Source organism: Methyloversatilis sp. XJ19-49 (genome assembly GCF_024580145.1).
Taxonomy (GTDB): Bacteria; Pseudomonadota; Gammaproteobacteria; order Burkholderiales; family Rhodocyclaceae; genus Methyloversatilis.
This window is the reverse complement of record NZ_JANINI010000006.1, coordinates 159818-215414: the sequence shown is the minus strand read 5'-3', so window position 1 is coordinate 215414 and position 55597 is coordinate 159818. Positions and strand designations below refer to the sequence as shown.

The 55597-nt window shown below is 65.2% G+C and carries 58 protein-coding genes and 1 tRNA gene (1 of these 59 only partly in view); 26 read left to right on the top strand and 33 right to left on the bottom strand.

Annotated features, from left to right (window positions below):
- Positions 1 to 54 precede the first annotated feature (54 nt).
- A complete protein-coding gene (locus tag NMQ16_RS09560) occupies positions 55 to 3042 on the top strand; it encodes an EAL domain-containing protein (protein WP_257080336.1) in 2988 nt (995 codons plus the stop codon).
- Positions 3039 to 4367: a sugar ABC transporter substrate-binding protein gene (locus tag NMQ16_RS09555; protein ID WP_257080335.1), complete on the top strand. Its 1329-nt coding sequence runs from the start codon at positions 3039 to 3041 to the stop codon at positions 4365 to 4367. Before NMQ16_RS09560 ends, NMQ16_RS09555 begins: the two co-directional genes overlap by 4 nt.
- Positions 4368 to 4852: 485 nt before the next feature.
- Here NMQ16_RS09555 and NMQ16_RS09550 read toward each other — a convergent pair whose 3' ends face one another.
- On the bottom strand, positions 4853 to 5968 hold the full coding sequence (locus NMQ16_RS09550; RefSeq protein ID WP_257080334.1) for a site-specific integrase: 1116 nt from the start codon (positions 5966 to 5968) through the stop codon (positions 4853 to 4855).
- Positions 5969 to 6206: 238 nt separating this feature from the next.
- Here NMQ16_RS09550 and NMQ16_RS09545 point away from each other — a divergent pair, with 238 nt between their 5' ends.
- Both NMQ16_RS09545 and NMQ16_RS09540 read left to right on the top strand, forming a co-directional pair.
- Entirely contained in the window at positions 6207 to 6440 is a 234-nt protein-coding gene (locus NMQ16_RS09545; RefSeq protein WP_257080333.1) for a hypothetical protein, read from the top strand.
- 3 nt (positions 6441 to 6443) lie between these two features.
- A complete protein-coding gene (locus tag NMQ16_RS09540; protein ID WP_257080332.1) occupies positions 6444 to 7631 on the top strand; it encodes a ParB/RepB/Spo0J family partition protein in 1188 nt (395 codons plus the stop codon).
- A gap of 109 nt (positions 7632 to 7740) precedes the next feature.
- Here NMQ16_RS09540 and NMQ16_RS09535 read toward each other — a convergent pair whose 3' ends face one another.
- The 21 genes from NMQ16_RS09535 to groES form a co-directional block, all read right to left on the bottom strand.
- Positions 7741 to 8454 (bottom strand): hypothetical protein, encoded by a 714-nt coding sequence (locus NMQ16_RS09535; protein WP_257080331.1) that lies wholly within the window; start codon positions 8452 to 8454, stop codon positions 7741 to 7743.
- 136 nt (positions 8455 to 8590) lie between these two features.
- Entirely contained in the window at positions 8591 to 8938 is a 348-nt protein-coding gene (locus tag NMQ16_RS09530; protein WP_257080330.1) for a hypothetical protein, read from the bottom strand.
- 239 nt (positions 8939 to 9177) lie between these two features.
- Entirely contained in the window at positions 9178 to 9990 is an 813-nt protein-coding gene (locus tag NMQ16_RS09525; protein ID WP_257080329.1) for a conjugal transfer protein TraX, read from the bottom strand.
- Positions 9975 to 11141, bottom strand: coding sequence for a zonular occludens toxin domain-containing protein (locus NMQ16_RS09520; RefSeq protein ID WP_257080328.1), 1167 nt, complete (start codon positions 11139 to 11141; stop codon positions 9975 to 9977). The genes NMQ16_RS09525 and NMQ16_RS09520 overlap by 16 nt, the downstream gene beginning before the upstream one ends.
- On the bottom strand, positions 11138 to 11452 hold the full coding sequence (locus tag NMQ16_RS09515) for a DUF2523 domain-containing protein (protein WP_257080327.1): 315 nt from the start codon (positions 11450 to 11452) through the stop codon (positions 11138 to 11140). The genes NMQ16_RS09520 and NMQ16_RS09515 overlap by 4 nt, the downstream gene beginning before the upstream one ends.
- Positions 11453 to 11462: 10 nt before the next feature.
- Positions 11463 to 12950: a virulence factor TspB C-terminal domain-related protein gene (locus NMQ16_RS09510; protein WP_257080326.1), complete on the bottom strand. Its 1488-nt coding sequence runs from the start codon at positions 12948 to 12950 to the stop codon at positions 11463 to 11465.
- Positions 12951 to 13082: 132 nt separating this feature from the next.
- Positions 13083 to 13298, bottom strand: coding sequence for a major capsid protein (locus NMQ16_RS09505; RefSeq protein ID WP_257080325.1), 216 nt, complete (start codon positions 13296 to 13298; stop codon positions 13083 to 13085).
- Entirely contained in the window at positions 13282 to 13896 is a 615-nt protein-coding gene (locus NMQ16_RS09500) for a hypothetical protein (protein ID WP_257080324.1), read from the bottom strand. The genes NMQ16_RS09505 and NMQ16_RS09500 overlap by 17 nt, the downstream gene beginning before the upstream one ends.
- The gene (locus tag NMQ16_RS09495; RefSeq protein ID WP_257080323.1) at positions 13893 to 14105 is read right to left on the bottom strand and encodes a hypothetical protein; all 213 of its coding nucleotides are present in this window, start codon (positions 14103 to 14105) and stop codon (positions 13893 to 13895) included. The genes NMQ16_RS09500 and NMQ16_RS09495 overlap by 4 nt, the downstream gene beginning before the upstream one ends.
- A complete protein-coding gene (locus NMQ16_RS09490; protein WP_257080322.1) occupies positions 14102 to 14362 on the bottom strand; it encodes a hypothetical protein in 261 nt (86 codons plus the stop codon). The genes NMQ16_RS09495 and NMQ16_RS09490 overlap by 4 nt, the downstream gene beginning before the upstream one ends.
- A gap of 412 nt (positions 14363 to 14774) precedes the next feature.
- The gene (locus NMQ16_RS09485) at positions 14775 to 15185 is read right to left on the bottom strand and encodes a hypothetical protein (protein ID WP_257080321.1); all 411 of its coding nucleotides are present in this window, start codon (positions 15183 to 15185) and stop codon (positions 14775 to 14777) included.
- A gap of 50 nt (positions 15186 to 15235) precedes the next feature.
- Entirely contained in the window at positions 15236 to 15613 is a 378-nt protein-coding gene (locus NMQ16_RS09480) for a hypothetical protein (protein WP_257080320.1), read from the bottom strand.
- A complete protein-coding gene (locus tag NMQ16_RS09475) occupies positions 15597 to 16706 on the bottom strand; it encodes a replication initiation factor domain-containing protein (RefSeq protein ID WP_257080319.1) in 1110 nt (369 codons plus the stop codon). The genes NMQ16_RS09480 and NMQ16_RS09475 overlap by 17 nt, the downstream gene beginning before the upstream one ends.
- Positions 16707 to 16964: 258 nt before the next feature.
- Positions 16965 to 17150: a hypothetical protein gene (locus NMQ16_RS09470; protein ID WP_257080318.1), complete on the bottom strand. Its 186-nt coding sequence runs from the start codon at positions 17148 to 17150 to the stop codon at positions 16965 to 16967.
- Complete coding sequence (locus NMQ16_RS09465) at positions 17147 to 17341, bottom strand: hypothetical protein (RefSeq protein WP_257080317.1); 195 nt, start codon at positions 17339 to 17341, stop codon at positions 17147 to 17149. The genes NMQ16_RS09470 and NMQ16_RS09465 overlap by 4 nt, the downstream gene beginning before the upstream one ends.
- Positions 17342 to 17739: 398 nt before the next feature.
- Positions 17740 to 17815: transfer RNA gene (locus NMQ16_RS09460), tRNA-Phe, on the bottom strand.
- A 56-nt stretch (positions 17816 to 17871) separates the two neighbouring features.
- Complete coding sequence (locus tag NMQ16_RS09455) at positions 17872 to 18198, bottom strand: hypothetical protein (RefSeq protein WP_257080316.1); 327 nt, start codon at positions 18196 to 18198, stop codon at positions 17872 to 17874.
- Positions 18195 to 19709 (bottom strand): sensor histidine kinase N-terminal domain-containing protein, encoded by a 1515-nt coding sequence (locus tag NMQ16_RS09450; protein WP_257080315.1) that lies wholly within the window; start codon positions 19707 to 19709, stop codon positions 18195 to 18197. The genes NMQ16_RS09455 and NMQ16_RS09450 overlap by 4 nt, the downstream gene beginning before the upstream one ends.
- Entirely contained in the window at positions 19696 to 20370 is a 675-nt protein-coding gene (locus tag NMQ16_RS09445) for a response regulator transcription factor (protein WP_257080314.1), read from the bottom strand. The genes NMQ16_RS09450 and NMQ16_RS09445 overlap by 14 nt, the downstream gene beginning before the upstream one ends.
- A 421-nt stretch (positions 20371 to 20791) precedes the next feature.
- Positions 20792 to 22438, bottom strand: coding sequence for a chaperonin GroEL (gene groL / locus NMQ16_RS09440; protein WP_257080313.1), 1647 nt, complete (start codon positions 22436 to 22438; stop codon positions 20792 to 20794).
- Positions 22439 to 22483: 45 nt separating this feature from the next.
- A complete protein-coding gene (gene groES, locus NMQ16_RS09435; protein ID WP_069038271.1) occupies positions 22484 to 22774 on the bottom strand; it encodes a co-chaperone GroES in 291 nt (96 codons plus the stop codon).
- A 580-nt stretch (positions 22775 to 23354) separates the two neighbouring features.
- Between groES and NMQ16_RS09430 the strand changes: the two genes are divergently transcribed.
- The 7 genes from NMQ16_RS09430 (at position 23355) to msrA (ending at position 29748) form a co-directional block, all read left to right on the top strand.
- Entirely contained in the window at positions 23355 to 25403 is a 2049-nt protein-coding gene (locus NMQ16_RS09430) for a diguanylate cyclase domain-containing protein (protein ID WP_257080312.1), read from the top strand.
- Between the two features lie 137 nt (positions 25404 to 25540).
- On the top strand, positions 25541 to 26029 hold the full coding sequence (locus NMQ16_RS09425) for a VOC family protein (RefSeq protein ID WP_257080311.1): 489 nt from the start codon (positions 25541 to 25543) through the stop codon (positions 26027 to 26029).
- A gap of 71 nt (positions 26030 to 26100) precedes the next feature.
- Positions 26101 to 26460 (top strand): YciI family protein, encoded by a 360-nt coding sequence (locus tag NMQ16_RS09420; RefSeq protein WP_257080310.1) that lies wholly within the window; start codon positions 26101 to 26103, stop codon positions 26458 to 26460.
- A 94-nt stretch (positions 26461 to 26554) separates the two neighbouring features.
- Positions 26555 to 26968 carry a YciI family protein gene (locus tag NMQ16_RS09415; protein ID WP_257080309.1) on the top strand — a complete coding sequence of 138 codons (414 nt, stop codon included), beginning with the start codon at positions 26555 to 26557 and terminating at the stop codon, positions 26966 to 26968.
- 16 nt (positions 26969 to 26984) lie between these two features.
- Positions 26985 to 28274 (top strand): RNA polymerase sigma factor, encoded by a 1290-nt coding sequence (locus NMQ16_RS09410; RefSeq protein ID WP_257080308.1) that lies wholly within the window; start codon positions 26985 to 26987, stop codon positions 28272 to 28274.
- Positions 28275 to 28615: 341 nt separating this feature from the next.
- Positions 28616 to 29125: a peptide-methionine (R)-S-oxide reductase MsrB gene (msrB, locus tag NMQ16_RS09405; RefSeq protein ID WP_257080307.1), complete on the top strand. Its 510-nt coding sequence runs from the start codon at positions 28616 to 28618 to the stop codon at positions 29123 to 29125.
- 5 nt (positions 29126 to 29130) lie between these two features.
- Positions 29131 to 29748: a peptide-methionine (S)-S-oxide reductase MsrA gene (gene msrA / locus NMQ16_RS09400; RefSeq protein ID WP_257080306.1), complete on the top strand. Its 618-nt coding sequence runs from the start codon at positions 29131 to 29133 to the stop codon at positions 29746 to 29748.
- Positions 29749 to 30115: 367 nt separating this feature from the next.
- Here the strand turns inward: msrA and NMQ16_RS09395 are convergent, their stop codons facing one another.
- Positions 30116 to 30682: a hypothetical protein gene (locus NMQ16_RS09395; protein ID WP_257080305.1), complete on the bottom strand. Its 567-nt coding sequence runs from the start codon at positions 30680 to 30682 to the stop codon at positions 30116 to 30118.
- Between the two features lie 303 nt (positions 30683 to 30985).
- On the opposite strand from NMQ16_RS09395, the gene NMQ16_RS09390 reads away from it, so the two are divergent.
- Complete coding sequence (locus NMQ16_RS09390) at positions 30986 to 32041, top strand: glycosyltransferase family 8 protein (RefSeq protein WP_257080304.1); 1056 nt, start codon at positions 30986 to 30988, stop codon at positions 32039 to 32041.
- Here the strand turns inward: NMQ16_RS09390 and NMQ16_RS09385 are convergent.
- The 4 genes from NMQ16_RS09385 to NMQ16_RS09370 all read right to left on the bottom strand — a co-directional run bounded on the left by NMQ16_RS09385 (position 31992) and on the right by NMQ16_RS09370 (position 36831).
- On the bottom strand, positions 31992 to 32657 hold the full coding sequence (locus NMQ16_RS09385; RefSeq protein ID WP_257080303.1) for a hypothetical protein: 666 nt from the start codon (positions 32655 to 32657) through the stop codon (positions 31992 to 31994). The two genes, NMQ16_RS09390 and NMQ16_RS09385, sit on opposite strands and share 50 nt — an antisense overlap.
- A 570-nt stretch (positions 32658 to 33227) precedes the next feature.
- A complete protein-coding gene (locus NMQ16_RS09380) occupies positions 33228 to 35321 on the bottom strand; it encodes a catalase (RefSeq protein WP_257080302.1) in 2094 nt (697 codons plus the stop codon).
- 61 nt (positions 35322 to 35382) lie between these two features.
- On the bottom strand, positions 35383 to 36204 hold the full coding sequence (locus tag NMQ16_RS09375; RefSeq protein ID WP_257080301.1) for an alpha/beta fold hydrolase: 822 nt from the start codon (positions 36202 to 36204) through the stop codon (positions 35383 to 35385).
- Between the two features lie 81 nt (positions 36205 to 36285).
- Positions 36286 to 36831, bottom strand: a complete 546-nt coding sequence (locus tag NMQ16_RS09370; protein WP_257080300.1) for a hypothetical protein — start codon at positions 36829 to 36831, stop codon at positions 36286 to 36288.
- Positions 36832 to 37062: 231 nt separating this feature from the next.
- Here NMQ16_RS09370 and NMQ16_RS09365 point away from each other — a divergent pair, with 231 nt between their 5' ends.
- Genes NMQ16_RS09365 through NMQ16_RS09355 form a run of 3 tightly spaced genes read left to right on the top strand, consistent with a single transcriptional unit; the run spans position 37063 to position 38974 of the window.
- A complete protein-coding gene (locus NMQ16_RS09365) occupies positions 37063 to 37221 on the top strand; it encodes a DUF3309 domain-containing protein (protein ID WP_257080299.1) in 159 nt (52 codons plus the stop codon).
- A gap of 47 nt (positions 37222 to 37268) precedes the next feature.
- Positions 37269 to 38561, top strand: coding sequence for a sorbosone dehydrogenase family protein (locus NMQ16_RS09360; protein ID WP_257080298.1), 1293 nt, complete (start codon positions 37269 to 37271; stop codon positions 38559 to 38561).
- A complete protein-coding gene (locus NMQ16_RS09355; protein WP_257080297.1) occupies positions 38558 to 38974 on the top strand; it encodes a DUF2177 family protein in 417 nt (138 codons plus the stop codon). Before NMQ16_RS09360 ends, NMQ16_RS09355 begins: the two co-directional genes overlap by 4 nt.
- 192 nt (positions 38975 to 39166) lie before the next feature.
- Here NMQ16_RS09355 and NMQ16_RS09350 read toward each other — a convergent pair whose 3' ends face one another.
- Both NMQ16_RS09350 and NMQ16_RS09345 read right to left on the bottom strand, forming a co-directional pair.
- Positions 39167 to 40807, bottom strand: a complete 1641-nt coding sequence (locus NMQ16_RS09350; RefSeq protein WP_257080296.1) for a 3-(methylthio)propionyl-CoA ligase — start codon at positions 40805 to 40807, stop codon at positions 39167 to 39169.
- Between the two features lie 82 nt (positions 40808 to 40889).
- Positions 40890 to 41942 (bottom strand): alpha/beta fold hydrolase, encoded by a 1053-nt coding sequence (locus NMQ16_RS09345; protein WP_257080295.1) that lies wholly within the window; start codon positions 41940 to 41942, stop codon positions 40890 to 40892.
- 202 nt (positions 41943 to 42144) lie between these two features.
- Here NMQ16_RS09345 and NMQ16_RS09340 point away from each other — a divergent pair, with 202 nt between their 5' ends.
- Complete coding sequence (locus NMQ16_RS09340) at positions 42145 to 42912, top strand: ferredoxin--NADP reductase (RefSeq protein WP_257080294.1); 768 nt, start codon at positions 42145 to 42147, stop codon at positions 42910 to 42912.
- A gap of 10 nt (positions 42913 to 42922) precedes the next feature.
- On the opposite strand, the gene NMQ16_RS09335 is transcribed toward NMQ16_RS09340, so the two are convergent.
- Complete coding sequence (locus tag NMQ16_RS09335; RefSeq protein ID WP_257080293.1) at positions 42923 to 43543, bottom strand: DNA-3-methyladenine glycosylase; 621 nt, start codon at positions 43541 to 43543, stop codon at positions 42923 to 42925.
- Between the two features lie 126 nt (positions 43544 to 43669).
- On the opposite strand from NMQ16_RS09335, the gene ada reads away from it, so the two are divergent.
- Positions 43670 to 44761 (top strand): bifunctional DNA-binding transcriptional regulator/O6-methylguanine-DNA methyltransferase Ada, encoded by a 1092-nt coding sequence (gene ada, locus NMQ16_RS09330; RefSeq protein ID WP_257080292.1) that lies wholly within the window; start codon positions 43670 to 43672, stop codon positions 44759 to 44761.
- Positions 44758 to 45405 (top strand): DNA oxidative demethylase AlkB, encoded by a 648-nt coding sequence (gene alkB, locus NMQ16_RS09325; protein ID WP_257080291.1) that lies wholly within the window; start codon positions 44758 to 44760, stop codon positions 45403 to 45405. Before ada ends, alkB begins: the two co-directional genes overlap by 4 nt.
- 35 nt (positions 45406 to 45440) lie before the next feature.
- On the opposite strand, the gene NMQ16_RS19250 is transcribed toward alkB, so the two are convergent.
- Positions 45441 to 47489 carry a methyl-accepting chemotaxis protein gene (locus tag NMQ16_RS19250; RefSeq protein ID WP_306441762.1) on the bottom strand — a complete coding sequence of 683 codons (2049 nt, stop codon included), beginning with the start codon at positions 47487 to 47489 and terminating at the stop codon, positions 45441 to 45443.
- Positions 47490 to 47665: 176 nt separating this feature from the next.
- Entirely contained in the window at positions 47666 to 47932 is a 267-nt protein-coding gene (locus NMQ16_RS09305) for a DUF2789 domain-containing protein (protein WP_257080290.1), read from the bottom strand.
- Positions 47933 to 48263: 331 nt separating this feature from the next.
- Here NMQ16_RS09305 and NMQ16_RS09300 point away from each other — a divergent pair, with 331 nt between their 5' ends.
- From NMQ16_RS09300 to NMQ16_RS09290, 3 genes are all read left to right on the top strand, one after another.
- Positions 48264 to 49742, top strand: a complete 1479-nt coding sequence (locus NMQ16_RS09300; RefSeq protein WP_257080289.1) for a PLP-dependent aminotransferase family protein — start codon at positions 48264 to 48266, stop codon at positions 49740 to 49742.
- A 165-nt stretch (positions 49743 to 49907) separates the two neighbouring features.
- Positions 49908 to 50630 carry a DUF433 domain-containing protein gene (locus NMQ16_RS09295; RefSeq protein WP_257080288.1) on the top strand — a complete coding sequence of 241 codons (723 nt, stop codon included), beginning with the start codon at positions 49908 to 49910 and terminating at the stop codon, positions 50628 to 50630.
- Positions 50530 to 51015: a hypothetical protein gene (locus tag NMQ16_RS09290; protein ID WP_306441761.1), complete on the top strand. Its 486-nt coding sequence runs from the start codon at positions 50530 to 50532 to the stop codon at positions 51013 to 51015. Before NMQ16_RS09295 ends, NMQ16_RS09290 begins: the two co-directional genes overlap by 101 nt.
- An 89-nt stretch (positions 51016 to 51104) precedes the next feature.
- On the opposite strand, the gene NMQ16_RS09285 is transcribed toward NMQ16_RS09290, so the two are convergent.
- Positions 51105 to 51734, bottom strand: coding sequence for a hypothetical protein (locus NMQ16_RS09285; RefSeq protein ID WP_257080286.1), 630 nt, complete (start codon positions 51732 to 51734; stop codon positions 51105 to 51107).
- Positions 51735 to 51850: 116 nt separating this feature from the next.
- Here NMQ16_RS09285 and NMQ16_RS09280 point away from each other — a divergent pair, with 116 nt between their 5' ends.
- The 5 genes from NMQ16_RS09280 to NMQ16_RS09260 form a co-directional block, all read left to right on the top strand.
- Positions 51851 to 52081, top strand: a complete 231-nt coding sequence (locus NMQ16_RS09280; protein ID WP_257080285.1) for a hypothetical protein — start codon at positions 51851 to 51853, stop codon at positions 52079 to 52081.
- A 6-nt stretch (positions 52082 to 52087) separates the two neighbouring features.
- Positions 52088 to 52213, top strand: a complete 126-nt coding sequence (locus NMQ16_RS09275; protein ID WP_257080284.1) for a hypothetical protein — start codon at positions 52088 to 52090, stop codon at positions 52211 to 52213.
- A gap of 158 nt (positions 52214 to 52371) precedes the next feature.
- A complete protein-coding gene (locus tag NMQ16_RS09270; protein ID WP_257080283.1) occupies positions 52372 to 54504 on the top strand; it encodes a molybdopterin-dependent oxidoreductase in 2133 nt (710 codons plus the stop codon).
- Positions 54505 to 54511: 7 nt separating this feature from the next.
- Positions 54512 to 54817, top strand: coding sequence for a 4Fe-4S dicluster domain-containing protein (locus NMQ16_RS09265; RefSeq protein ID WP_257080282.1), 306 nt, complete (start codon positions 54512 to 54514; stop codon positions 54815 to 54817).
- Positions 54818 to 54843: 26 nt separating this feature from the next.
- Positions 54844 to 55597, top strand: the 5' portion of a protein-coding gene (locus tag NMQ16_RS09260) for an FAD-dependent oxidoreductase (protein ID WP_257080281.1). It continues 599 nt past the right edge of the window; 754 of the gene's 1353 nt are visible here — the first part of the coding sequence; the start codon lies at positions 54844 to 54846; its stop codon lies beyond the right edge, outside the window.

The window sequence follows — 55597 nt, the reverse complement described above, 5'->3', positions numbered from 1 at the left end:
ATTGATCTCTCAATAGCGCTCGCGGGCAATGCAGTTCGCTGGCCTGGAGGACAAATGCTCGCTGCTGTGGGAATCGTCGCGCGCCGCTATCGGGGGCTGCTCTTGTGTGCCCTGCTGGCCGCTTTCGGCATGCCGGCGGCACCGGCGGCACCGGCCTCGGCGCCATCGTTGCGCGTCGTCACCGACAGCAACTATCCGCCCTACGTCGTCGTGAATGCGGACGGCCAACCGGAGGGCTATATCGTCGATCTCTGGCGTCTGTGGGAGCGCAAGACCGGCGTCCAGGTCGAATTCAAGGCCATGCAGTGGGCCGAAGCGCAGCGGTCCATGCACAAAGGCCAGGCGGATGTCATCGACCTGATCTTCCGCACGCCAGTACGCGATCAGCTCTACGACTTCTCGCAGCCCTACGCGACCCTGCCGGTGAGCATCTACGTGGACACCTCGATCCACGGCGTGCGGGGGCCCCAGGAACTCGCAGGCTTTACCGTCGGCGTTCAGCGCGGCGATGCCTGCGTGGACAAGCTCGCCAGTCTGGGCATCACCAGCCTGGCGGCCTTTGAGAACTACGAGGCCATCCTGGCCGCCGCTCGGGCCGGGGAAATCAAGATGTTCTGCATGGATGAGGCGCCGGCCAGCTACTACCTCTACCTTCATCGTGACCAGTTGCGATTCTCGCAAGCCTTCAGTCTGTACGAGGGCCAGTTCCACTGGGCGGTGACCAAGGGCGACCAGGCGACCTTTGCGCTCGTCAACCGCGGCATGTCGCTGATCACATCCGAGGAACGCGCTGCCCTGCACAGCAAATGGTTCAGCCAACCCTTCGAATTCCGCCCGTATCTGAGGATGCTGCTGTTCGGCTTGCTGGGAGTGCTGGCCGCGCTGTCGGCGGCGGGGCTGTGGATCTGGCTGCTGCGCCGGTCCGTGCGGGCGCGCACGGCCGAGATCCGGATGGCGAACCGCGCATTGCAGGCAGAGAAGGCCAGGCTGCGGACCATCGTCGACAGCAGCCCGGACGCCATCGCGCTGAAGGACAGCGACGGCGTCTATCTCGATTGCAATGCCGGTGCGCAAACACGGCTGGGCCTGACCCGCGAACAGATCATCGGCAAGACCGATGCACAGATCTTCGATGATCCGGACCTTTGCGCCGCAATCCGCGAAAGGGACCAGCAGGTGATGCGCAGCGGCATGCCGCTCCAGTATGAAGAGACCCTCACCACGCCAGCGGGCGAGGTGCGGGAGTTCGAGGTGGTCAAGGTGCCGATCGCCGACGCGCAGGCGCAGACATCAGGTGTCCTGCTCGTGGTGCGCGACATCACGGAGCGCCGCATCGCCGAGCGCGAACTGCGCGTCGCCTCGGTCGCCTTCCAGAGCCATGACGGCCTGATGATCGTCGGTGCGCAGGACCTGCTGATACAGCGCGTCAATGCCGCCTTCACCCGCATCACGGGTTTCGCGCCGGAAGAGGCGCTCGGGCACGGACCGACAATCCTCCAGTCCGGCCTGCATCCGCCGGGCTTTTATGAAGAGATGTGGAAGGTGCTGGGACAAAACGGGCATTGGCAAGGCGAGGTGGTCAACCGGCATCGCGACGGGCATCTCTACACGGCCCGTCTTTCGATCACTACGGTCAAGGACGCCCAGGGCCGGGCGATCCACTACATCGGCGACCTGCAGGACATCAGCGCCGAGAAGCTCGCCCGCGAGCAGGCCGAGCACTTGAAGCTCTACGACCCGCTGACCGGGTTGCCCAACCGCAGCCTGCTCGAAGACCGCATGCAGTTCGCCCTCGAGGCGAGCGCAGAGCGGGGCGAGTACGGTGCCGTGACGATGCTGGACCTCGACCACTTCAGCAAGATCAATGATTCACTGGGTCATGGCAGTGGGGACCAGTTGCTGGTCGAGATCGCGCAGCGCATCCAGCCGGTCGTCGGGGAAGGCGACACGCTGGCTCGCTTCAGCGGCGACAGCTTCGTGCTCGTGACGGAGAACCTCGGGGCCGACCTGCAGACTGCCGCCAGGCAGGCCCAGGCGCAGGCCGAGACCGCGAGGCGACTCATCGAGGCGCCGGTCACGCTCGATGGACGAAAACTCGTCAGCACCGCCTCCATCGGTACCACCCTCTTCCTTGGGCTGGAAACGGATCGCGACACCTTGCTGCGCCAGGCCGAGCTGGCGATGTACAAGAGCAAGAATGGCGGCCGCAATCTCGTACGCTTCTTCGAAGATGCGATGCAGCAGGAAATGGACCAGCATCGCTGGCTCGAGGATCAACTCCGCGAAGCGCTGGCGCAGAATCAGTTCACGCTGTACTACCAGTTGCAGGTCGACGCGCAGGGCCGACCCACCGGCGCCGAGGCGCTGATGCGCTGGATCCATCCAGTGCGGGGGATTGTCTCGCCCGCCGAGTTCATCCCGCTGGCAGAGGAAACCGGCCTGATCGAGGCCATCGGACATTGGGCGCTTGCCACCGCCTGTGATCGGCTGGCGGCGTGGACGCAGGATGAGGCGCTACGGCACCTGAGCCTCGCCGTGAACGTGAGCCCGCGGCAGTTCAATGCCGAGCGCTTCGTGGATGAGGTCCTGGCGGAAATCCGGCGGTCCGCGGCGCCGATCGAGCGGCTCAAGCTGGAGGTCACGGAGAGCCTGGCCATCGACCGCTTCGACGATTCCATCGGCAAGCTGCAGGCGCTGCGCCGGCTCGGCTGCCCGATCTCGCTGGACGATTTCGGCACCGGCAATTCATCGCTGAACTACCTGACCCGCCTGCCACTGAGCCAGCTGAAGATCGACAAGTCCTTCGTGGACAAGCTGTTGGAAAGCGCGCCCGATGCCCTTGTGGCGCAGACCATCATCGCCATGGGTCATGGCCTCGGCCTCGAGGTGATGGCAGAGGGGGTGGAGACGGCGGCTCAGCACGCCTGTCTGCTGAACATGGGCTGCCGGTCCTTTCAGGGCTACCTGTTCGGCCGCCCGCAGCCGGCGCCCATCTTCGAGCAGGCTGTACGGGACATGCAGCTTCAGCAGGTGCCGGCGTGAGGCTGCACGTCGCGCGCATCGGCCTCCTGCTGGCGCTGGCTGCGCCGGGATGGCTGGGCGCGGCGGGGGTCCCGACCACGCTGGTCATCGCGACCGTGAACAACGGACACATGCTGACTCTGCAGACACTGAGCCGCGAGTTCGAGAAGGCGCATCCGGACATTCGAATCCGCTGGGTCACGCTGCCCGAAGCTGAATTGAGAAAGGCGGTCAGCAGCGATCTCCAGACCCGGGCGCGACAGTTCGACGTCGTGACCATCGGCATGTACGAAGTGCCTGTGTTTGCAAAGCAGGGCTGGATCCTTCCGTTGCGGCCGCCGTCCGGTTACGACGTCGAGGACCTGATCCGCAACACCCGGGAGGGGCTCTCCCATCGCGGCGAACTTTACGCCGCGCCCTTCTATGGCGAGAGCTCGATGCTCTATTACCGCAAGGACTTGTTCGCCAAGGCCGGCCTGAAGATCCCCGTCCAGCCGACCTGGTCCGACGTGGCCACTTTCGCAGCGCGCCTCGACGACCCGGAGCACCAGGTCCACGGTATCTGCCTGCGCGGCCGTCCTGGCTGGGGCGGAAACATGACCCTGGTTGCGACCATGGCGAATGCCTTCGGCGGCCAGTGGTTCGACATGCAGTGGCGACCGCAATTGCAGAGCCCGGCCTGGCAAAAGGCCGTCTCGCTGTATGTCGACCTGCTGCGGCGCTACGGGCCCGCCGATGCCGTCGAGCGTGGCTACAACGGGAACCTGGAACTGTTCAATGCCGGGCGCTGTGCCATCTGGATCGATGCCACCGTTGCGGCCGGATTCGTTGCGGACCGCCAGCTCAATCCGCGCGCGGCGGACGTCGGCTTTGCCCCTGCGCCGGTGGCCATCACGAGAAAGGGCTCCCACTGGCTCTGGGCATGGGCGTTGGCTGTACCGGCCGGCGGCGATGAGCGACACACACTTGCGGCCCGGACCTTCGTAGCCTGGGCGACATCACGCGAATACATCCGCCTGGTTGCCGCGACGCGCGGCTGGGGACTGGTGCCGACCGGCACGCGCAAATCCACCTATGCCGAACCGGACTTCCAGCGTGCAGCGCCCTGGGCGAGCCACGAACTGAAGGCCATCCGCAGCGCGGATCCGCGTGATGCCACGGTAGCCCCGAGCCCTTACCTGGGCGTGCAGTTTGCTGCCATCGAAGAGTTCGCGCCCATCGGAGATGCCGTCGGCCAGGCCGTTGCCGACGCCGTCAGTGGGCGCATCAGCGTCGACGCGGCTTTGGCGCGAAGTCAATCCATCGCGCAAAGGTATATGGCATTGCGGAACTCGGTCCTGCCGTAAGTTGATCGAGAATCAGCGGGGATCGAGCGCCGGGCGAACACACACATTCAACAGAAGAGGGGCGGATCTGCAGGGCGCCATCACGCAGCCCTCCCGTAAGGAGTGAGTGATCCGCGCCTGATCTTTCCGACCCCTTGAAACTTGAGAAGACCGAGGCATCCGGAGCCCCGGCGACCAATGGTGTGCCTGGATTCTCCGGCCCTCGGTCCGGCCTGAGCGTTGTTTTCGGGGCGGGTGAGGTGCCTCGGAGCATCCGGCGAGACTTCAGGTGATCGAAGAAGGCCCGAGCAGGTCATCGGCGTCCGGGGGAAGGTCCGCAGAAGGACGTCACCGCTTTTGCAGGACACCGGCGCCACATGTAAAAAGCCGGCTCGCGCGTTGTAGCGGGAACCGGCTTGCATGCGTGGTGGCCTGGGGCGGAATCGAACCACCGACACGCGGATTTTCAATCCGTTTGGCGGACTACGACGATTGACTACGCAAGGTTAATCGAAACTTTCCATAAACCCGGCAAGGTCGCCGTCGACGTTTCGAGCCTGAGCGCGATGTGCGCCGGGCTGCAGATGCGCGTAGCGGCGAACCATGATTCGCGTTTTCCAGCCGCCGAGATCCTGCACGACATCGAGCGACGTGCCGGCTAGTACGTGCCAGGTCGCCCACGTGTGCCGCAAATCGTGCCAACGAAGATGCGCCAGGCCGGCACGACGCTTTGCCTTGTACCAGGCAGAGTTTGACGCGCGGGCCATCGCCCTGCCCTTGTACGTGAAGACGTAGCGCGGGTGTTTGCCGAGCTGGTGACGAAGCACTTCAAGTGCAGAGTCATTCAGCGCCGGCGCGAAGGGATCGCCGCTCTTCATGTCATCCCCATCGAACAACAGAATTCCGCGGCGAATGAGGACCTGGTCCCACGTCAGGCGGATGACGTTCGACATTCTCAGTCCGGTCGCCAGCGAAAACACGAACGGCGCCTTGAGGTGCTCGGGCAGCTCGGCAAACAATGCCTTCGCCTGTTCCTGCTGAAGCCATGTAGTGCGCCCCCGCGGTTCAGGTCGAAGCCTGACCGGTGGCGGCTTCTCGATCCAGTCCCAATCAAAGGCGGCACGCCGAAGGATGGCGCGGACGAGTGCGAGGTATCGATTCACCGTGCTGACGCCGGAGCCTTCGGCGCGCCGGGCTGCTGCGAGTGTGCGTATCACGTCGGCGGTCACCGCCCTGAGCGGCAGGGCGTCGAGGTGCTGGCCGATCCATTGGAGCTTTCTTGCGTCCTCGTGCGCAGTCTTCTTGTGCTCGGTTTCTTGTTGCCAACGTTCGGCGGCGTCTTTCCATGTATGCATCCGGTCTTGATCGGACGGACCGCTTATGACTTGATCATCCATACGGATGATGAGCGGATAGAAGGTCAAAATCCCGGCCGTGCTGCGCACCGCCGAAGTCAAAGGCGACGACGTGTGCGCGCACACCTCGTCCAGCTCGAGGCCGGACCCGGGCCGTTGGCCCGCTTGGTGTTTGCGGGCGTTGCCCGGAGCCGGCTGCGCCGGGTTTCGGTTGCCCTCCGCTTGACCGCATGCACTGCCGTCCCATCCGCTGATTTCCTCGCACATCGCTACCAAGGTTTGAAAGCAGGCAAGAACTCGCGCCAGCGATGAAGCCGCTGGCACGCCTTCTTGCGTGCTTTTTTGGTGGTGGACGCTTCGCGTGCGTTCGCGACCCTTTCGGGCGAGGAACTCAGCGGATGGGACGGCAGGAGGCTCCGCAGCCTGTCTATCGGAAGACACCCGAAACGTACGCGGGGCTCCGAATCTAGCGGCTAGGTCGGCTTACAAACGAAAGGACAAAGACATGCGTTACACCCTCACTGTGAATTATAGCGGCACGGATGAAGGCCACAGCGACGCCTTCGAGAACCTGGGCGAGGCGATGGATCGTCTGACGGTAGAACTGCGTTCGCCGGATACGCGGTGCCACACGCAGGTCCTGCTTGTGCGCGACGGCGAAGGTCTGCCGACGATGACGCTTTGGGCCGCCACCGTGCCTTCGATGGCGTCGCAGGTCGAACAGACGATGGAGGCCTGAGCCATGACGACGACTACCGAGAAGAAAGCAGCGCCGGTCAAGGCGGTGAAGACGGCGCCTGCGAAGGCGAAGCGGCCGGAACTGGCGAGCGTGGCCAGCGTAGTGTTGGTGCCGCTCGATGACCTGATCGAGGTATCGAACATCCGCGAGGCGATGGACGAAGAAGGGATCGCGGAGCTTGCGCGCGACATCGAGGCGCGCGGGCTGTTGCAGCCGATCATCGTGACGCCGGCCAAGGGGAACAAGTACCAGATCGTCGCGGGGCACCGGCGCACGGCTGCAGTGCGGCGTACCGCCGCAACCGCTGTGCCGGCCGTGGTGATCAAGCTCAACGGTGCGGAGACGACAGCGGCGCAGCTGGCGGAGAACGTCCAGCGCGAGAACCTTTCGACGCTGGACGAGGGGCGCGCGCTGCTGGCGTTGAAGAAGGAAGGCATGAACCTGGCGCAGCTGGCGGAGCTCGTGAACAAGTCGCGCTCCTGGGTGTGCAAGCGGATCGCGTGCGTCGAGGGGTTGCCGTGGCCGATCGAGGAGCTCATCCGCGAGGGCGTGACAGAAGATCCGGAAATCATTCTGGCGCTGAAGGAACTGACGGCGCTGGACTGGTGGGCGACGCGCCAGGCGATCGAGCGGCTCAAGGCCGGAGAGGAAAACCGGGACTCGCTGCGCGAGCTGGTGAGGAAAGCGAAGGAACCGAAAGCTGACCTGGTTGCGCAGATGGACGATGCGGATGGTGATGGCGACGGGGACGCTGCGGGGCAGCAGCGGCAGACGGATGCGGATGCGTCACCGGAGGCGCAGGCAGCGCGGGCGGCTGAACGTGATGCGATGGAGCGGGAGCAGCGGCGACGGAGCAGGATCAACCGACAGTGTGCGACCTGGCAGCTGCTGAGCCTGGCGACGCTGGACGAAGAGCCGACGGATGAGCAGTTCGAGATCTATGCAGAGCTCGAACCGGAGTCGCGGGCTTACTGGTGCGAAGTGATCAATGACGCCCTGGGCGGTGATCTGTTCGAGAAGATGATGGAGCGGGCGGCCGTCGCGGCGCTGGAGGAAGAACCGGATGTGCTGCCGGTGATGCTATGGGTGGCGATGCAGCCGAAGCCGTTGCCGGAACGGGAGGAGGAGGTGTTGAAGGGGTTCTTGAAGGGTTTCAGGAAGGTTTGCGTTTCGCATGCGAAACGGGATTAACGTCGGAGTTGACCGGCACGTACCGGCAAGGCGCCGCAAGACGTATGCTTCCGCGCATGGCTTGCGGCGCCTTGCCGGTACGTGTCCGCGTCGAACGACCTGTTAGGCCTCATATGGCAGTGATCATGTCGTGGATGACGTCGCGATCCGTGTAGCCCGAGATGATGCTCCAGCCGGCGAAAATGGACCACATGAACTGGGACAGCGGCTTCAGTTGATCCTCGCGGTCTGACCAGTGACGACTCCGCTGAAGTACTTCGGTCAGGTTGCGCAGGAGCCGGAAGGCCTCCTCGTCGGACACGTCGACAGAGGTAAGCACGAAGTCGACCTCGCCTCGAAAAGAATCCAACTCTCGGACAATCGATCGAACGTATTCGTCAGTTAGCCCATTCAGTACCTGGTGCCAGCGATCTTGATCGGGTGCGACCGATGCGTTGAAAAAGTCCCTGAATTCCTTCTGGTTCTTAAGACTGTCGATCAGCGTTGACTCCGCCGGCTGGCTGCAGGCCCAAAGGAAGTGCATCAAACACTGCTCTTTGAGATCGTCATATCTCCGAAGAAGATGCGCCTTCAGGCGTCCCTTCTTCTGCCACTCCGGGAGGCGCACCACGAGCAGGTAAACAAAGAGACTGACGATGATGCCGACGGTGATGTCGAATGTGACCTGATTCCCGGTCGGGAACGGCTTCAGAAGAGCTTCAATCGGTGTGCCCTTGATGAAGTCAGGTCGAGGGTCAGAGCTTGACTTGAGCATGAGGAGCGCGCTCGCCGCAAACAGGGCCCACAGCAGCAGGTCAAGCGCATTTCGGCGGATGAAAGCCAACATACGTCCGGTGAGGCCTAACGCCCGCGGTAAGCCGCGCCGGAGTGCGAAGCACGGAGGGCACCCACAAGCGCAGCTTGTGGGCGTCGGCTTGACCAAACAGTTAGGCTGGTGACAGGTGCGCGGTATGGCGAATTCATAGGCTGAACCTTTGAATGAGCTTATCGCATGCAGCGAAGATCGCTGAGCCATGCAGCGCAATGACTTCTTTCATTTCAGCCTCGGACTTGACGAGCCATTCGTTCGAGCAATAGGCCAAAGCTGACTGAGATGGAAGATGATCGGTTTCAGAGTCAACGGCAACGAATGGCATGAAGTCTTCGTCGCTGCCAGATGCGCTGGCTTGAAAGCGTAGGGCGGCAAGTTTTCGAACGCCTTCCAAAAACGGAATGGCCCCGGATCTCAGGGATCTCGCCGTGTGGCAAATTGCTTCTCGACCAGCGAGAACATGCTGTTCGTTGAGCGGATTGAACGCCTCGTTCATGAGAAGCCTAACTTTGTTTTCTACCGCAGTTTTGATGGATAACTCCTGAGGGTGCTGGATAACTCCGCACACTGACTCAGAAGTTTATGCATTTACATCAATGGCTTGGTGCACTCCACGATGGCCTGATCGGTCATTAAATCGCCGACAAAAGCAGCAGTTCGCAGAAAGCATACTTGGCGCTCCCCGTTACGTCTATTGCGTAGCGCGATCGAGTAAGCGTGGGTATATCTTTAGTGTTATGCCGCGATGGCCGTGGCAAGTTCGGTCGAACGCGCGAGGTGCTGTGCAGCGAGGATGAGGACGATGGCCAGCAGGTGGCCGGCGTAGAAGGCGAGCGACCACGGCGCGCGCGTTGTGCGGCGTGGCGCGCTGGATCTCGCGTACTGCGAGGCAGCGATGATGGCCGCGATCGCGGCTGCGATGAGCGCGTTGGCGATCGGCATGCCGGGGTTGAGCATGAAGAAGGCGACGAGTGCCGCAGCTGGCCAGGCTGCGGTGCTGTCAGGCTTTGGGTTCAGGAACCGGTGCAGCGCATACAGCCAGGCAATGCCGGCAAGACCGAAGGAGGACGGCGACTGGATCAGGGCGACGGCCGCGATGACGGTGAGCGAACTTGCGATCGCGGCGGGTGTGGGGTTCTTGGCCTGTTCGACCAGGTAGGCGACGGCGGCGAAGCTGAACAGGATGTTGCCGGCCCACCATGGGCTGAAGCCGGTGTTCTGGAAGGCCAAGGCGTAGATCGGCTGTGTCAGTGCGCCGGCGATCGCCAGGCGCCTGGCGGTCTGCAGTGCCTTGACTGGATTGAGCGTGAGTGCGAAGGCCAGACCGAACAGCGGAAAGGCGAGCCGGCCGACCAGGTAGGCCAGCACAGAGGCGCGATCGAACAGGCAGGTGTTGATGTGATCGCCCAGCATGCAGGCGCAGGCGATGGCTTTGAGCACGTCGATCTGCAGCGGGTGACGCGGCAGCAGGGTTGCCCGCAGCGCGTCGGTGATGGCTGCACTCTTTACCTGGGCGTGCTCGACCAGATTGATCAGGGCGCGCGCCATGGTGAGTTCGCCGGCACACGCGGCTGATAGGGCTGCTGTGTGGGCTGCGATGTCGTCTGCGGTGTCGTCGAGCTCGGTGCGGTGCTGAGCCCTTCTCGCGGTGCCGGTGCGCCGATGACCAGGTCCGTCGGCGTGGCGGTGCTTGCGCTGGCCAGCAACGGGGCGTTTCTGTTCGCTTCGTGTCTGCGCTCGCGCTGCTCGGGTGTTCTCGCGTCCCAGGCGAGGAAGAAGCCGTCCTGCACGATCTTGTCGCACAGGGTCTGTTCTACAGCGAGGCGTGTGCCTTGCTGGCTGTAGCAGCGGCACTCATTGCGCAGGGTGAGACACGCGGCCGGGTACGGTGCCTGTGTCGGTCGGGTGACTTCGTCGTACACCGGGGCGGTGTAGGCCAGCCCCTGGATGCGCGGCTGCTGATCCTGCAGGTACTGCGCGGTCGTGAGCTTGCCTTCTCGGGTGCGGCCGGCTGAACTGGTGGAAGGTGCGCCCGTACCGGCGTGCTGTGCCGTGGGCTGGGTGCCACCGATCGGCACGCCTTGCGTGCGATCGTAGAACCAGCTCACGGTGAAGCCGATCAGTGCGATCGCGAGGGGTGGAAGCGCGAACAACGCGTAGTAGCGCAGCGGGCGCTTGGTCTTGTGCGTGTGGACTTCCGCCGACTTGTAATAGTCAAAGATTTCCTTCGGGTATTTGAAGTTGTGCTCGATGCCGGTGGATCGCGCGGCGACCGGGTTCTCCTTCACCGACTCGAACTCGAAGACGCGGGCCTTCTGCTGGCCGAAGGCTCTGACCGAGTGGTAGTGCTTGCCGACCAGGCGGCGGACGTTGCTGTCGACGAGCATCGGGTGTTGCGTGATGAACACGAGATCGATGCCGAGGTGTCGATGCGTCTCAAGCTTCGCGACGTGCTCGGGCACGGCCGAGCCGTTGCCGCGCGGGCGGAACACGCGCTGGCACTCGTCGATGACGATGATGCTATTGGCCGGGCACTCGTACCACTTGGTCGGATCTTCGAGCTCGATCCACGGAAGCTTCAGATCCGAGATCCCGGAGTAATAGACCGGCCGACCTTCGGCCTCTGACTTCTGCTTGATGCGCCAGATGGAGTAAAGCGTCTTGCCTGCACCCGGCAGGCCGGTCTGCAGGTCGATCATTTAACAACCCAACGTTTTACGGCCCCCTGCACGGCGGTCATGGCGAGCTTGGTGGCCAGGGCTGCGAACAGGATCTGGACGGCGTCGCCGATCTTGAGCAGGCCCACAAACCCGATGATGTCCGAGGGCAGCCCGCTCAACTGGTCGAAGTAGCGCGTGCGGAACTGTTCGAGCAGCGGGTCCAGGGCGGTGTAAGTCACCAGTCCGAGGCCGAGTGCGAGAAGCACCCGGCCGACGAGGGAAGACACGAGGGTGAGCAGTACGCCGCCGATTGAGCTTGCGGCAATGACGGGGATCAAGGGAAGTGCCATGGCGAGCTCCTCAAGCGGTCGGATTGCGCAGCACGATCAGTGCGGCGGACAGGTAGGCGAAGGCCTGGATGAAGAAGCCGAGGTAGCCTGCGAACTCGCACGGCTTCTCGAACGAGATTTCGAAGCTGTAGCCCCCGGGCACCGCGATCGAGCGCGGCGAGGGGCAGGCACCGGCGATCGGTGAGACCTGCAGGCTTTCGTTGAATTTCGATTGGGCGCTGATCGCAGCTGCGCTCTTCTCGGACTGGATGTAGTTAGCACCGGTGTCGGTGCCCGCTGCAGCGCTATCCGCCAGATCGGTCAGGGCGTTCGGTGCGGTGGATTCGCAGTTGCGTTGATGCACCTCGCGGGCGAGTGCGCACTGCACGGCGTCGCCCTCACACGTGAAGGCACCGCAGGCACCGCCCCATTTGCCTTCCTTGCAGAAGGCGGACGTCGGGTTGTCCTTGCAGAACGACTCCTGCGGCTCTTTCTTCTCCTGCGTAGTCTTGTCGGTCGTGGTGCCGTTCGGACCGGTGGTCGTGGTCGTGGTGCTGGTCGTGCTGGTGACGGTGCCGGAGCCGTCGTGCTTGGCGACGGTGTCGGTCGTCTTGGTCTGTGTCGTCTCGTTGGGCGGTGTGCCGGTCGTGGTGGTTTCGGTCTTACGATCGAAGGTCTTGACGGGCTTCGTTTCCGACGCGGCTGCACCACACGGCACGCACACATAGACGCCATTGACCTCGCCCGGGCACTCGCCAGCCTTGCAGCGGGGCGGGTCGTCTTCGGGGGTGACTGTGACGGGCGGCGGGTCGCCGGGTTCGTCGTAGGAGGGCTCATTGCCTGAGCCGCCCCCCTGGGGGGAGCCGTCGCAGAAGTCGCCGGTATGCACCAGCCCATTCACGCCGTACCAGGTGCCGGTCGACGACGGGATCTGGAAGCCTCCGCCTACGGTGAGCGAGCACCCCGCGCGGCAGATGCTCGGCGGATGGACGGTGTAGGGACTGGTGTAGTCAGAGCCCCCGGCAGCGCCGGCAGCAGGACACGGCGGCTGGCACTGGTTCGTGATGCTGTTTCTGACCTGGCCAGGCGCGCAATCGGCAACGCCACAAGAATTCGTCGTCGCGTTGTACTCCTGGCCGGCCGGGCACGTTGGCGTGCCGGAGCACATGTTGTTCGCGACGATGTTTCCGCCGTATCGACATGCATAAACGAAGTTGATGTTGGAGTCGTTACCGGGCGGCCCGGAGAAGCCGCCGTAGCAGACCGTGTCCGTATTGGAGTAGTACTGACCGCCAGGTGAGGTGACGACGCAGTTCGTTTGACCGTTCCAGAACGCCTGACACGCTTGCGTCGGACTCCAGGCGTTCGGCACGCATGACTGGGCCGATGCGTAGTAACGTTTCTGAGCCGGATAGTCGGCCATCGCGGGTACTGCGAACACCGCGACAATGAGGCCGATCAGGAAGGCTGCAGCGCTGCGGAGGAGCCTGCGCGCGCTCAGTAGTTGAAGATGATCCATGCGGCCCCCAGCAAAGCGATCATGACGTATGCGCCCATGATTTGAATCCCCCAGGTGAATGCCGGGACCGACCGCAGCCCCCCGGGTTACTACGCTTGAAACGGTTGATGCGAGCTGATCAGCTCGCGCGCCTTACATCGCGCGACGGATCCACTTGTAGACCATGATGCCGACCAGGATCAGCAGCACGGCGGCACCGATCGCGGCGATCGGAGCACTGGCACCGGCGATGGCCGTGGTGACGGCGGACACATCGATGCCACCACCACCGGCGTGCGACGGAGCGGACACCAGAGCCAGCGGAGCGGCCGAAACGAGGACACCCGCAACCTTACGCAGACGATTCATCATTTGTACTTCCTTTCAAGAACAGGGTTTGAATTGCGGCACGGCAGCCAAAGGCGACAGCCCATACCGTGATGATTGCGACCGCAATGGCCGCACCAGCTTCCGAGCTCAGGGCGAAGGGGTTACCCATCGCTTCCGAGCCCGAGAGCACCACCATCCCGCATTCACTGAGGTTTGCGGGCTGAGGGTTCTGTACGACGAGGGCACCGCCCTCGCCGGTTGTGACGCACAACATGTTTGATCCTTTCTGCTGCGGGTAGTCCGGCAGCGATCCGAAGGCATTGGAGCCACCTTTGATGAACGCGACGTGCGCCCCGGTATAGGGCGCTGTTGGCGCGATGTTCTCGTCGAAATACACGTCCCCCGCGAACGAGCCGTTGTCCGAATCCACGCACACGAAAGAGAAGGAGCCGCCATCGTTGTAGTTGTACGTCACGCACTGGCCGGTTTCGACGTTGAGCCAGCCGATGAAGCCGATCGCTTCGCTCACCGTGTCGACATAACTCTGATGACAACCGGTGTTGAAGAACTGTCCGCCGACGTCCTCTCCGAGGTCGTTCTCCTGCGGCACATAGACCGAGGTCTGATAGCAGCTCACGATGCTCTTTCGACTCTGAGCCAGCGCGGGTACAAGCGACCGGACTGCACGCCCAGGGTGACGGACATCACTGCGGTGTCGTCCTTCTTGAGTCCGTCACCGGCAGGCGCTTCACCGAAGGTGCCGTCGGGCAGTTCGACGATCGCGATCCGCATGCCGTTGTTCGCGCGCTTGAGCGAACGAACGGTGCAGTGCGTGAAGAGGTTCATTGGATCCTCCGCAGTTGCAGGCGCGCTTCGACACGGCCGTTCTTGACCTGGACGCGGCCGTACAGTCCGACGGTGTCGGACTTGGTGACGTCGGCATCACACGGCACGTCGCCGAAGCGGCCGTTCTCCAGCTGGATGTGTGCCAAGTGAAATGCGCCCTTGATCTGACTCACGGAGATCACGGACACTGCGCGGGACAGGAGCTGCTCGCCGGTCAGCGTGGCCGGAGCGGGCACCAGGTGCGGGTGAGACATCATCGAAATCCCTTTCGGCGGGGCTTGCCCGCGTTATGGTTTAACTACTTGTTGAACGACGGATTAACGAACTACAAACTTCGGGACGTACACGATCTCGGTTCGACGAACTTCCACCTTATGGGTGTATTCGCACAACTCCGACTCGACCAACTGGTGCGTTTGCGCGAAGAAGTGAAGCCTTTGAAACATGTGTCGACGAGCGGATTCCATGTCATCAAAGTGCGCTTCTTCGAGAAAATTCCCAGTGATCGAATCGAATGTGTAAACATTCCATTGGGGTGTCCAGACTTCGAACCGCAGTGCGATAAACAGACGACGATTCATTACACGAACTACTTTTTCCATTTCCTATCCTTTCAGCGGGAAAGCCCCGCCGGAAGGAATTTCAGGGCCGCTCATGCGGCCTCTTTTTTTATTCGTCGGGTCGCTTGCGGATCAGGTAACTGACCTGGAAGTGAGGGCGGAGAAGGCGCGGATGTACGGTGTGGCCACGCGCTTTTGATCGATCAATCGATTCCTGCGATATGCCCTCAGGCAACCAGCGAACGCCGCGCGAGGGATGCCGAAGCTGGAGAAGTCCGCCGCCGATTTCGGGCAGGCCTGCGCGGCCGATGATGTTGCAGAGCTCTAGGAAGCCGCGGTCCAGCTTGAACAGCATCGTGCTCGGCAGTCGGATCAAGGCTTTGACGAGATCCACCAGCATCATCCAGACGATCGTTCTGAACGAAATATGCTCGTAGCCTTCAGGCATGGGCTCGCCTGGCGGCAACTCTTCGTGCTCATCGAGCACACGCGCTTTGATGACGTACCTTCCAAGCTTCATTGGTTACCTCCCTTGAAGTCACATGGAGCGTTTCGCATGCGAAACGCGGGTTAGCCCTTCTGCGATGAAGCGGCGGACTGCTGGGCGGCCTTGTCCTGGCCTAGCATCTTGATCGGCTTCACCGATATGACCTCTTTCTTGACGTCCTTGCCAGCGGAATATTCCCGGATCTGGATTTCGGCGAGATAGGCGTCCGCCTGCTTGAGCGAGATGGCATTTTTGCTGCCGGGCATCTTGAGGATTTCCACGCCGAGGCCCCACGCCATCGGCGCGGGGTCATCGGCACGCTGCAGCGGGACAGTCAGGAACAGTTCGGTGTAATCGAATTGCGTGCCGTCGATGTTGAACATGCGACCACGGGCACCGAGCAGCACCCGGCGTTCGGTTCGGACTTGTTCGGCTTCGGCCATATCAAACAGAATCGACATCATCATTTCCTTTGCGGCCTGTTGTGTCGGTGCCCGATGCGGCCAGATCGGCGACGAGGTGATGAGGAACATCGAGGCCACGGCGCACCATCTGCCGGTGGACTTCGTCCTGGGTGACTTCGGCGACCAGGTCGTCGACGAAGCCAGCGCCATGGATGGCGAGTGCAACCGCCAGTGCGGCACCGGCTGAACGGCGAACGTATCGACGCATGGCGTCGAAGCCTTGCTTCACGGCGTGGCGTACCGTGGCAATGCGGGCTTGTTCGGTGTTCAGGAATTCGAGCGCGGGGTAGGCGGCGGCGAGGTAGGCGCCGGGGCGGGTGAGGACGTCGAACGGAATCACCCGATCTTCGGCTTTCAGTTCGAGCTCGATCCGTGTCCAGGGCGAGTTCGGGTCGCCCAACTGGCGGCCCTTCTCATAGACGCGCAGGTACTTGCCGGAGAGGCGACGGCCGATGCCGACTGTTCGGCCCCTGCCGTCAGGCTTGGCCCAGTTGCCGAACTGCGCCATCGCAGGCGACTGCGGTGCCTGGGGGAGCTTGAAGAGGTTGTTCGACCAGTCGTCGAAGGCGCGGTCGACGCTGTAGTGGCCGGCGTGATCGTCGTGCGTCAGATCGACGCGGGTGATCTTGGGAAGCTTCAAATCACCGGAGGCGAGGAAGTCGTACATGTCGGCTTCCCAACCGGGCTTCGCGTGCATGCAGCCTTCGCCGGTGAGCTCGAACAGGACGGTGCCACGCTGGCCACCGATGGCGATGAAGCCGAAGCGGCCGTCCTCGCCCAAGCTCCATGAGTGTTGATAGAACTTGTGGCCGTTCTTGCGCTTCTCGAAGATGCCGAAGCCGACGATCTGTTCGAGGCGTTCAGCCAGTGCGAAGGCGAAGTCCTGATCGACGACGGGGACGAGGCACTTCCATCCGTTCTCCGGATGGATGGCGACATCGGGGAAGGTGACGGTCAGCCAATCGATGAAGGCTTTGCCGTCACCACGGGCCGAGGTTTCAAGAAGAACGGATTCTTCTCCCCGATGGTTCAGCACGTAGCGTTCGCCGTTGCGATTGCGCGGCCAATGGGATTCAGTAGTTCGGAACATATCGGTTCCTCGCGTGACGGGATCGGGTCTTGGTGGATGTCCCTCCCCTGTTAGTCAGGGGGGGCGCGGCCGCAGCCGCCGTGCCCTGCGGTCCCGGCTTGCTGCGCCCGCGCTCGAAACTGCTGATTGAGCCGCAGTCGATGCAGATGCCGGACAGGTCCGGGCGGACTTCACGACGGCCGGTGGACAAGCAGGCTTCCCGCCACAGGAAGCCGCAGTCGTAACAGCGCATGAAGATCCACAGGAAAACGGTAACGATCATTTGAGCCCCCGGCCGCGACGTTGGGCGGCGAGGATGGCGTCCGCAGTGATGCCGGCGCGCCTGGCGCGGTCGAGCTCTTTCTTGCGGTGACGCTCTTTGGAGCGGCGAATGGACGGCGGCATCGGCGCCGCCAACTGGCGCTCGAGGTCTTCGATGACGGTGAGGAAGCCGGGGTGGGTCACGTCGAGAGCTCCGCGAGCTTCGACTTAAGGCGAGTGACACGGCGCACCAGATCGGCTTCCAACTGCTGGAAACGAGCCAATTCAGAATGACCGCAGATCGCCAGTTCGGCGCGCACATCGGCGAGTTCGCAGCCCAGCTTTTCTAGTTGGATGCGGTCAAGCGTTGCGGTGGAGGAATTCGCGGCTGTCATGTTCATATGCGTTAAGCACTCTGAACACAAAACTAGTTTCGCGGTCGCAACTTGTCAAGGGGTCTTAATCTCCCTAGATTCAAGCAAAGGAGATCTCAATGCGCACAGTCGAATACTTGGATGAGGCGAAGAAGAAGCTCGGAGTCGAGAGCGATTACGCACTTGCAAAGGCTCTGAAGTGGTCTCGGCCGAAGATGAGCCAGTACCGGAACAACGTGCACAGCATGGACCCTTACCATGCGGCACAACTCGCTGTTTTATTGGGGAAAAATCCGCTTGAACTGATCGCCGTGAGTAGCGCCGAACGGGCTAAGAGCGACGACGAAAAACAGTTCTGGGACAGCCTGAGGCAGGCGCTGGAAACAGAAACGGCCCGCCAAGGCGAGCCGTCAAATAAGTGGTGGCCTGGGGCGGAATCGAACCACCGACACGCGGATTTTCAATCCGCTGCTCTACCAACTGAGCTACCAGGCCACGCGAGGCCGCGATGGTAATGCGTCGAGCAGGCAGTGTCAAAGAGTTTGGCGCATTCAGGCGGCGGGGCGGGCCTGCAGTTCGAGCACGAGGCTGATCTTGGCGATGATGAGCAGCAGTTCGGCGAGCAGCAGCCAGAACAGTGCGACCGCCGGCAGGTGGCGGTCGGGCACGAAGGCGGGGGTGATGCGGCGGGTGATGGCGAGGATGCGCGCGCCGACCAGGTTGAAGGCGTTGTAGATGAGGTTGTGCTGGCGCTGGCTGCCGGCGAGCAGCCACAGCGCACCCTGGGCGATGAAGGTGAGCAGCAGCAGCTCGTTGAGCCCCTTCAGGACGACGACGACGCGCAGGGCGAGTTCGAGCGTATCGGCGCCGGCGCTCATGCCGGGCGTCCGGCACCTGCGGGGGCGGCGTGCCAGCTCGGTGCGTCGTCGTCGCGCGGCGCTTCCGCTTCAGGCATGACGCGCGGGAAGGACACGCGCACCAGCAGGCCGGACTCGCTGCGCGCGTCGAGCAGTTCGACGTCGGCGCGGTGCAGTTCGGCGATTTCGCGCACGATGGGCAGGCCGAGGCCGGAGCCTTCGACCTGTGTGCCGAGCACGCGGTAGAAGCGCTCGAATACGCGCTGGCGGTCTTCGGCCGGCACGCCGGGGCCGGAATCCTCGACTTCGAACAGCGCGCGGATGTCGGCGCGCAGACGCACGGTGACCATGCCGCCGATCGGCGTGTACTTGATGGCGTTGTCGATCAGGTTCTTGAACATTTCGTTCAGCAGCACCGGATTGCCGTCGACATGCAGCGGCACGTGGGCGCGCTCGAAGCCGATGTCGATGCGGCGCAGTCGGGCGGCAGGCACCCAGTCGGCCACCAGCCGCTCCACCAGACCGTTCAGTTCCAGCCGCTCGACCACATGCACCTTTTCGGTACTGGATTCGGCGCGCGCCAGCGCGAGCAGCTGGTTGATCAGGTGGGCCGAGCTGGTGGCGCTGACGAAGATCTGCTCCATGCAGGCGCGGATCTGCGCCGGGTCGTTTTCCAGCAGCGCCAGTTCGGCCTGGCTCTTGAGGCCGGTCAGCGGAGTGCGCATCTGGTGCGCGGCGTCGGCGATGAAGCGTCGCTGCGCCGCCAGATTCAGTTCGAGCCGCAGCATCATGTCGTTGAGCGCACTGATCAGCGGCCGCAGTTCTTCGGGCGCGCGCCGGACTTCGATCGGCGACAGGTCGGTCGGGCGGCGCTTTTCGATCGTGCGCTGCAGCCGGTTCAGGGGGCGCAGACCGCGCGCCAGACCGAAATACACCAGCACCACGGCGATCGGAATGATGACGAACTGCGGCAGCAGCACGCCGGACAGGATGCGCGAGGTCAGCGCCTCGCGCTTGTTCAGCGTTTCGGCGACCTGCACCGTCACGTAGGAATCCGGAATGGTGGTGACCGGCTGGAACATGTAGGCGATGCGCACGTCTTCGTTGTTCACGCGGCCTTCGCGGAAGTACAGCTCGCCGGCTTTCCACTGCAGGTCCTGCGGCACGTCGGGAATTTCGGCGTCGCCCGCCAGCAGGCGGCCGCTGCCGTCGAGCACCTGGTAGTAGATGATGTCTTCGCCGTCGATGTGGAACAGGTCGCGCATCTGCGGCGGCTTGACCAGCGCGGCGCCGACCGGCGTCGAGCGCACCTGGCGGCTCAGTTCATAGACGCTGTCGCCGAGCGCCTTGTCGTAAGGCGCGTGGGCGATGTCGTCGGCCACGTTGTGGATGATGGCGATGCTGATCGGCCACACGAACATCAGCGGCGCGAGCATCCAGTCGAGGATTTCGCCGAACAGCGAGTTGTGTTCGCCGGCCGCCCTCTCGTCGGCCTTGTTGCGGCGCTGCCTCAGCTTTTCACGCGACGGCATCCGGACGTTCCAGGCAGTAGCCGAGGCCGCGCAACGTCACGATGCGCAGGCCGCTGTGTTCGATCTTCTTGCGCAGCCGATGGATGTACACCTCGATGGCGTTGTTGCTGACCTCTTCGCCCCAGCCGCACAGGTGATCGACGAGCTGTTCCTTGTTCACCAGCCGGCCGGCGCGCAGCAGCAGCACCTCAAGCAGCGCCGTTTCGCGCGCCGACAGCTCGATGGCCTGCCCGTTGACGCTGGCGACGTGGTCGGCCTGATCGTAGGCCAGCGGGCCGACCTCGATGCGCGTCGGCATGCCGGTACCGCGCCGGGTCAGCGCGCGCACGCGCGCTTCGAGTTCGGGCAGCGCGAACGGCTTGCACATGTAGTCGTCGGCGCCGGCGTCGAGTCCGCGCACGCGGTCATCGATGCCGTCCTGCGCCGTGAGGATCAGGATGGGCACGGTGCACTTGCGCGCACGCATGCGCTTGATCACCTCGATGCCGGACAGGCGCGGCAGGCCGAGATCGATGATGGCGAGGTCGAAGCCCTGACCGTGCAGCACGGCGTCGGCTTCACTGCCACTGGCCACGCTGTCCACCGCATAGCCGGCGCGCTTGAGCGCCCGCACCACGGCGTCGGAAATGACCGGATCGTCTTCTGCAAGCAGTATGTGCATGTCGCTTGCGGCCTCGCGGCCGCCTCCTCGATGAGCGCGTGACTGCATTCGTCATTCAAGTGTAAGGCAGATGTAAGCCCACCTGAATATTCTGCAGTTCTCCGTCTTTTGGTCTTCGGGGGCGCAGCCGGCACGCCGGCACCCGCTCCGGAGGGTGCCCCATTTCCCTGCACGGGGCATCCTCCGCCACCTTTTCTTTCCTGCATCCTTCGATCCGCTTTTCCTGCGGCTTTTGTTTCCGTTTTCCTGCGACGCGTGCCGTCGTTCCCGTGAAGGTGTGCCCGGCCCGGCCGGTCATCCGGACCGATGTTGCAGTTCGCACACCTGCCGCACAGTGATTGTTAACGAAAAAACCCGCTCGCGCGGGTTTTTTCGGATCGGGTGACCGGGTGCAGCCACCTTGCGGTGGCCGCGTCGGACATTACATGTCCATGCCCATGCCGCCCATGCCGCCCATACCGCCCGGCATGCCGCCGCCAGCCGGCTTTTCTTCGGCCAGCTCGGCCACCATGCAGTCGGTGGTGAGCATCAGCGAAGCAACCGATGCGGCGTTCTGCAGCGCGGTACGCGTGACCTTGGTCGGGTCCAGCACGCCCATCTCGACCATATCGCCGTACTCGCCGGTGGCTGCGTTGTAGCCGTAGTTGCCCTTGCCTTCCTTCACGTTGTTCACCACGACGCTCGGCTCTTCACCGGCGTTGGCGACGATCTGGCGCAGCGGCTCTTCGACGGCACGCATGATCAGCTTGATACCTGCGTCCTGATCGGCGTTGGCGCCCTTCAGGTTGCCCAGGTTCTGCAGTGCGCGCACCAGCGCGACACCGCCGCCGGCCACGATGCCTTCTTCGACGGCAGCACGCGTGGCGTGCAGCGCATCTTCGACGCGGGCCTTCTTTTCCTTCATTTCGAACTCGGTCGCGGCACCGACCTTGATCAGCGCAACACCGCCGGCCAGCTTGGCCTTGCGTTCCTGCAGCTTTTCACGGTCGTAGTCGGAGGTGGCGGCTTCGACCTGCGTGTTGATGTTGGCAACACGGGCCTTGATCGCGTCTTCGGTACCGGCGCCGTCGATGATGGTCGTTTCTTCCTTGCCCACTTCGATGCGCTTGGCCTGGCCCAGATCGGCCAGCGTGGCCTTTTCCAGCGTGAGGCCGACTTCTTCGGCGATCACCGTGCCGCCGGTCAGGATGGCGATGTCTTCCAGCATGGCCTTGCGACGGTCGCCGAAGCCCGGAGCCTTGACGGCGACGGTCTTCAGGATGCCGCGGATGTTGTTCACCACGAGGGTGGCCAGCGCTTCGCCTTCGATGTCTTCGGCGATGATCAGCAGCGGACGACCGGCCTTGGCAACCTGTTCCAGCACCGGCAGCAGATCGCGGATGTTGCTGATCTTCTTGTCGTGCAGCAGGACCAGCGGGCTTTCCAGCACGGCGATCTGGCGGTCCGGGTTGTTGATGAAGTACGGAGACAGGTAGCCGCGGTCGAACTGCATGCCTTCGACCACTTCCAGCTCGTCGTTCAGGCTCTTGCCGTCTTCGACGGTGATGACGCCTTCCTTGCCGACCTTGTCCATCGCTTCAGCGATGCGCTCGCCGACCGACGTATCGGAATTGGCCGAGATCGAGCCGACCTGGGCGATTTCCTTGGTCGTCGAGCAGGGCTTCGAAATCTTCTTCAGCTCGTCGATGATGCCGGCGACGGCCTTGTCGATGCCGCGCTTCAGGTCCATCGGGTTCATGCCGGCAGCCACGTACTTCATGCCTTCGCGAACGATGGCCTGGGCCAGCACGGTGGCGGTCGTGGTGCCGTCACCGGCGACGTCGGAGGTCTTGGAAGCGACTTCCTTGACCATCTGGGCGCCCATGTTCTCGAACTTGTCCTTCAGTTCGATTTCCTTGGCGACCGACACACCGTCCTTGGTCACGGTCGGGGCGCCGAACGAACGCTCGAGCACGACATTGCGACCCTTCGGGCCCAGCGTCACCTTGACGGCATTGGCCAGGATATTGACACCGGTCACCATCCGCTCACGGGCGGAATCACCAAAACGTACTTCTTTTGCAGCCATGTTCAACTCCTTGAAAGTTTGAAAGATTCAGGTTGCAGGAAGCGCTCAGGCCTCGACCACGCCCATGATGTCTTCTTCGCGCATGACCAGCAGTTCCTCGCCATCGACCTTGACGGTCTGGCCCGAGTACTTGCCGAACAACACGCGGTCGCCTGCCTTGACTGCCAGCGGGCGGATCTTGCCGTCTTCGAGAATCTTGCCTGCGCCGACGGCGATGATTTCGCCCTGATCCGGCTTCTCTGCAGCGGCATCGGGAATCACGATGCCCGAGGCGGTCTTGCGCTCTTCTTCCAGACGCTTGACCAGCACACGGTCGTGCAACGGACGGATTTTCATGCAATGACTCCTTGAAAAATAAATCGCGACAAGGTCGCGAGATGGTCGATATCCGGGCGGCGCGCCTTGCGCACCGCTTTGTTAGCACTCACTGCTAACGAGTGCTAATGATAGGGGCTGGGTGTTGCAATTTCAAGTCCTGATCGCGAACGGCGCCGCAGAGCGCTTGTGGTAGCGCCGCTTTTTGGGGCACTGCTTGTTTGGGCACTTGCCTGTTTGGGCACTTGCCTGTTTGGGCACTTGCCTGTTTGGGCACTTGCCTGTTTGGGCACTTGCCTGTGGGAGCGGCGGCCTCGCCGCGATACGCACTCTGCAATGAGGCCATCGCTGCACTTATCGCGGCGAGGCCGCCGCTCCCACAGGCCGCCGCTCCGTCGTGCGCGTATATATATGCGGCGACGCCATCCATCCCGTCCGGTCGCCGCCCTTCGACACCTGTGCCGACACCGGCGCCGAACCCGTGAAGGGCGTTGCGCAGGAAGCACAATTTGATGTCTTCAAGCCTTGAACGATGTGCACAAGCCCGCACAGCTTGGCATCATGTCAATTGGCCCCCTATCTTTTGCCCGCCCCGAATCCGATGCCCGCCCTTGACAGCCTGCATACGCGCCTGCCGCTCACTGCGCGCATGCTGCTGTCGATGGCCTTTGTCGCGCTGGCCACGATGCTGCGTTTCGTACTGCTGCCGGTCGACGCAGGGCTGGTGTATCTGACGTTCTACTGGGGCGTCGTCGTCGCCTTCTACCTGTGCGGCCCGGGGCCGGGCGTGCTGAATGTGGTGCTCAGCGGAATCGCCGGCGTCTATTTCTTCTCGCAGCCCTACTCAAGTCTCGATCTCACACCGAACGGCGTCGTGTCGCTGCTGGTGTTTTCGGTGACCAGTGCGCTGATCGGCCTGGTCGTGGTCAAGCTGCAGTCGGCGAGTGCGGCGACCCGCAGGACGCTGGACGCGCTTGCGCTGAACGAAGGCCGTTATCAGGCCATCGTCGAGGACCAGACAGACTTCATCTGCCGCTTCAGGGCGGACGGTCAGGTGGTCTATGTCAATGACGCCTACTGCCGCTACTTCGGCGCGTCATCGGACGACATCTTGCGCGGCAAATGGCACCCGCGTGTGGTTCCCGAAGACCTGCCGCACATCGAACGCGAACTGGCCCGCCTGTCGCCGGACAACCCGGTGGTGGTCATCGAAAACCGGGTATTCGTCGCCGACGGCAGCGTGCATTGGGCGCAGTTCGCCAACCACGCCTTTTTCGATGACGACGGCGCGCGGCTGGAGGTGCAGAGCGTGGGGCGCGACATCACAGAACGCAAACGCCTCGAAGCCCGGCTCGCCGAGTCATTGAACGAATTGCGCGACCTGTACGAATACGCGCCGTGTGCCTATTACTCATTGTCGGGCGACGGCACCATCCTGCGCATGAACGACACCGGGCTGAACTGGCTCGGCCGCACACGCGACGACGTCATCGGCAAACTGAAGCTGCCCGACGTGCTGACCCCGGAAGGCAAGGCGGTTTTCGCCGAAACGTTCCAGAAGTTCAAGACCGAGGGCTCGGTCAGCAATCTGGATTTCGACATCGTCAGCCTCGGCGGCGATCTGCGCCGTGTCAGCGTCAGTGCCACTGCCGTAACCGGATCCGACGGACAATTCCTGATGAGCCGGTCGGTCATGTTCGACATCACCGAACTGAGCGAGGCGCGACAGGCACTGCGCCAGCTGGCGCGCGAGCAGGATGCGATGCTCGACAACGATCTGGTCGGCATCGTGAAGCTGCGCGACCGGCGCATCATCTGGGCCAACCGGGCGACGCACCGCATCTTCGGCTATGCGACCGGTGAGCTGACCGGCCGGAATACGCGACAGCTGTATGCCGACGACGAGGCTTTCGATGTGCTCGGTCATCAGGTGTATTCCAAGGCGGGCACGGGCGACGTATTCCGCCTGCAGTTCGAATTGGTGCGCAAGGACGGCGGGCGCATCTGGATCGATGCCAGCGGGACCCGCATGTCGGCCAACCATGACGAGTGGCTGTGGATCTTCGCCGACATCACGCGGCTGCGGAAATCGCAGGAAAACTCTGAATACCTTTCGCTGCACGACGACCTGACCAGCCTGCCCAATCGCCGGCTGCTGAACGACCGCCTGGTACAGGCCATCAGCCAGGCGCGGCGCACGCGTCGGCCGTTGATCCTGTGCTACCTCGATCTGGATGGCTTCAAACCGGTCAATGACCGTTGGGGGCACGCAGCAGGCGACCGCCTGCTGCAGCAGGTCGCCAAGCGGCTGCTGGGCTGCGTGCGCACGAACGATACGGTTTGCCGACTGGGCGGCGACGAATTCGTGCTCATGCTGACCGACATGGATGATGTGGATGAATATGAAGCGGTGATCGGACGCGTGTTGACAGAGCTTGCCCGCCCCTTTTCGATCGATGCGGACCAGCACGCCATGGTCACTGCAAGCATCGGCATCGCCACATTCCCGGACGACGCGGACGAGGCCGAACCGCTGCTTCAGCGTGCCGACGAGGCGATGTATCAGGCCAAGGCCCGCGGTCGCAACTGTACCCAGCGCTATCAGCCGATGGGCCAGGCGCTGTTCCCGACACCGGACCGTCGGGGCTGAACAGGGATCCGCGCCGGGCAGACCGACGTTTGCCGGAAAATGCGGGCGCATCGTGTCGATCCGGCGAGGCCTGCTTCGTCGTCAGGGTGCAGCGCCCGCTTTCGGGGCGCCCGACACCTGCCCAGGAGAACCCGACCATGTCCCACGTCAAGCCCATCCCCGACGGCATGCACACCGTCACCCCGCATCTGGTCTGCGCCGACGCTGCCGCGGCCATCGCTTTCTACCGGTCCGCTTTCGGCGCAGAGGAACGGATGCGCCTCGCCGCGCCGCAGGGCAACATCATCCATGCCACGATCCGCATCGGCGATTCAACGGTCATGCTGGTCGATGCCTTTGCCGGCTGCGGCCTGTTCGACCCGACGCACCTGGGGGGCTCGCCGGTCACGCTGCACCTGCAGGTCGCCGACGTGGACGCCGTCGTCGCCCGCGCAGTGGCGGCCGGTGCAACCGTCACCATGCCGGTCGACGATGCGTTCTGGGGCGACCGTTACGGCAAGCTGAAAGACCCGTTCGGGCACGAGTGGTCGGTCGCCACCCACCTGAGCGACGTCAGCCCGGACGAACTGCAGGCCGCAGTGCGGGCGATGTGCAGCAACGATGCGGGCAACCCGGGCGGCCAGTGAGATCGCACCGGGGAACCGTATCCCGTTCATCCAGCCGACCGGCACCGCCGGTCCCGAAGAAGGAGCACACCATGCCGCACATGTTGTTGATCGTCGAACCGGTCGGCCAGCGCGCCGAACGCACTGAAGAAGAAGGCCGCGCGCTGTACGACAGCATGATGCGTTTCGGCGCCGACCTGCAGGCACGCGGCCTGCTGATCGCCAGCGAATCGCTGCACTCCACCGCTTCCGGCGCGCGTGTGGAGACGCGCGAAGGCCGTACCAGCGTGGTCGACGGACCGTTCGCCGAAGCCAAGGAAATGGTCGGCGGCTTCTTCCTGCTGGCCACCGACGACCGGCAGGTGGCGATCGACATCGCGCGCGCCTGCCCTGCCGCCACCTGGTCGACGGTGGAAGTGCGCGGCGTCGGGCCGTGCTTCGAAAAAGGCTGAGCGAAAGAGGTATGAGTGACGCGCGCGACGGCGCCGGGCCTCGCGTGCGCCATCCGTCCGTCGCATTCGCACGCAACCGCAGGAGAAGCCCGCCATGCGCTACATGATCATCGTCAAGGCCACGCGCGACACCGAAGCCGGCGTGATGCCCGAGGAACCGCTGCTGGCCGCGATGGCCGGCTATCACGAAGCGCTCATGCGGGCGGGCGTGCTGCTCGACGCCTCGGGCCTGAAGCCGAGCGCCGACGGCTGGCGCATCCGCTACCGCGGCAGCGCGCGCAGCGTGACCGACGGACCTTTCGCCGAGCGCGCGGACATGATCGCCGGCTACACGCTGATCCAGGTAAACAGCCGCGAAGAAGCGCTGGAATGGACGCGCCGCTTTCCGAATCCGGCCGGTGAAGGCGTCGACGCCGAAATAGAAGTGAGGCAGCTGTTCGAGCTGGACGACTTCGCGCCGGGCGAGGCGATCGACCGCTTCCGCGCGATGGACGCCGGCGCCTCATGACGCACAGGCGCGGCTGATGAGCGCGCCCGACATCCACCGCACGCTCGATGCGGTGTGGCGCATCGAATCGGCGCGCATCGTCGGTGCGCTGGCGCGCCGGGTGCGCGATGTCGGCCTGGCCGAAGAGCTGGCGCAGGACGCGCTGCTGACGGCGCTCGAACAGTGGCCGGCGAAAGGCATACCCGACAATCCGGCCGCCTGGCTGATGACCGCGGCAAGGAACCGCGCCATCGACCTGTTGCGCCAGCGCACGCTGCACGCACGCAAGGCCGACGAGATTGCGTTCGAACTCGAAGGTCAGTTGCAGGACGGCGCGCCGCCGGCACCCGACGCCGCGCTCGAAGCCGCCGTCGACAACCCGCTCGGCGACGACGTGCTGCGTCTGGTGTTCATCGCCTGCCACCCGGTGCTGTCGCTCGAGGCGCGCGTGGCGCTGACGCTGCGCCTGATCGGCGGCCTGGGTACGCCCGACATCGCGCGCGCCTTCCTGGTGCCTGAAGCGACGATCGCCCAGCGCATCGTCCGCGCCAAGCGCACGCTGGCCGAGGCCCGCGTGCCGTTCGAACTGCCGCCGCCGGCCGAACTGGCGCAACGGCTGTCGTCGGTGCTGAAGGTGATCTACCTGATTTTCAATGAAGGCTATTCGGCCACCGCGGGTGACGACTGGATGCGCCCGACGCTGTGCGAAGAGGCGCTGCGGCTGGGCCGCATCCTGGCCGTGCTGGCGCCGGCCGAACCGGAAGTGCACGGATTGGTGGCGCTGATGGAAATCCAGTCGTCGCGGCTGCACGCGCGCGTCGATGCAGCCGGCGCGCCCATCCTGCTGCTCGAGCAGGACCGCAACCGCTGGGACCGGCTGCTGATCCGGCGTGGCCTGGCGGCACTCGAACGCGCCGCTTCACCCGATGGATACGGCCCGTACGCGCTGCAGGCCGCCATCGCCGCCTGCCACGCGCGCGCCGCCACCGCCGCCGATACCGACTGGGGCCGCATCGCAGCGCTGTACGACGCGCTGGCCGAGCTCGCGCCCTCACCGGTGGTCGAGCTGAACCGGGCCGTCGCCCTTGCCATGGCCTTCGGGCCGCAGGCCGGGCTGGACATCATCGACCGGCTGCTCGATGACCCGGCGCTGCGTCACTATCACCTGCTGCCCGGTGTGCGCGGCGATCTGCTGGACAAGCTCGGCCGGCTGGACGAGGCGGCAGCGGAGTTCAGGCGCGCGGCGGCACTGACGCAGAACGGGCGCGAGCGCACACTGCTGCTCGAGCGCGCTGCACACTGCGCACGAAATGCAGGGAGCGGTTGAGCGGACGCAACTGAAGTCGCACCCGGTCCGGCGGCGGGTGCCGGGTCCTGTGCCGGCGCCGCAAGCGGCCGCAACGTCCTGGTCCCGCCGCTCGCGCACCGCCGCCGGTTCGCATCCTCTTTCACACCGCGGGATTTCGCGGCCATCCGCACTGTCCGACACAGCACAGCGCATGTCCGCCCGAACATCGCATGGGCTGCGTGTCGCAGTGCGCACCCGTGCCGCCGGCCGTTGTAAGCCTGACCCTGCCCTGCCGGTCTGATCCTGCATGAGGCTGCCCGACCCGGGCATGTCCGCTGAGGCGCCATGCGCCGCACTGCATACCTACGAGGAGATTCTGCATGAACCGACACATCAACCGCCGCGAATGGCTGGGCGTGATCGCAGCCGGCGCGCTCGGCGCCGTCGCCGCCCGCGTGATCGCGGCCGACGCACCTGCCGCCGCCAGCGGTGCACCCACCCCGCTCAAGCTCAGTGACGCCGAATGGCGCAAACGCCTGTCGCCCGGCCAGTACGCGGTGCTGCGCAATGAAGGCACCGAGCGTCCGCGCAGCAGCCCGCTGAACGACGAGAAGCGCCGCGGCACCTATCACTGTGCCGGCTGCGATCTGCCGCTGTTTTCGTCCGACACGAAATACGAAAGCGGCACCGGCTGGCCCAGCTTCCATACCGCGCTGCCCGGCGCACTCGGCACCAAGACCGACTTCAAGGCCATCCTGCCGCGCACCGAATACCACTGCGCGCGCTGCGGCGGCCATCAGGGCCATGTCTTCGACGACGGCCCGGCGCCGACCGGCAAGCGCTACTGCAACAACGGCATCGCGCTGCGTTTCGCGCCGGCCGAGGCGTGAGCGCCGTGACGAAACAGCTGATCGGCGCACTGGCCGGCGCCGCGCTGTGCGCGGTCGTGTTCGCGCAAGCGCCTGCCGTTGCACCGGCTGCACCGCCGGCGGTTGCGAAAGCCACCTTTGCGGGCGGCTGCTTCTGGTGCGTCGAGGTCGATTTCGACAAGGTGCCGGGCGTGCTGTCGACCACCTCGGGCTACACCGGCGGCAAAACCGCCAACCCGACATACAAGACGGTGTCGTCCGACACCACCGGCCACGCCGAAGCGGTGCTGATCGAGTACGACCCGGCGAAGGTGAGCTACGAACAGCTGCTGGCCCATTTCTGGCGCAGCATCGACCCGACCACGAAAGACCGCCAGTTCTGCGACGCCGGCCACTCCTACCGCAGTGCCATCTTCGCGCATGACGCCGCGCAGCTCGACGCCGCGCGTCGCTCGCTGGCCGAACTGGAGAAGACCAAGCCCTTCAAGGCGCCCATCGTCACCGAAATCAACACGGCGAGCACCTTCTACCCGGCCGAGGACTATCACCAGGACTATTACAAGAAGAATCCGGCGCGCTACCAGTACTACCGCTGGAGCTGCGGCCGCGATGCACGGCTGAAGGAGCTGTGGGGCGGGAAGTGAGCACCTGAGCATCAACCGCTTTGCCTCCGTGACGGCTTGATCATCCGCGAAGTCCGGGACACGGGCGCACACCAGGACTACCGAGGGCTGCATCCCTGTGGGGTGTCCCTGTGGGGTGTCCCTGTGGGAGCGGCGGCCTCGCCGCGATACGCGCTCTGCACAACGATGGTCACTGCACCATCGCGGCGAGGCCGCCGCTCCCACAGGTCGATATGCACTTTGCACAACGATGGTCACGGCACCATCGCGGCGAGGCCGCCGCTCCCACAGGCCGACATGCACTTTGCACAACGATGGTCACTGCACCATCGCGGCGAGGCCGCCGCTCCCACAGGGGGCGCTCACAACATTGCCGTTCCCACAGGGCTCACGCCGGATCCCGGATCAGGTTCGGCGTGTCGCGCGGGTCGAAGTCGCCCCAGTCGCCGGCGGCGATCGTACCGTCGGCGCGTTCGATCTGGTCGGCACCGAGCGCTTCGAGGATGGCGATCACCTGCGCCTCGCTGCCCTGCCCGTTCAACGCCACCGCCACCACCATCCCGGATTCACGCTGCGGCAGCGCGTTATCGGTACCCGCCTCGTCCTCGCCGCCTTCCTTCATCTGCGACAGGCTGCCCACCAGCGTGCCGATATGCGCACCGACTGCCGCGCCGAGGACCGAACTGACCGGTCCCATCACGGCGATGCCGGCCACACCCACGGCGGCACCGATGGCGCCACCGGTGGCCGCGCCGCGCAGCAGTCCCTCGTCGGCTTCGGATGCGCCGGGTGATTCGTCGCGATCGCCGCCGACCGGATACAGATCATGCTGCCCGGCCGGATTGACGTAGAAAGCACTGATGCCGTCGCGCGGGAAGCCGGCGGCCAGCAGTTCGGTGATGGCGAGTTCAACCTGGTCCTGGCGCTGCAGGCGCCCGGCGATGATGGATGTCATGACGGCCCTTTTCTGTGGATGCCACGCGGATGCCGGGTCGCTGCGCCACACGGCGCCCGACGACATCCGCGATGGACGCGCGCCCGACCATCGGGCGCTTCGACTGCCCCAGCATGGCAGCTGCGATGTGCCGGGTCTGTGCGGTGGCGAACCGGCGACGTGGCCGGGCATGCGCACGTCGGCATCCCTTCCGGATACGCCCCACCGTGCGTCCCGACCTTGCGTTAAGCGGCACTTAATGTCGCGCGTTCACGATGTATTCGTCAGCCCGGTCAGACGGGCAGTTTTCCGGACAGCCACCGCATGACGCAACATGACATCCGCCAGGGCGTGCCGCACGACACTGCCGTGGTGATGGCGTGCGACGTGAACTACGCACCCTACGCGTTCTTCATGGCCGAACAGATCGCGTTGCTGCACCCCGACCGCACCTTCGACATCTGCGTGTTCTCGCAGGATGACCTCGTGCTGCCACCGGGGTTGCTTGGCACCAGACTCAAACTGATGAAGTTGCCGCCCGGCAACCCGTTCCGCACCGGCACCCAGGCCGATCGGCACGGCGCGGCGGCCTACCTGCGATTGCTCATTCCCGGCGCGGTCGCGGGCTGCTACCGGCGCATCCTCTACCTCGACAGCGACATCATGCCGATGAGCGCCGGCATCGATCAGCTGCTCGACATCGACCTGCTCGGCGCGGTCATCGGCGCGGTGCGCGACAACGTGCAATGGCGCACTCCAGGGCGGCGCGTCCCGGAGAACCGCACGCTCGGCCGGCCGGCCTCGCCCTACTTCAACTCGGGCATGCTGCTGATCGACGTCGAACGCTACCAGTCAGAACGCATACTCGGGCGCTGTCTGCAGGTGCTCGCCATATCGCCCGAAGCCGTGCTGCGGCACGACCAGTCGCTGCTCAACCTTGCGCTCGACGGCGACTGGACGGAACTGAGTCCGGTGTGGAACTGGCAATACACCTGGTCGTCGCGCTTCTTTGCGGATCTGGTGGAGCCGAAATTCGTACACTTCATCGGACCTAACAAGCCCTGGCGCGACACCGCATGCACCTTGCCGCCGCGTTTCCGGCGCGCCTACCGGGCGTTCGCCCAACGTCATTACCCGGCGCGAACGGATCTCGCCGCGATCGACCCGGCGCGCCGCGGCTGGCCGCCGAAACTTGCACGCGCCTATCTCAAGCATCTGCTGAGCATCGGCGCCATGACCGACTACCTGAACTGCTTCGACACCGACTTCTCCTGCCGCCCCGCGAAGAGGAAGCAGGCGGTCGCACCGGGCCGCAGGGCGGCTGCGACCTTCAACCTGCCGGCAGAGACCGGCGTGCGCGCTGCACGGCAAGCAGGGTGAGCAACCCGGAACCGAAGAGCCATGCAGCCGCCGGCATCGGTACCGCCGACACGTCGCCGTCATGCACCGCCCAGGCACGGGGTTCGAGCGTGGACACATTCACGAAGACCTGCACACCGCCCATGCCGAAGGCCCACGCCGTCTGGCCGGTCGGATCGCCGGCGAACGCGTCGGCCGACCAGTAACCCGCTACCTGGATGTTCGAGAACAGGTCGAAGTTGGCGTTGTGGGTGTCGGTGATGGCAATCGTCGCCTCGCCGCCTAGCACGTTGTAGAACAGGTTGCCCAGCTCACTGCCGGTACACCCGGTACCGAGCGAGAAACCCGCCCCCTGCGCACTGCAGCTCGAGTCCGGTTGCGCCGTGTAAGGCAGTCGCCAGCCGGTCACTCCGCCGATGTCCAGTCCCGCCGCCCAGGCTTTCGCGTCCACCCAGGTCATCAGCCCGTCCGCGTCGTAGCCGGAAGTCCGGGCGTAATCGGCTTCCGCCAGCCAGGTCAGGTCGGCCGCGGTGTCGTAATACGCCAGCCCGCCGAGACGTGGCAGCAACTCGGCGCGCGCCGGCCCGGCCAGCGCGCTCGCCAGAACAGAAAGAACGATCAGACATCGCAACTTCATGGCCTTGCACCTCCTCGAGGACATGCAGTGAAGAATGACCTGCTGAATTCAAGTGGAACGGCAAACCGGACCTCTGCGTTCGCACGGCAGGCGACGCCTTGCGCTATGACGTCACCGGGCCGCCTTCATCAAGGTTTAGCTCAGGATCGTCAGCTCTGCCCGGCCGGAACGACTGCTGAACGAAGGTAAGGCCCGTCCCCGCCCCGGACGCGACGCCGGACAGCGGCACCGCCCGGCAGACGTTCAGTTCCGTCCGGCGCGGGCAGCGAATCCGGCCAGACCGAGGCCGAAATGCGCATCGTCGGCGAGACCGTTGCTCGCGGTGAAGCCGAACCGGATGTCGCGGGAGGCGGCTTTGAGGGGTAGTGGCTGTGGGAGCCACTGGCTGTGGGAGCGGCGGCCTCGCCGCGATACGCGCTCTGCACAACGATGGTCGCTGCACTGATCGCGGCGAGGCCGCCGCTCCCACAGGGTGCCGCTTTTACAGGGGGACGGCTCCCACAGGGGGGCAGCTCCCACATGGGCCGCTCCACCGCCCGCGCCAGCACGGCGCGCGCAGCGAGCGCTGTGTCAGGCCAGCATGCGCACGGTCTTTTCGCGCGCCCACTGGCGGGTACCCGCGGCCGCGATGAAGCCGGCGTGATCGTCGACATCGAACACCCCTGCATCGGCAACGATGCCGGCGGCCTTCAGCAACGTGCGACCGCCATCGTCGAGCATAAGCGCCTTCAGGTGGCCGAAGGCATCGCGCACGAAATCGATGGCCGCGGCGTCGGCAGACAGTTCGACGGCACCCGACGACGACAGCACGATGGCCACCGCATCGAACATGACCGACGGTGTGCCGGCGAGCTGGCCGTCGGCGGCGAACGTCGAACCATCGCGCAGCTTCGCGCCACCGACCTTGGGTGCGACGAGCTTCACCGTGGCACCGGCCTCGACCAGCGCCGTGTGCAGCGCTTCGATCGCCGCATCGTCCGTGCCGTCGTTCATCAGGATGGCGACGACCCGTCCGGTCAGCGTGTTGCGACCCTTGCCGATGGTGCGCAGCGCCGGTGACGGCTCGCGATCCTGCACCGGGCGTGCCGCAACGGGCGGCGCCGGCAGGTCGATCATGCCGAGACCGTCGGCCACGCGTCGCGCCAGCGCCTCGTCGATGTGGCGCAGATGTCCGACCATCGCGGCACGGATATGCAGGTGCTCGACCTTGGACAGCTCGAACACGAGTGCCGAGGCGATGTGCGCCTGCTCATGTTCGGTCTGGCTGCGCCAGAACTGGCGCGCCTGGCTGTAATGGTCGGCGAACGTGTCGGCGCGGATGCGGCCGCGCTGCCCGCCCTCGTCGATGGCCATGCTGCGGAACCCCGTATCCGGCGATTCGCGCGCCAGGTCGGGGGCCAGCGAATTGGGTTCATAGGACACGCGCCCCTTGGGCTGACCCATCTGCATGTGGCCGTCGCGCTGCTGGTTCGAGAACGGGCACTTCGGCGCATTGACCGGAATCTGGTGGAAATTGGTCGAACCGAGGCGCGACAGCTGGGTGTCGAGATAGGAATGCAGACGCCCCTGCAGCAGCGGATCGTTCGAGAAGTCGATGCCGGGCACCAGATGCGACGGGCAGAACGCCACCTGTTCGGTTTCGGCGAAGAAGTTGTCCGGCCAGCGGTCGAGCACCATGCGGCCGATCTCCTGCAGCGGCACCAGTTCTTCCGGAATCAGCTTGGTCGAGTCGAGATGGTCGAACGGGAAAGCGGCCGCCTCTTCTTCGGTGAACAGCTGCACCGAAAAGGTCCATTCCGGAAAACTGCCGGCGGCGATGGCCTCGAACAGGTCGCGCCGGTGAAAGTCAGGGTCGGCGCCGGCGATCTTGACCGCTTCGTCCCATACCGTCGATTGCAGGCCGAGCACCGGGCGCCAGTGGAACTTGACGAAGGTCGATTTGCCCGCCGCGTCGATCAGCCGGAAACTGTGGATGCCGAAGCCTTCCATCATGCGCAGCGAACGCGGCAGCGTACGGTCGGACATGGCCCACATGACCATGTGCATCGATTCCGGCGTCAGCGAGATGAAGTCCCAGAAGGTGTCATGCGCCGATCCGGCCTGCGGGAAGCCTCGGTCCGGCTCCATCTTCACGGCATGGATCAGATCGGGAAACTTGATCGCGTCCTGGATGAAGAACACCGGAATGTTGTTGCCGACCAGATCCCAGTTGCCCTGCTGCGTATAGAACTTGATCGCGAAGCCGCGCACGTCGCGTGGCGTGTCCACCGAGCCCGAGCCGCCGGCCACCGTCGACATGCGGCTGAACACCGGCGTGCGGGTACCGACTTCGGTCAGCACTTTCGCGGTCGTGTAATCGGCCAGCGAATGCGTCAGTTCGAAGTAGCCATGCGCGCCGCTGCCGCGTGCGTGCACGATGCGTTCCGGAATGCGCTCATGATCGAAGTGCGTGATCTTCTCGCGCAGGATGAAGTCTTCCAGCAACGTCGGCCCGCGCGGATGGGCGCGCAGCGAGTTCTGGTTGTCGGCAATCGCCAGCCCCTGATTCGTGGTCAGCACCGGATGGTCTGCGCCGGCCGGCTGATGCAGTTCGCCGCCGTTGCCGGGACAACCGTCGGCGGATTGAGGGGGGGTGGTCTTTTCCTTGCTGTCATGCTTCTTCATGCGGGGTGTCCTTCGGATGTTCTGTGGGGCGCGCAGGCGCGGGCAATCGGTGGCGTGGGGTTCAGCCGCGCAGGAACTCGAGCACGTCGGCGATGAAGCGTTCCTTGTGGCTGGCGAACAGGCCGTGCGGCGCACCTTCGTACTCGATGAAGCGGGCGTGCAGGATGGCGCGCGCGGTCAGGCGCGATGACGATTCGATCGGCACGATCTTGTCGTCACTGCCGTGGATGATCAGCGTGGGCACCGTGAACGACGCCAGGTCGCCACGGAAGTCGGTACTCGAAAAGGCCTTCGCGCAGGCCAGTGTCGCCTTCAGGCTGGCCTGCATCGACACCGAGCAGGCCCAGGCCATCACCTCGTCGCTGACCGGATGCGACACCATGCCGACACCGAAGAAGTTCTTGAAGAAGGGCGGCCAGAAGGCCGCGCGGTCCTGTGCGATGGCGGCGGCGGTTTCATCGAACTTCGCCTGCTCGACGCCATCCGGGTTGTCGCCGGTCTTCAGCCGGAACGGCAGCGTGGACGACACCAGCACCGCCTGCTTCACCTGATTGCCGGCGTGGCGCGACATGTAGCGCGCCACCTCGCCGCCACCCATCGAAAAGCCGAGCAATGTGGCGTCATGCGCGCCGGTCTGCTCGAGCACGTCGGCCAGGTCGTCGGACAGTGTGTCGTAGTCATAGCCGGTCCATGGCTGGTCCGAGCGGCCGAAGCCGCGCCGGTCGTAACTGATGGCGCGCATGCCAGCGTCGGCGATGGCCATCGACAGGTCGTCGAAGCTGTCGGCCGACAGCGGCCAGCCGTGGGTCATGACGACCGGGCGGCCCTGACCCCAGTCCTTCACGTAGAGCTTCACGCCGTCGCGCGTGGTGACATGGTTCATGGTGATCTCCGTTCCTTCGATTCAGTGCATGCCGGTTCGCGCGGAGCGCGGCCGGTCGATCATTCCCGGAGCGCGGGCACTTCAGGTCTTGCCGGCCTTCTTGCGGGCGGCCGTGAGGCAGTGGCTGCGCGTATCGCTCGCCATGGCTTCGCATTTCGCGACCGCGCGCGGGTAGTCGGCATTGCGCCGGGTGTCGACCGGCGTCCGGGCAATGCTGCCCCCGGCGCCGGCCTTGGCCTCGGCCAGAGCGCCCGCCTGTGCCGCCTTGGCTTCGGCAAGACAGCGCGCCTTGTCCGCGCCCACCTGCTCGTCGCATCGTTCGCGCGCAACGGCGTACCCGGCTTCGGCGCGCACCACGGGTATGGCTGCGGCGTCGGACAGATGGCCGCTGCGACGGAATGCGAGTTCGGCATGCGCAATGGACTGCACGGCGCGCGCTTCCTCGACGCAGATGTCCTTGGTATTGCTCGTGAGTGCATCGCACACGGCCCTCGCGTGGGTGAAGGTCGACGCGATGCGCCCTGTCTCGAGTTCGAACTCGAAGCGGGTCATCGGCCCGGCTGCGAGCGCCGGCAGGGACAGCAGCACGAGCGCGCTCGGGGCGAAAATGCGGAACAGAAGGTTCATGGTGCGATCATCCGATGCAGAAGGTGCGGTCCGCTGGAACATGCGTACCGTTGTATTCACCCGCCGCCATCAGGTCTGTTCGCCAGCGCACGCGCTGCCGGTGCCGCGTGCGGATGTCCCCTCCTTCAGCCCTTGAATGCCTTACCCGCGCTGTGTCCGTCAGCGCACAGACAAGGATTGCCCCAATGACCAGGATGCGAGCCCGTATACAGATATGTCGGAGAACAATTCATGAGTCTTGGAACCATATTGCTGGTCGTGCTGATCCTGATCCTGATCGGTGTCATCCCGACCTGGGGCCACAGCCGCAGCTGGGGCTACGGCCCGAGCGGCGCCCTGGGTCTGGTCGTCATCGTGCTCATCGTGCTGCTGCTGATGGGTCGCATATGACGCAGCGCAGGGTTGCGGCATCGCGCCCGTGCCATCTGACGGGGGCGATGTTCGCGCTCTGCGTGCTGCTCGCCGGCTGCGGCGACACGGCGAAACTTCAGGTCGCCGCAGGAACCGGGCCGGAGCCGATGTTGCCGACGCCGGTCAGCAGCCTGCTGCCGACCGTGAACATCGCGCCGGCCATCGGCTGGCCCGAGGGCGGCGCGCCTCTCGCCGCATCTGGTACACAGGTCGTCGCCTTCGCGCGCGGCCTCGATCACCCGCGCTGGCTGCACGTGCTGCCCAACGGCGACATCCTTGTGGCCGAGAGCAATGCACCGGCAACTCCGGACGACGGCAAGGGACTCAAGGGCTGGATCAGCGGACTGGTCATGAAACGGGCCGGCGCCGGCGTACCCAGTGCCAACCGCATCACCCTGCTGCGTGACAGTGACGGCGATGGTGTCGCCGACCTGCGCAGCGTGCTGCTTGCCGGCCTGAATTCGCCCTTCGGCATGGCGCTGGTCGGCGACACGCTGTACGTTGCCAACACCGACGCGGTGCTCGGCTTTCCATATGTCACCGGCAACACCGAAATCACCGCACCCGGCGTCAAGCTGGTCGATCTGCCCGGCGGGCCGATCAACCATCACTGGACGAAGAACCTGATCGCCAATCCGGAAGGCAGCCTGCTCTACGTCACGACCGGCTCGAACAGCAACGTCGCCGAGCGCGGCATGGCGGCCGAAGAAGGACGCGCCGCCATCTGGGAGGTGGATCTGGGGACGCGCACGCACCGTCTGTTCGCGACCGGCCTGCGCAACCCGAACGGGCTGGCGTGGGAGCCGCATCGCAACACGCTATGGACGGTGGTGAATGAACGCGACGAAATCGGCAGCGACCTGGTGCCCGATTACCTCACCTCGGTGCGCGACGGCGACTTCTACGGCTGGCCCTACAGCTACTACGGCCAGCATGTCGATGCGCGGGTGCAGCCGCAGCAGCCGGCGCTGGTGGCACGCGCCCGCAAGCCCGACTATGCACTGGGGCCGCACACCGCCTCGCTCGGCCTGGCGTCGTCGTCGGGCACCACGCTGCCCGCGGCATTCGCCAGCGGCATGTTCATCGGCCAGCACGGCTCGTGGAACCGCCGGCCGCACAGTGGCTACAAGGTGATCTTCGTGCCGTTCGGCGAAGGCAAGCCCACAGGCGAACCGGTCGATGTGCTGACCGGTTTCCTGAGCCCGGACGGCGAGGCCTACGGCCGGCCGGTGGGCGTCGCGCTCGACCGACAGGGTGCGCTGCTGGTGGCCGACGATGTCGGCAACACGATCTGGCGCGTCACGGCGGCAGCGAAATGAACACGACCTTCAGGCTTGCCGCCGCCATCACGACGACGCTCGTCGTGATGGTCATCCTCGACCTCGTCTGGCTCGGCGTCATCGCGAAATCGACCTACCAGCAGGGCATCGGCCACCTGATGGCCGAGCGGCCGGTCATTCCGGTGGCCGTGCTGTTCTACTTCATCTATGCGGTCGGACTGACGCTGTTCACGATCCGGCCATTCGCTGCGCAGCCCGGCCTCGGGCAGACCCTCATCGCCGCCGCGCTGTTCGGCTTCTTCGCCTACGCGACCTACGACCTGACCAACCTTGCGACACTCAAGGACTGGCCGGTTCGCATCGTGCTGATCGACATCGCCTGGGGCATCTTCGTCAGCGCCACTTCCGCCACCGCAGGCAAATGGATGCTCGACCGGAGCGCCGCGGGCTGAGGTTGGCCCGTGGGAGCGGCGGCCTCGCCGCGATCGGCGCGTTGATCAGCGATCATCGCGGTATCGATCGCGGCGAGGCCGCCGCTCCCACAACACCTGCGCCGCTCCCACAACACCTGCGCCGCTCCCACAACACCTGCGCCGCTCCCACAACACCTGCGCCGCTCCCACAAAAACCGGCGGTGCCGCAGCTCAAGGCAGCGTGTGCCCCTCGAACTGCTGTCTCAGCTTGAGCTTGAGCATCTTGCCGGTGGCGGTGTGGGGGATTTCATCAACGAACACGACGTCATCCGGGATCTGCCAGCGGGCGATCCTGCCTTCGTAGAACGCGAGCATGGTGGCGCGGTCGAGGTCGGCGCCGGGCTTCTTCACGACCACCAGCAGCGGACGCTCGTCCCACTTCGGGTGGCGGCAGGCGATGACCGCCGCTTCGAGCACGGCCGGGTGCGCCATGGCGATGTTCTCGAGCTCGATCGAACTGATCCATTCGCCGCCGGACTTGATCACGTCCTTGCTGCGGTCGGTGATCTGCATGTAGCCGTCGGCATCAATGGTGGCGACGTCGCCGGTGGCGAACCACCACTGGCCGTCGAGTTCGCGCAGCGCCGAGCCGGCTTCGCCGAAATAGCGCTCGATGACCCAGCCGCCGCGCACCAGCAGGTCGCCGCTGCTGCGGCCATCCCACGGCAGCGCACGGCCGTCGTCGCCGACGATGGCCAGATCGATGCCGCAGATGGCGCGCCCCTGCTTGTTCAGCAGCGCCCGCTGCGCATCCGGCGGCAGCGTTGCGTGCCGCGCCTTGAGCCGCGACAGCGTGCCCAGCGGCGACAGTTCGGTCATGCCCCAGGCGTGGATGACCTGGACGCCGTAGTCCTCTTCGAGCGTCTGCCGCATGGCCGGCGGACACGCCGCGCCGCCGATGACGGTGCGCTTGAGGCTGGACATCTTCAGCCCGGCGCACTTCAGGTGATTGATGACGCCCAGCCAAACGGTCGGCACGCCAGCGCTGAAGGTGACCTGCTCCTGTTCGAACAGCTCGTGCAGCGACTTGCCGTCGAGGAAGGGGCCGGGGAACACCAGCTTGGCGCCGACCATCGGCCCGCTGTACGGCAGACCCCACGCGTTCACGTGGAACATCGGCACCACCGGCAGGATCACGTCGGCCGCCGAACAGCCCATCGCGTCGGGCAGCGCGGCGCCATAGGCATGCAGCACCGACGAGCGGTGGCTGTACAGCGCGCCTTTCGGATGCCCCGTGGTGCCCGAGGTGTAGCACAGGCTGGACGCGGTGTTCTCGTCGAATTCCGGCCAGCGGTAGTCGCCGTCTTCGGCGTCGATCAATGCCTCATAGCACAGCAACCCGGGCAGCGTAGTGGCCGCCGGCATGTGGGCGCGGTCGGTCATCAGCACGAAATGACGAACCTGCTTCAACGCGGGGGCGATCTGTTCGACCAGCGGCAGGAAGGTGAGGTCGAAGCACAGCACCCGGTCGGCCGCATCATTGGCGATCCATGCGATCTGGTCCGGGAACAGGCGCGGATTGATGGTGTGGCACACCCGCTGCGAGCCGGACACGCCGTAATAGATTTCGAAGTGGCGATAGCCGTTCCAGGCCAGCGTGCCGATGCGTTCGCCCGGCTGCGTGCCGAGTCGCGCCAGAGCCTGTGCGAACTTGCGGCTGCGCAGTTCGGCTTCGCGATAGGTCGTGCGGTGGATGTCGCCCTCGATCCGGCGCGACACGATTTCGGTGTCGCCGTGGTGGCGCGCCGCGTGGCGGATGAGGTTCGAGATGAGCAGCGGCATCTGCATCATCTGGCCGGGTAGCGGATTCATGCGCTTGCCTCCACACGACGACGGACGGATGCACCCCGGACGGCCACGACGCAGCCGCCCGGGGTGTCACGACGGGCTGCGTTCAGGCGGCCGAAGCCAGCAGTTCGCGCAGGTGCTTGTCCACCTGTTCGGTGTAGCCGGCGTCGGTGCCGAACAGGCCGAGGTGGCCGTCTATCGTGTTGAGCACGCGCAGTTCGCTGTTCGGGATCAGCTTCTGCTCGGCGGCGCAGTCGGCCGGCGGGAAGAACATGTCGGTCGAGATCGGCATGACGAAGGTTTTCGCCTTGATGCGGCCCAGAGCGGCCTTCAGGTCACCGCCGGTGTGGCGGCTCACGTCGCCGTGCTGCCATTTCCACGCCATGCACAGCAGGTCGTTCGGCTCCATCACACCGAAATAGCCGTTCATGAAGTTGGTGATGAAGTCATCGACCGACGAAAAACCCAGCGCCTTGATGCGGTCCTGCTGGAAGAATTCGGTGCTCCAGCCCATGACCGCCCACATCTTGGCGTGGCGGCGCAGGCCCTGATGCACGTCGAGCGGGGAGCCGTACCAGCCGCCCTTGAACGCCGGGTCGGACGTGATCGCTTCGATCAGCGTTTCGGCGAACAGGTAGTCGTGCGGCGTGTTCTTCGCGGTGCCGGCGATCGGTGCCGCGCGACGCACCATGTCCGGGTAGCGCACGGCCCATTCGTATGTCTGCTGCGCGCCCATCGAACCGCCGACCACCAGCGCCAGTTTTTCGATGCCGAACTTTTCGGTGATCAGCGCGTGCTGCGCGCGCACGTCGTCGCCGATGCGCACGCGCGGGAAGTTGGGGCCACCACCCGGGAAGGGCGTGTTGTGCGGCGAGGTCGACAGGCCGTTGCCGATCTGGTTGATGGCGATGATGAAATACTTCGCCGGATCGAGCGCGCGACCGGCGCCGATGTACACCTGCTCCATGATCTTTGTCGTGCCCGAGTACCAGGTCGGCACCAGGATGGCGTTGTCCTTCGCCGCGTTCAGCGTTCCGAAGGTCGCGTACGCCAGCGTGCAGCCGCGTATCGTGCCGCCCTCTTCCAGCACGTGGTCACCGATGCTGTGGGTTTCGTACGGGCCGTGAACGGCCTGATTGTAATAGGCGTGCTCCGTCATGCTGTCTCCTCCTGTTGTTGTGGCGCCGGTCTCGGGTGCCTGTCCGGTAGCAGCATCGGCGCAGGCAGCGGGCGCAGCGATGATAGCGGACTGCGCCTGCCGCGCGAACCGTCAGCCGAGTCGGCGGTGGATGAACGAAGTCCGGTGTCGGCAGCCCTATCGCTGTGCAGGCCCGCAACTCAACACTCCGGAGGCTCGAACGATGACGACTGCCGACCCCACCGCCCCGCGCGCATCGCTGCAGCGCGTGACTGCGCTGCGGCGCTGGACGCCGATGCTGTGGTCGCTGCGCATCGACCGCCCGGAAGACTTTCGTTTTGCGCCCGGCCACTACGCCAAGCTCGGTCTGACCGACCCGGACGGGCAGACCGTGTGGCGGCCCTATTCCATCGTGTCGGCCACCGATGACCCGGAACTCGAATTCCTCATCGTGCTGATTCCGGGTGGCGCGTTCAGCGAGCCGCTGTCGCGCATCGACGTGGGCCAGCCGGTCCAGCTCGCGTCGGCCATCTTCGGCTTCTTCCTCGAACCGCAACTGGCGCCCGGCGACACGCTGTGGATGCTGGCGACCGGCACCGGGCTCGGGCCGTATGTATCGCTGCTGCGCAGTTCGGGCGCGCTCGACCGCTACCGGCGCCTGATCGTGGTGCACAGCGTGCGGCTGGCGGCCGAACTGGCCTACCGCGACGAACTGGAAGCGCTGGCGGCGGCCGACGCGCGACTGAGCTACCTGCCCATCGTCACCCGCGAAGCCGGCGCAACAGCGCTGAGCGGGCGCATTCCGGCGCTGATCGCCGACGGCACGCTGGCGCAGCACGCGGGGGCGACGCTCGATCCGGCGACCGACCGCGTCATGGTGTGCGGCAATCCGGATTTCACGACCGACATGCGCGCCCTGCTGAACGAGCGCGGATTCGTGCCGTGCCGGCGCGGCAACGCCGGCAGCATGCTGTTCGAGAAATACTGGTAGCCCGGTGCCGTCACTTCGGGACCCGCCACAAGTACCAGCTCGCCGCCGAGCGATGCGGCGCCCACGCCGCGCCGAGTGCTGCGATCTGCCGCGCGCCGGGCAGCGCGTCGAGCGACTTGAGCCGCCGGTAGCCGTCGCGCACGCCGAAGTCGTCGGCCGGCAGGATGTCGCCGCGTTCGAGCGTGAACATCAGCAGCATGTCCACCGTCCAGCGGCCGATGCCGCGCAGCGCGGTCAGGCGCTCGATCAGCACGTCGTCGGCCAGCGCCAGGGCTTCATCGCGGCCGGGCACCCGGCCGCTCAGCGCCGCCTCGGCGATGCCGCGCAGCGTGTCGGCCTTGCGGGCCGAAAAGCCGCAGGCGCGCAAGACCTCGACATCCGTGTCGAACAGTTGCTGCGGCGTCGGAAAGTCGCCGCCGTGACGCGCCAGCAGTCGCCCCATGATGGCGTCGGCGGCGCGGCCATGCAGTTGCTGGTAAGCGACCGCCCGCACCAGCGCCTGCCAGGGCTCGCGCACCGGGCCGGGTGCCAGTCCGCACGGGCCGACGGTCGCGATCAGTCGCGCCCAGTCGTCGTCGAGGGCGGCGAGATGGCGTTCGGCGGCGTCCAGCGCTTCTCGGGTGTGCGTCATGGCGGCTCAGTATCGATGCGCCGTGCGGCACCGGCAAGGTCGAATTCGAAAGCAAGGGCCGGAGTGCGCACGCGTCGAACGGCGACTACAGTGCGGCCATCGACACGCAGGCGCGAAGGATTCCGGATGAACGCATCGACCCGCCATGAAGCACCGGATGTCGCCGCGCGCGCGGCCGCCACGCGGGCCGACCCGCGCTGGGCGGCAGTCGTCGCGCGCGATGCCGCAGCGGACGGCGACTTCTTCTATTCGGTGAAAACGACCGGCGTGTACTGCCGGCCGTCGTGCGCCGCGCGCACCGCGCGACCCGAAAACGTCGCCTTCCACGCGAGCGCGGCCGACGCCGAACGCGCCGGTTTCCGCGCCTGCAAACGCTGCCGGCCGGACCAGCCGCCGCGCACCGAACGGCAGGCCGCCCTCGTCGCCGAGCTGTGCCGGCTGATCGAGCGCTCCGACTCACCCCCGGCACTCGACGCGCTGGCAACACACGCCGGCGTCAGCGCCTTTCATCTGCACCGCCTGTTCAAGTCGGTGACCGGTCTGACGCCACGCGCCTGGGCTGCCGCGCGCCGGGCCGAGCGCCTGCGCGACCATCTGACGCAGGGTGCGCCGGTGACCGACGCGCTGCACGACGCCGGCTACGGCTCCAGCAGCCGCCTGTACGAGGCATCCGGCGCCCTGCTCGGCATGACGCCGGGCCGCTATCGCGCGGGCGGCGCCGACATCGACATCCGCTTCGCGCTCGGCCAGTGTTCGCTCGGCGCCATCCTGGTCGCCGAAAGCCCGCTCGGCGTTGTCGCGATTTCGCTTGGCGACGATCCCGAGGCGCTGGCGCGCGCGCTGCAGGACCGCTTTCCGCATGCGCGCCTGATCGGCGGCGATGCGGCGTTCGAACAGCGCGTGGCACAGGTGGTCGGTTTCGTCGACGCACCGCGCATCGGGCTGGCGCTGCCGCTGGACCTGCGCGGCACCGCCTTCCAGCAACGCGTGTGGCAGGCGCTGCGCGACATTCCGGCCGGGCATACGCTGAGCTACCGCGAACTGGCGGCGCGGCTCGGCGTGCCGAAAGCGGTGCGCGCGGTCGCCGGCGCCTGTGCGGCCAACACGCTTGCGGTGGCCATCCCGTGTCACCGCGTGGTGCGCAGCGACGGCGCGCTGTCGGGCTACCGCTGGGGCATCAAGCGCAAGCGCGCGCTGATCGAGCGCGAAGGAACATGAACGGTCTGTTCGATGCGCTGGAACGCGCCGCCGGCCCGGTCACCTTCGCACCCGGTGCCACCCTGCTGCGCGGCTTCGCGCTGGAGGACGCCGCCGCCCTGCTGGCCGCGGTCGACGCCATCGCCGCTGCGGCACCCATGCGCCACATGGTGACGCCCGGCGGCTACACGATGTCGGTCGCCACCACCAGTTGCGGCGAACTGGGCTGGACGTCCGACGCGCAGGGTTACCGCTACGCCGCGTGCGATCCGGACACCGGCCTGCCGTGGCCGGCCATGCCGGCGCTGTTCGACACGCTGGCGCGAGATGCTGCCGCGCAGGCCGGCTTCCCCGGCTTCCAACCGGACGCCTGCCTGATCAACCGCTACGCCCCCGGCGCGCGGCTCACGCTGCACCAGGACAGGAACGAACGCGACTTCGGTGCGCCCATCGTGTCCGTGTCGCTGGGACTGCCCGCGACCTTCCTGTTCGGCGGCATCAAGCGCACCGACCCGACGCTCAAACTGCGTCTGGCGCACGGCGACGTGGTGGTGTGGGGCGGACCGGCGCGGCTGCGCTTTCACGGCGTGCTGCCGCTGGCACACGGCACGCACCCGGTGACCGGGGCGTACCGCATCAATCTCACGTTTCGCAAGGCGCGCTGAGCGCACCGGATTGAGTGTTGCCGCGTATCCGCCGGTCAGGCAGCGAGGCTGGCGACGCCGCCGGTTTGAACCGACTGTTTGAGCGCGCGGATGCGCGACACGGTATCGGTCGACAGGCGATCGAATTCAGTGCCCAGCAGGCTGGCAGCACCCGCGGTGTCGCCTGCCAGACGGCGCCGGATCACTTCGCCGGCACACTGATGGAAGGCGGCGTGCTGACTGCGCACCTCTCGGTAGACAGCGTTGCCGGCAAAACGCTGGCCGTCGCCGTGAATCCAGCAGCCCAGCTCGCACTTGTCGTCGCGCCCCACCGCATCCGGATCCAGCTTTTCCCCTTCGCCAGCGAGGAAGGCATTCAGCTTCACTTTCCACTGCAGATGCGCGTTGATGACGCGGTCGAAGTCCAGCCCGACCGAGCGCGCCTTCGGCTGGGCGCCGCCGCTGATGCGGAATTGCCCCACCGTCTTCACCAGCGCACGCGACTGTTCGGCGAGGCTTTCCGCGGCGGCTGCCGCCTGTTCGACCACCGCCGCGTTCTGCTGGGTCACTTCGTCCATGCTGCCGACCGCATCGGCCACCTGACGCACGCCGGCACTCTGTTCGCGGCTGGCCGATGCAATCTCGCCGATCAGATGGCTCACCTCGCCAACGCTGCCGACGATTTCGCGCATCGTCTGCCCGGCCAGTCCGGCCTGTTCCGCGCCCTCGTCGATCCGGCAGACACTGCCGTCGATCAGCGACTTGATTTCGCGTGCCGCCGTGGCGCTGCGTTGGGCGAGATTGCGCACTTCCGACGCCACAACCGCAAAGCCGCGCCCCTGCTCTCCGGCGCGGGCGGCCTCCACCGCCGCGTTCAGCGCAAGGATGTTGGTCTGGAAGGCAATGCCGTCGATCACGCCGATGATGTCGGCAATCTTTCGGCTGGACGTCTGGATGTCCTGCATCGTGACCACCACGCTCGACACGATTTCGCCGCCCCGCTGGGCCACCGCATTGCTGGAGCTGGCGAGGGCCTGCGCACGGGCGGCATTGTCGGCGTTCTGTCCGACCGTCGCGTTGATCTGGTCCATCGAGCTGGCGGTGTCCTGCAGGCGCGCCGCCTGGTTCTCGGTGCGCGTGGACAGGTCGGCGTTGCCGGCACTGATTTCATTGGCCGCCGTGTCGATCACGCGCGCCGCTTCGCCGATCTGGCCGACCACTTCGCGCAGTCGCGCCACCGTGCGGTTGGCATCGTCGGTCAGCGTGCCGAAGGTGCCGCCGTAGCGTGCATCGATGGTCTGGGTCAGGTCGCCGGCCGCCACGGCATTCAGCACGCGCCCCAGATCATCGAGCGCCGTGCGGCAGATTTCCATCAGCTGGTTCAGCGTCATCACCATGTCGCGGAAGCCGTGCGAGTAGCGCGCTTCATCTCCGCGCGCGCTGAAATCGCCCCGCGTGGCCGCCGCGACCAGACGGTTCATGTCGCCGGCCAGCGATTGCAGGGTGCGCTTCATCTCCGATGCAACCCGCGACAGTTCGGCCTGGCTGCCGGCAAGCACCGGCATGTCGGCACTGAAATCACCGTTGCCGTAGGCACGCACGATGCCGACGAAGCTCGCCAGCGTTGTGGCGTGCGCATCGGCCATGTGGTTGCCGTCACGCGCGATGTCGGCGAATGCGCCGGACAGCGCCGTCGCTTCGATCCGGTGCTCGACCGTGCCTGCGACGTGTGCCGCCGCCATCGCGGACTGTGCTTCGCGCAGCGCGCTCAGGCTGTCGGTGGCGCGGCCGAGCGCGGCAAGCAGGGGATCGCCGGCCGGTTCGATCTGTCGGATCTGGCCATCGGCCAGTGCATGAAGCGCATCGGTCAGTGCGCGGTCACGCCGGGCGGTGTGCCCCGCGATACGGCGCAGCCGCCACAGCAGACCGCCGCCGACCAGGGCCGACACCAGCGCTGCCGCGACGCCGGGCCAGCCGTCGAGCGGCCACAGTCCGGTCGAATCGGCAAGGATGAGAAGGACAGGAATGGCCAGCACCAGAGCCAGCGGCAGGGTGCCGGCATGCGCCGGGGCGCCGGGCCGGGTGTTCGAAGAGGGTGTCTGCATGGCGATCGCACAGGACGGTGGAACCGCACCATGCGGCACCTTCCCGCATTAACGGCGGGCGGGTGACCCGACTTGAAGCGCCCCGGCGTGCGGACCGTGTATCCGGCGCAGGCTGCCGGGGTCGGCGCGGCTCAGCTTTCACGGCCGGCGGACGCTTGCCCGCAGGGTTCCCGCATTCAGCACGGCGCGTTGAGCGCGGGCTGGTCGGTGGTTTCGTGCAGGGCTGCGTTGAGCGCGTCGATGATCGGCGCCCAGTCGGCATCGGCCTGCAGGCCTTCGCGCAGGAAGGCCGCCTGCGAAGGCGTCCAGAACGGCGCTTCGGACAGCTTCACGCAGTCGGGCAGCGGCCGGTGCTGGTCGATGAAACGGTAGATCGATGCCGGGTCTGCGGGCAGACCGAGCTGTGCGAACAGTTGCGCAGTGCTGTGTACCGGTGCGTCCATGAGGATCTCCTGTGTCGGATGGCGGAGCAGGATGCCGTTGCGGCGCGGATCGGCAGGCCGATCGCTCGGCTGCCGAAACGCTCGTGCGTGGCGTACAGGGTTGACGCGCCACGGCGTCAGGCGTTCAGCCCGACGTTGACATGCTTGGTCTTTGCGATCGATTTTCGAGCCCAGCATGCGCGTCCGTCCGGGCCGGGTCTGTTAGCCAGAGCACCAAGTTCGCCGGTGAGCCGGGCGAGTCGGTAGCATGGCGGGAACCACGTTCAGGCAGTGCGGCCGAAACCGGGTTGCGGGTCACGCCTTCATCCACAACTGCCCGAACGGAGCGCCGTTGCAACTGCCCCTTTCCATTGATCCCTCGTCGGCCACCACACTGCAGTCGCAGATCGCGGCGCAACTGCGCGCGCTCATCCTCGACCGCCGGCTGGCGCCCGGTGCGCCGGTGCCGGCGACGCGCGACCTCGGCCGCCAGCTGCATGTGTCGCGCAATACCGTCACCGCGGCCTACGACGAACTGATCAGCGAGGGCTATCTGTACACCGAGCGGGCGGTCGGCACCTTCGTCTGCAAGACGCTGCCCGACACGCTGATCGGCCAGGCGCCGGCGCGTCCGGAACATCGCAGCGGCAGCCTGCACCGTGCGATGAACCTGCCGCTGCCCTACGGCGGACGCGGCCTGACCGGGCTGCACCGGCCCAGTTCGCCGCGCCTGATCGCCGATTTCGTGTTCGGCCGCTCGGACGCGCGCAACTTCCCGGAAAAGATCTGGCGCAAGCTCATCGTCGAATGCCTGGGCGGCGCGGCCGAGCGCATGAGCGAATACATCGATCCGGCCGGCCTGCCCGAACTGCGGCAGCTCATCACCGCCCGGCTCGGCCCTACGCGCGGCATGGTGGCGTCGGTCGAACAGGTGCTGCTGGTGGCCGGCTTCCAGCAGGGCATCGATCTGGTGGCGCATCTTTTCGTCGGCACGCACACGCCGGTGGTGATGGAAGCGCCCAGCTATCGCGGCGCCGCCTTCCTGTTCGAAAGCTATGGCGCGCACATCATTCCGGTGCCGGTCGACCAGCACGGGATCGACGTCAGCCGGTTGCCGGAAAGCCGCGTGAAACTGGTGTATGTCACGCCGTCGCACCAGTTTCCGACCGGCGTCACGATGCCGCTGCACCGCCGGCTCGCGCTGCTCGAATGGGCGGCCACGGCCGGCGCGTACATCCTCGAAGTGGACTACGACGGCGACTACCGCTACGACGGCGCGCCGCTGCCGTCGCTGCAGTCACTCGACCGCAACGGCTGCGTCATCTACCTGAATTCCTTCTCGCGCTCGATCGGCCCGGGGCTGCGCATCGGCTACATGGTCGTGCCGCGCGACCTCATGCGCACCGCGGTCACCATCAAGTCGCTGATGGACAACGGCCTCGCCTGGCTGGAACAGGCCGCCCTTGCCCAGTTCGTGCGCGACGGCAGCTTCGACACCCATCTGCGCCGCCTGCTGCACGCCAACGAAGCGCGCCGCGACGCCCTGGTCAGCGCGCTGCGCAGCCACCTGCCGGGCGCGCGCATCAGCGGCGCCGACGCCGGCTCGCACGTGCTGCTCACGCTGCCGCCCGAAGCACCGACGGCCGCCGCCGCACAGCAGGCCGCGCTCGAACTCGGCGTGGGCGTGCAGCCACTGGCCGACAGCCCGGCGTGGTTCTTCGAGCACCTGGACCATGCCGACCGCTGCCTGTTGCTCGGCTATACGCATCTGACCGAGGCGCAGATCGAACGGGGGATTGAGGGTTTGGGGCGGGTGGTGGCCGAAGGATGAGAGCTCCGCCGGATACCACCCCAGAACTCCGGGGCCTACCCCATGCCCTTAGTCTTGAATAATCAACACAATACAACTAGCATCAACCGGCGTTCAGAGGCACTTTCGATCTAACGCCTCACAGCAGAATTTTTATTTCGCCCATCCCGGGAGCATCCTGTCTTCATGATTCATTCTCGCGCCGCCTCGAACGGAAGCCCTCCGCCTGAGCGGTCTGAACAGCCTTCCTACAGTGCCAGCGAGGCAGCGAGAATCCTCGGCCTGCCTGCAGCAACCATTACGGCCTGGTGCTTCGGCCAGAAGTACCGGAGTTCGGCGGGAGACGAAAAGCGCTTTGAACCGGTCATCACGCCGGCGGCGCCGGCAGACCGCCTGCTTTCCTTCGCCAACCTGTGCGAACTGCACGTACTGTCAGGCATCCGTCGGCTGCATCGCGTTTCCCTGCCCAAAGTCCGGACGAGCCTGCAGTACCTGCAGGCGCATCTGGGCTCCGAGCGCCCCCTGCTCGACACGCAGTTCCAGACCAACGGGATCGACCTTTTCGTCGAGCACGCCTCAAAACTGCTGAACGTGTCCCGCAGTGGGCAACAGGCGCTGCGCGGCGACTTCGAACGCGCGCTTGCACGTATCGAACGGAACGACGCGGGCAAGCCTATCCGGCTGTTTCCCTTCATCCGCCCGAACCAGCTGGACGGTTCACGCGTGGTCGCCGTCGACCCCACGCTGTCCTTTGGCCGGCCGATTCTGCTCGGCGCCGGCGTCAAGACGCACGTCATCCTGAGCCGCTTTGCCGCCGGCGACTCGATTCACGAAATGGCCGAAGATTACCGGGTCACCATCGAAGACATCGAAGAAGCCCTGCGTTTTGAGCAACGCCTCTCCGCCTGAAGGGCTCAAGCTCTTCATCGATCGCGATGCATGGAGCACTAAGCTCGATCTCGCGCTGCGGGCGGCCGGAATTCCCTTCGTCGCACACCGCGACATGTTCGCCCACGACACACCGGACGTGACATGGCTGGCAGAAGCCGGGCGTCGTGGCTGGCTGGTGCTCACCCGCGATCAGAACATCCGTCGTCGGCCTGACGAACTGAAGGCACTGCGCGACGCCGGTGTCCTGCTGTTCGCACTGACGTCAGGCAATCTTTCGGCGCAGGAGACAGCCGATCTGGTGATTGCGAGCTGGCCGAAAATGGTTCGCATCGCGGGAACAACAAATCGGCCGGCGATCTACTCGATCACGCGGAGCGGGGATGTTCGGCGTATTGAGCGCTGATGCACATTCCGTGGACCAAATATCAACGCCGGATTTGGTGATCTGATCTGATTGGTTGTCATTTATGGAAATTCAATTTTTTTAGATTTCTATCTCGGCCTTTTTGTCAGTTCTCTAAGTTGCTGGCTGTTCGCAATACGTTCTCCGGCTTTCTCTAAGACGTCCTTGATAGCATCAGCCATGGCATCAGACAGAACTTCTGCGCCACCAGCACACATCGGACCGGCATCACCACTCTTGCTACGTTGGGTATCAACTGCTGTTCCAAATACACGCCTACCATCCAAAGTGGCAACTACGCTTATACCAAGGTCAACCGTTGCATCCGCATCAGCGCTAAAAAACTTGTCTGTGAATTTAACGCGAGGATCAAAACGTTCAATTCTAAAAACAAATTGCACCTTACCTTGCTGCGCTGCGCCCGATTGAGAAAAATCGTCAAATACAGACTCCATCAAGCTTGGCACTGATGCAACAAAGGCTTCTCCCGCATCCACCGGAAATCTGTGTCCGCCGCATAGAAAACCTTTAACAGCATCATCCTTTTGAAGCTTCGTGAGCGACGTGTCATCGACTAAATACGTAACCGGTTTTTGGTGCTTTTCATCATGACCAGAATAAACGTTGGTTGCACTTACGGTTCTCACTACACCTTTGTGCGAACATCCAACGACGAATGCACTCAGCAGACACACGCAAAAAGTAAAGAACTTAGTCATATTTTTCTCAGTTAAAAAATCTCTGTAATTGGGCTGAACTTATTGTCCCATCCGAATAGCCCAGAGGGGCTAATGGATATATGGATAGTATGAGCGACTAACTATACCTGCTTCGCATGATCTTCCCGCTACACGACTTCGCGAGCTCGCACCCGACGGATGTCGATGTGCCCAGCAGCATCGAGAACTTCAACATGCCCATGCGCCATCGTCTGCGGGAGAACGGCACCGACTTTGCAATCCGTGACCTGCAAGCGCTGTTGGGTGCTGCCGATGGATGGTGCGGCATTCTGGCATTCCGGCATTGGGCAAAGCTCATGCATCGCAAGTCCGACACCTTGTATTAAGATGCGATGATTGCCGCGACAGCGCGGTCGCACGGCCTGACCGTGGTGTCGCGCAACGTGACCGACTTCAAGGCGCTGGGCATCGACGCATTTGATCCGTTTGCACAGCCCGCCCCGCCCGGCGAACGATAGCCCGGCACGCACCACCCCCTGGCACCCCCCTTTTTTCGCTGACTGGCCCTGTCGCCTCAGGTGCTTCGTCTCCTATCTTGTCCCGGTGCCATCGCGCAGCCGGCGCGTCGTCGACGCGCCCGGCCGCCTTGCCTTCAACGCCACCCCGGGAGACTTCCATGTCAGTGCATCTGAGTGAAACGCGCGTCGTGCGCGGCGCCTGTCCGCAGGATTGTCCGGATACCTGTGCCTTCCTGTACCACGTGGAGGACGACAAGCTGGTGGAGGTCACCGGCGACCCGGATCACCCGATGACGCGTGGCGGGCTGTGCGTGAAGCTGAAGAATTTCGCCGAGCACCACTACAACCCGGATCGCCTGCTTTACCCGATGAAGCGCGTCGGGCCGAAGGGTTCCGGCATGTTCGAGCGCATTTCGTGGGACGCGGCACTGGCCGAAATCAAAACGCGCTGGACCGACATCATCGACCGTCACGGCTCGCAGGCCATCATGCCGCACGGCTACCTCGGCCATCAGGGCACGCTGAACGGCCTGACCGCCGGCGACGCCTTCTTCAACCGGCTCGGTTCGTCGGTGGCCGAAAAGACCTATTGCGAATCCGGCTCGTCGACCGCGTGGATCATGACCGTCGGCCCGACCGGCGGGCTGGACGTGGAAAGCCTGGCGCATTCGAAGTACATCATCGTGTGGGGCATGAACATGCTCAACACCAATCTGCACGCCTGGCCCTTCATCGTCGAGGCGAAGAGCAAAGGCGCCAAGGTGGTGGTGATCGACCCGGTGCGCACGCGCACCGCCAAGCAGGCCGACTGGCACATCCGCATCAAGCCGGGTACCGATGGCGCGCTGGCGCTGGGCATGATGAACGTGATCATCGCCGAAGGCCTGGTCGATGCCGATTACGTCGAAAAGTACACCGTGGGCTACGACCAGCTGGCGGCACGCGCGGCGGAATTTCCGCCCGAACGGGTGTCCGAGATCACCGGCATTCCGGTGCAGGACATCCTGACGCTGGCGCGCGAATACGCCACCACGCAGCCATCGGCCATCCGCCAGGGCGTGGCGGTGGAACGCAGCCCGGGCGGCGGCGATGCGATCCGCGCCATCACCTGTCTGCCGGCGCTGACCGGCGCCTGGCGCCATGTCGGTGGCGGCACGGTGGAAATGCCGATCTGGGAATTTCCGTTCCGCTTCGATTTCATGTGCCGGCCGGACTGGATCAAGCCGGGTACGCGCGTCATCAACGAACTCGATCTGGGCGCCGCGCTGACCGGCGCCATGCCGCTCGATCCGCCGATCAAGTCGCTGTTCGTCTACAACTCGAATCCGGTGTCGCAGGCACCGAACGCCGGCCAGATCGTGGCCGGGCTGATGCGCGAAGACCTGTTCACGGTGGCCAGCGAACTGTTCATCACCGACACCGCGAAGTACGCCGACATCCTGCTGCCGGCCACCATGCAGGCGGAACAGCTCGACCTGATGGTGACCTGGGGTCATCTGTACGTGATGCTCAACACGCCGGCGATCGCGCCGCCGGGCGAATGCGTGCCCAATGTTGAACTGTTCCGCCGGCTGGCGGGTGCCATGGGCTTCACCGACGAGCACTGGTCGCTGAGCGACGAGGAAATGATCCGCCGCTCATACGACTGGGACGCCCCGGCGATGCAGGGCATCACGCTGGAAAAGCTGAAGGACAAGGGCTGGATGCGGCTCAACGTCGGTCTGCCGGGCGAGCGCGCGCCGCATGCCGAGGGCAATTTCAAGACGCCGTCGGGCAAGTGCGAATTCGCGGCCAGCGCGGCGGCCGGCGGCAATTTCGTCGTGCCGGTGTGGCGCTCGGGCTATGAAGGCATGCAGCCAGGCACGCCGGTCGACGCGGTGCCCAATTACATCCCGTCGCACGAGAACGCGGCCTCCGAAGCGGCCAGCCGCTATCCGCTGAACCTCGTGTCGCCGAAGCCGCACGCCTTCCTGAACACGCAGTACGCCAACGAGCCGACACAGCAGCGCCGGCAGGGCGAACAGCTCATCGTGATCCACCCGGTCGATGCGGGAAAGCGGGCGATCGAGCACGGCAGCTATGTGCGCGTGTTCAACGAGCGCGGCGCCTTCGAGGCGCGCGCCGAACTGAGCGAGGACGTGTCGCCCGGGCTGATGATGACCAATGTGGGCCACTGGCCCGGTCTGAACCGCAGCGGCACCGCGGTCAATTCGACCACGTCGGCGCGCCACTGCAATCTGGGTCAGGCCGGCACCTACTGCGACAATCTGGTCGAAGTGCGGAAGGTATGAGGGCGCCATGACCCATGTCGTGACCGAAAGCTGCCGCGGCTGCCGTTTCACCGACTGCGTGACGTCCTGCCCGGTGGCCTGCTTCCATGTCAATGAGGTGCGCGTCTACATCAACCCGCAGGTGTGCATCGACTGCGGCGCGTGCATACCGGCCTGCCCGGTGCGCGCCATCGTCGAGGAATTCGACCTGCAGGAAGACCAGCTGCACTGGATGGACATCAATGCGAAGGCAGCGGAGCGCTACCCGGTGATCCGCAGCAAACTGCCGCCGCTGGACGGGGCCGACGACAAGCGCCGCCAGCTCGGCTTCTGATCGCGATGTCCGTGGCAGGACAGCCAATGCGCGTGGCCATCGTCGGCAGCGGTCCGAGCGGCTTCTACGCCGCGGAGGCGCTGCTGGCGAGCGGGCTCGACGTCGAGATCGACCTGCTGGAGCGGCTACCGGTGCCTTACGGGCTGGTGCGCTTCGGCGTGGCGCCGGATCACGCGAAGCTGAAGTCGGTCAGCGCGGTGTTCGCACAGATCGCCGCCGACCCCAAACTGCGCTTCTTCGGCAATGTGGCGCTCGGCCGCGACGTGACCGCCGACGAACTGGCCGCGATGTATCACGCGGTCATCGTGGCCTGCGGCGCCGGGGCGGACCGCACGCTCGGCATTCCCGGCGAAGATCTGCCGGGCGTGCATGCGGCGGGCGATTTCGTCGGCTGGTACAACGGCAGCCCGGATCACGCCCACCTCACGTTCGACCTGTCGCAGGAGGTGGCGGTGGTCATCGGCCAGGGCAATGTGGCGATCGACGTATGCCGCATCCTCGCCCGGCCGGTCGACGAACTGCGCCGCACCGACATTGCGCAGCACGCGCTCGACGCACTGGCCGGCTCGCGCATCCGCGATATCCACCTCGTGGGGCGACGCGGTCCGGTGCAGGCGAAATTCACACCGAAGGAGCTGCGCGAACTGGGCACCCTGCCCGGCTGGCAGCCGGTGGTCGATCCGGCGGCGCTCGAACCCGGCGAGGCCTGCCGGCGCGAACTGGCGCTGCCCGGCGTCGTGCATGCAGCGAAGAATCTGGACATCCTGCGCGGCTTCGCCG

Bases quoted from the DNA above. Each gene is read 5' to 3' on its own strand.
- NMQ16_RS09545 (WP_257080333.1), top strand. From the start codon at position 6,207: ATGCGTTACACCCTCACTGTGAATTATAGCGGCACGGATGAAGGCCAC.
- NMQ16_RS09355 (WP_257080297.1), top strand. From the start codon at position 38,558: ATGAACACGACCTTCAGGCTTGCCGCCGCCATCACGACGACGCTCGTC.
- msrB (WP_257080307.1), top strand. From the start codon at position 28,616: ATGAACCGACACATCAACCGCCGCGAATGGCTGGGCGTGATCGCAGCC.
- NMQ16_RS09385 (WP_257080303.1), bottom strand. From the start codon at position 32,657: ATGAAGTTGCGATGTCTGATCGTTCTTTCTGTTCTGGCGAGCGCGCTG.
- ada (WP_257080292.1), top strand. From the start codon at position 43,670: ATGAACGCATCGACCCGCCATGAAGCACCGGATGTCGCCGCGCGCGCG.
- NMQ16_RS09280 (WP_257080285.1), top strand. From the start codon at position 51,851: ATGATCTTCCCGCTACACGACTTCGCGAGCTCGCACCCGACGGATGTC.
- NMQ16_RS09560 (WP_257080336.1), top strand. From the start codon at position 55: ATGCTCGCTGCTGTGGGAATCGTCGCGCGCCGCTATCGGGGGCTGCTC.
- NMQ16_RS09475 (WP_257080319.1), bottom strand. From the start codon at position 16,706: ATGTTCCGAACTACTGAATCCCATTGGCCGCGCAATCGCAACGGCGAA.
- NMQ16_RS09365 (WP_257080299.1), top strand. From the start codon at position 37,063: ATGAGTCTTGGAACCATATTGCTGGTCGTGCTGATCCTGATCCTGATC.
- NMQ16_RS09540 (WP_257080332.1), top strand. From the start codon at position 6,444: ATGACGACGACTACCGAGAAGAAAGCAGCGCCGGTCAAGGCGGTGAAG.
- NMQ16_RS09335 (WP_257080293.1), bottom strand. From the start codon at position 43,543: ATGACGCACACCCGAGAAGCGCTGGACGCCGCCGAACGCCATCTCGCC.
- NMQ16_RS09550 (WP_257080334.1), bottom strand. From the start codon at position 5,968: ATGTGCGAGGAAATCAGCGGATGGGACGGCAGTGCATGCGGTCAAGCG.
- groL (WP_257080313.1), bottom strand. From the start codon at position 22,438: ATGGCTGCAAAAGAAGTACGTTTTGGTGATTCCGCCCGTGAGCGGATG.
- NMQ16_RS09505 (WP_257080325.1), bottom strand. From the start codon at position 13,298: ATGAATCGTCTGCGTAAGGTTGCGGGTGTCCTCGTTTCGGCCGCTCCG.
- NMQ16_RS09410 (WP_257080308.1), top strand. From the start codon at position 26,985: ATGAGCGCGCCCGACATCCACCGCACGCTCGATGCGGTGTGGCGCATC.
- NMQ16_RS09380 (WP_257080302.1), bottom strand. From the start codon at position 35,321: ATGAAGAAGCATGACAGCAAGGAAAAGACCACCCCCCCTCAATCCGCC.
- NMQ16_RS09395 (WP_257080305.1), bottom strand. From the start codon at position 30,682: ATGACATCCATCATCGCCGGGCGCCTGCAGCGCCAGGACCAGGTTGAA.
- NMQ16_RS09450 (WP_257080315.1), bottom strand. From the start codon at position 19,709: ATGCCGTCGCGTGAAAAGCTGAGGCAGCGCCGCAACAAGGCCGACGAG.
- NMQ16_RS09345 (WP_257080295.1), bottom strand. From the start codon at position 41,942: ATGACGGAGCACGCCTATTACAATCAGGCCGTTCACGGCCCGTACGAA.
- NMQ16_RS09425 (WP_257080311.1), top strand. From the start codon at position 25,541: ATGTCCCACGTCAAGCCCATCCCCGACGGCATGCACACCGTCACCCCG.
- alkB (WP_257080291.1), top strand. From the start codon at position 44,758: ATGAACGGTCTGTTCGATGCGCTGGAACGCGCCGCCGGCCCGGTCACC.
- NMQ16_RS09390 (WP_257080304.1), top strand. From the start codon at position 30,986: ATGACGCAACATGACATCCGCCAGGGCGTGCCGCACGACACTGCCGTG.
- NMQ16_RS09375 (WP_257080301.1), bottom strand. From the start codon at position 36,204: ATGAACCATGTCACCACGCGCGACGGCGTGAAGCTCTACGTGAAGGAC.
- NMQ16_RS09530 (WP_257080330.1), bottom strand. From the start codon at position 8,938: ATGAACGAGGCGTTCAATCCGCTCAACGAACAGCATGTTCTCGCTGGT.
- NMQ16_RS09495 (WP_257080323.1), bottom strand. From the start codon at position 14,105: ATGAACCTCTTCACGCACTGCACCGTTCGTTCGCTCAAGCGCGCGAAC.
- NMQ16_RS09445 (WP_257080314.1), bottom strand. From the start codon at position 20,370: ATGCACATACTGCTTGCAGAAGACGATCCGGTCATTTCCGACGCCGTG.
- NMQ16_RS09285 (WP_257080286.1), bottom strand. From the start codon at position 51,734: ATGACTAAGTTCTTTACTTTTTGCGTGTGTCTGCTGAGTGCATTCGTC.
- NMQ16_RS09275 (WP_257080284.1), top strand. From the start codon at position 52,088: ATGATTGCCGCGACAGCGCGGTCGCACGGCCTGACCGTGGTGTCGCGC.
- NMQ16_RS19250 (WP_306441762.1), bottom strand. From the start codon at position 47,489: ATGCAGACACCCTCTTCGAACACCCGGCCCGGCGCCCCGGCGCATGCC.
- NMQ16_RS09515 (WP_257080327.1), bottom strand. From the start codon at position 11,452: ATGGCACTTCCCTTGATCCCCGTCATTGCCGCAAGCTCAATCGGCGGC.
- NMQ16_RS09305 (WP_257080290.1), bottom strand. From the start codon at position 47,932: ATGGACGCACCGGTACACAGCACTGCGCAACTGTTCGCACAGCTCGGT.
- NMQ16_RS09480 (WP_257080320.1), bottom strand. From the start codon at position 15,613: ATGTCGATTCTGTTTGATATGGCCGAAGCCGAACAAGTCCGAACCGAA.
- NMQ16_RS09430 (WP_257080312.1), top strand. From the start codon at position 23,355: ATGCCCGCCCTTGACAGCCTGCATACGCGCCTGCCGCTCACTGCGCGC.
- NMQ16_RS09510 (WP_257080326.1), bottom strand. From the start codon at position 12,950: ATGGATCATCTTCAACTACTGAGCGCGCGCAGGCTCCTCCGCAGCGCT.
- NMQ16_RS09415 (WP_257080309.1), top strand. From the start codon at position 26,555: ATGCGCTACATGATCATCGTCAAGGCCACGCGCGACACCGAAGCCGGC.
- NMQ16_RS09270 (WP_257080283.1), top strand. From the start codon at position 52,372: ATGTCAGTGCATCTGAGTGAAACGCGCGTCGTGCGCGGCGCCTGTCCG.
- NMQ16_RS09350 (WP_257080296.1), bottom strand. From the start codon at position 40,807: ATGAATCCGCTACCCGGCCAGATGATGCAGATGCCGCTGCTCATCTCG.
- NMQ16_RS09465 (WP_257080317.1), bottom strand. From the start codon at position 17,341: ATGACAGCCGCGAATTCCTCCACCGCAACGCTTGACCGCATCCAACTA.
- NMQ16_RS09360 (WP_257080298.1), top strand. From the start codon at position 37,269: ATGTTCGCGCTCTGCGTGCTGCTCGCCGGCTGCGGCGACACGGCGAAA.
- NMQ16_RS09265 (WP_257080282.1), top strand. From the start codon at position 54,512: ATGACCCATGTCGTGACCGAAAGCTGCCGCGGCTGCCGTTTCACCGAC.
- NMQ16_RS09525 (WP_257080329.1), bottom strand. From the start codon at position 9,990: ATGGCGCGCGCCCTGATCAATCTGGTCGAGCACGCCCAGGTAAAGAGT.
- NMQ16_RS09420 (WP_257080310.1), top strand. From the start codon at position 26,101: ATGCCGCACATGTTGTTGATCGTCGAACCGGTCGGCCAGCGCGCCGAA.
- NMQ16_RS09455 (WP_257080316.1), bottom strand. From the start codon at position 18,198: ATGAGCGCCGGCGCCGATACGCTCGAACTCGCCCTGCGCGTCGTCGTC.
- NMQ16_RS09340 (WP_257080294.1), top strand. From the start codon at position 42,145: ATGACGACTGCCGACCCCACCGCCCCGCGCGCATCGCTGCAGCGCGTG.
- NMQ16_RS09295 (WP_257080288.1), top strand. From the start codon at position 49,908: ATGATTCATTCTCGCGCCGCCTCGAACGGAAGCCCTCCGCCTGAGCGG.
- NMQ16_RS09490 (WP_257080322.1), bottom strand. From the start codon at position 14,362: ATGATGTCTCACCCGCACCTGGTGCCCGCTCCGGCCACGCTGACCGGC.
- NMQ16_RS09485 (WP_257080321.1), bottom strand. From the start codon at position 15,185: ATGAAGCTTGGAAGGTACGTCATCAAAGCGCGTGTGCTCGATGAGCAC.
- groES (WP_069038271.1), bottom strand. From the start codon at position 22,774: ATGAAAATCCGTCCGTTGCACGACCGTGTGCTGGTCAAGCGTCTGGAA.
- NMQ16_RS09370 (WP_257080300.1), bottom strand. From the start codon at position 36,831: ATGAACCTTCTGTTCCGCATTTTCGCCCCGAGCGCGCTCGTGCTGCTG.
- NMQ16_RS09520 (WP_257080328.1), bottom strand. From the start codon at position 11,141: ATGATCGACCTGCAGACCGGCCTGCCGGGTGCAGGCAAGACGCTTTAC.